The sequence below is a fragment of the Bacillus sp. FSL K6-1033 genome, from assembly GCF_038630765.1.
GTDB lineage: Bacteria > Bacillota > Bacilli > Bacillales > Bacillaceae > Bacillus > Bacillus altitudinis.
On record NZ_CP152041.1, the window covers coordinates 2435184 to 2492854 of the forward strand.

A 57671-nucleotide genomic window follows, 5' to 3' on the forward strand; every position below is an offset into this window, starting at 1 on the left:
CCATGCCCCCTACTGCTGCCCCTCCAACATTCGGCATTTGCGGGAAATTAGGAAGGTTTGGGTAATTACTATGTTCCATATCTTTTCCCTCCTCTTTTTGATGTGGGATATGAATGAATGGATCATATCCCTTTGCCACTTCATCTTTGAAATGATCCTTATTTTCATGATGAAAATGGTCCTTGTGATCTTTATGATCCTTTTTCTCATGAACATGATCTTTCTTTTCATGAACGTGATCTTTTTTCTCATGATGTTCTTTTTTGGGAGGAGGCGTGAATGGCTGGTAGAGATTCGTCTGATAATAATTTACATCAACTTGTGGAAAAACTGGCTGTTCAATCTTTGGTACTGGTGGCACATAAGGTACCGGTTCATTCGGCTTTTCCTTCGGCTTCGTATCTTGAACTTGCACGACATCCTTTGGCTTTTCTTTTACATACGGGTGTTCTTTTGCTTTTGGCATTTCTTTTGCTTTGTGATGATCGGTTTTCACAGGAACACCACTAGATGGAATTTTGATTTTCATTCCTGGCATGATCAAATCTGGATTACTGAGCTGCGAATTTAATTTTTTCAATTCTTGAAAGTCGACTCCGTACTTCTTTGAAATTTTCCAAAGGGAGTCTCCTTTTTGCACAATATGAATTTTCAACGTTTTCCCCTCCTATGCAAAACGTGAACGTAGCGGTTATGTCAGAAGTACAATATGTTTCAACATAAATTTATGCCTATTTACAAGCCGATATGATAAAAACTTGTTTTCTGATAGGAGGGGACACTTCATTATTTAATGGTCAGCATCTTATTTAAAGCGAGCAATGCCTCTTTCGTCGTCTCTTCATTCACTTGAATCAAACCGACTGGCTCTCCTTTTTCAATGCTTTCAAGTGACCATAGTAGATGAGGCAGATCAATACGGTTCATTGTCAAACATGGACACATATCTGGATTGAGGGATTCGATTTGTTTGTCAGGGTGCTGGTCAATGATGCGTTTCACTAAATTCATTTCTGTTCCAATGGCCCACTTGCTTCCTGCTGGTGCCTGCTTGATCGTATCAATAATAAATTTCGTTGAACCAGCTAGATCAGATGCCTTTACGACTTCATGCGTACACTCTGGATGAACAAGAATCTGTATGTCACGGTCTCGTTTTCTCGTTTGTTCAATATTCTCAATGGTAAATTTCTCATGAACAGAGCAATGACCTTTCCATAAAATCATTTTGATTCGATGAAGCGGTTGGTCGGTGATGAGCTTTTCTTCTATTTGATCCCAGACAGCCATTTCCTCTAGCGGAATCCCTAAATCATAGGCCGTGTTACGCCCTAAATGCTGATCAGGAAGAAAAAGAATCCGCTCTTTTTGGGTCAGCGCCCACTCCAATACTTTTTTAGCGTTTGAAGATGTGACAGTCGATCCGCCATGTTTGCCGACAAATGCTTTAATATCAGCCGTTGAGTTTACATAAGTCAGTGGAAGGATCGTATCTCCAAACAGCTCAGTGAGCTTATCCCACGCCCTGTCTGTTTGTTTCATATTCGCCATATCTGCCATTGAACAACCTGCTCTCATATCTGGCAAAAAGACGTGCTGATTCTTTTTTGATAGCATATCGGCCGTTTCTGCCATAAAATGAACCCCGCAAAATACAATGTATTCTGCTTCGTGATTGTCAGCAGCAATTTGTGCAAGCTGCAATGAATCACCTGTCACATCAGCAAATTGGATGACTTCATCTTTTTGATAATGATGACCTGGTATAAAAAGCTTTGATCCAAAGGCGCGTTTAATTTCTAATACTCTCTCTTTCATTTCATCATAAGAGCGCTGTTTATATTCATCTGGCATCATGGCTGTATGCTGCGCTGCTAACACATCAAGCATGGACATGAGTCGTTCCCCCTTTATGGCTGAATTCCATATTCATACTAAAATCGAATGATGGAGCAGAATGTGTGAGGAATCCAAGTGAAATAAGGTCTACACCTGTCCCCCGGTAGTTAGCCACATTCTCCAACGTGATACCGCCTGATGCCTCTGTCAATATGGTTTCAGGGGTCATTTGTTTAAAGCGCTTCACTTCGTCTGGAGAGCAGTTGTCAAACATGATGACATCTGCTTTGGCATCAATGGCTTCCATCAGCTGTGCTTCTGATTCAATTTCCACTTCAATTTTCACCATATGACCGGCGTATGCTCTTGCTTTCTCCACAGCTTCCCTGATAGAACCACAAGCCGCAATATGATTATCTTTAATCATCACCCCATCGGATAAGCCGAAACGATGATTCTTTCCGCCTCCGACTTTTACTGCGTACTTCTCCAGCATGCGCAAACCGGGTGTCGTCTTTCTCGTATCACAAATCGTAATAGATGGATCAGCTAATCGCTCTACTGCTTCATGCGTTAGTGTAGCAATCCCTGTCATTCTTTGCAGGATATTCAACACCACCCGCTCCCCTTTCAGCAAGTCGTTGACGGGGCCTGTTATTTGTGCCAGTACAGCCCCTTCATGAATCCAATCACCTTCCTGGAAGAACAGCTCAGTTTGAACTTGTTCATTCAGCAGTTTGTATCCCATATCAATGACTTGCGTCCCGGCCAATACGCCTGATTGTTTCGCCATGATGTAAGCTGTTCCTTTCTTGTCTCCAAAGATGGCATCAGCGGATACATCTCCAAACCCAATATCTTCTTTTAAAAAATGAGTGAGCATTTGCTTTAACTGTAAACGTTCCATTTGGCACCAATCCTTTCATTTTTTACGATATAAATTTGGCCCTGTTCATGTACAATCTGTTTTGCTCGCCACGAAGCATCGTGCCGATTTGGATAATCGGTGCGATAATGACCGCCCCTGCTTTCTGTTCGGAGTAATGCAGATTTGACAAGGCATATGGCTAAAGCCCATTGATTAGTTATTTCGATCTGTTCATTTGTGATATTCTTCACATTGATTTGCTGAAAAGAGACTTGTTCTAAATGATCGAGCAAAGTCTGTAAGCCTTTCTCATCTCTCACAATTGCGGCATATGCTGTCATCCATTTTCTGAGCTGAGCCAGTGACACCGTTGGGACAGACCATACTTCTTGAATGGAAGGAGCAAGGTTTTTATCTTGCCAGGTTTGCAACCGCTCAATATACCGTGCTGCGTTGTTTCCTAGAACGAGACCTTCTAAGAGCGAATTACTTGCCAGTCGATTGGCGCCGTGTAAACCTGTACAAGCAGCTTCACCAATGGCGAAAAGTGATGGAACTGTTGTTTCTCCATGTTCATTCACCTTAATTCCACCCATTAAAAAGTGCATACCGGGTGAAACTGGCAGCCTTCCGCTTGCCATATCCACTCCCGCACGCTGACACATCGAAGCAATCGCAGGAAAACGTGCAGAAAAATGCGGAATATCACGGATGTTCAGATAAATGGAATGACCGAGTTGCTGCTCATGGAAAATAGTCCTTGCCACCACATCTCTAGGCGCTAAATCGCTCTGCGGGTGGATTCCTTTCATGATCCGCCTGCCTGATTCATCTTCTAAATAGGCGCCCTCCCCCCTGACTGCCTCTGATACGAGACCGATCGCTTTACCTGAAGTGGTCAAAAGGGTCGGATGGAATTGCAAAAATTCGAGATCTACTAGCTGTGCCCCTGCGCGATAGGCCATCATCAGACCATCTCCTGTCACAGACGGATCATTTGTGTTTGTTTCATATAAGGAACCACAGCCGCCAGTGGATAATACAACTGCATCTGCGGTCATTGTATGTACATGACCTTTTTCGTCTTTCCACACAACACCGGTACATACCCCTTCATGAACTAATAGATCCATGACATGATGATTTTCGTATACATGAATGTGTGAGCCGAGCTTCCCTTTCAAAAACTGCACGAGGGTTTTTCCCGTTTGATCTCCTCCTGCATGCAGAATACGATGGGTCGTATGGGCTCCCTCTTTACCTAACTGCGGAATTCCCGTTTCATCTCGATCAAATGGGCAGCCCTCTTCTACGAGCTTCTTTACAAGATCTTTTCCATGACGGACGATCTCCTGTACAGTTTTGTCATCATTGTGACCACACCCCGCAGCTAAAGTGTCTTGCACATGCTGATCGACAGAATCATGTGCGGAAAAGGCTGCAGCGATTCCCCCTTGTGCGAGCATGGAATTACTAGAGGAAAATTGTTTTTTTGTCATCATGATGACTTGGCAGTTCTCTGAGATCGTATTCACAAAGGAAAGAGCCGCAATGCCCGACCCCACCACAATGACTTTTTTGATAGATGACACAATTGCCCCTCCTGTCATTTACACCTGTCTTGACACATATCATTACACAACACTACAATAAATACAAGAAAAAATTTTCACACAGGAGATGGATGGATTTGATTTATTTAGATTATGCAGCTTCTACACCTGTTTCTGAGGAATCACTGCATGTATTTCAGCACTTGAGCAAAGAATGTTACGGAAATGCGAGCAGCCTGCATGATGCAGGAGGAAGAGCAAATGAAATCTTGGCTTACAGCAGACAATCACTTGCAGCGATTCTAGGGGGCGAACCTGATGGTATTTACTTTACAAGTGGCGGAACTGAATCCAATATCCTTGCGATTCAATCGATCATAAATGGGCTACCTCCACATAAACAGCATGTCATTACCACATCAGTAGAGCACCCTTCCGTTCATCATGCGGTCAATGCCTTGCAGCGTCTCGGTGTGAAGGTGACGGTCATGGAACCGAATCAAGAAGGAATTATCACAAAAGAGATTCTCAAACAGGCTCTATTGCCTGAAACCGGACTAGTATCCATCCAGCATGCCAACTCAGAAACTGGGATTATTCAGCCATTAGCTGAATTAGCGACGCTCTTAAAAGAAAGAGATATTCTTTTTCATACAGATGCAGTGCAGACATTCGGAAAAATGCATGTGTCGATTAAAGAACTTGGGGTTGATGCCCTCTCCATTTCGAGTCATAAAGTGTATGCACCTAAGGGCGCCGGTGCTGTCTATATGGGAGCACATGTCCCTTGGAAGCCTATATATCAACATACTGTACAGGAAAATGGTCTACGCCCAGGGACAGTGAACGTTCCATGTATCGGTGCTTTTGTTGCCGCGAGCGAGCAAATCATGCTGAAAATAGAGCATCAGCAGCAGCTGGATATTCAGCTTCGTGATTATTTTCTTCAGCAGCTAAAAAAAAGGCAGCTGCCTGTCCGCATGCTGCAAGAAAATGACCAGCGCCGCACGCTCCCTCATATTATTGGTTGTTTTTTTGAAGGGTTTGAAGGACAATATGTAATGTTAGCTTGTAACCGGCAGGGAATTTGTATATCTACTGGAAGTGCATGCGCTTCTGGTTATCATCACCCTTCCCCTGCTGTAAAGGCATTACATGTATCAGATCGTGATGCCCTTCAATTCATTCGACTATCATTTGGACGAGGATCATCAAAGGATGACATCGATCAGCTTTTGCATACATTTGAGCGCTTGCAAAAGGAGAAGAAAGGAGCATAAAACGTGGAACAAGAGAGAAAACTCATTGGCGAAGAAAGAAGAAACGCCATTTTAAAGTGGCTGAAAGAGACAGATACACCACTCACCGGAAGTTTTTTAGCCAAAAAAGCCGCTGTCTCACGACAAGTCATTGTACAAGATATTTCATTACTCAAAGCAAAAAACGAACCCATTATTGCCACAAGCCAAGGCTATGTGTATATGGCGCAGCATACACCGGAAACTGAAATTGAACAGATTATCGCTTGCAAGCACGATCCTCATCGTACAGAAGAGGAGCTGACACTGATTGTAGACTACGGTGTAACGGTGAAAGACGTGATGATTGAGCACCCTGTCTACGGGGAGCTAACGGCCTCTATTCGAGTGAGTACGCGCAAACAAGTGGCTGACTTCGTTCATCATATTTCTAATACAGGCGCCTCCTACTTATCAGAGCTGACAGACGGCGTACACTTACATACCCTTACTTCCTACAGCCAAAAGCAGCTTGACCAAGCCATTCAAGCGCTTGATGACGCTGGATTTCTCATTAAAGACTAAAAAAATAGTGTCCCCTGCAGGACACTATTTTTCATTCGTTAATTCATATGTTTGATAGCTGCCGAGTAGTTTCACTTCACAGCCAATCGCTTCTAATTCTTGAATGGCGCCAGGGACAAGTACATCATCCATCTCTTTTTCGATATCAATGATAAATAAATAGTGTCCAAGGCCTGTTTTTGTCGGACGCGATTCAATTTTGGACAAATTGAGATTCCGCCATGAAAAAGCTGATAACACGCGGTGCAATGCACCAGACTGATCATCCTTTGGCAGGCTGACAACAATGGTTGTTTTTGGCTTTGAAGAAAAACCAGAATTCATTGGGAACGATGCCTTCGCCTCTTTATGTAAAATAACAAAGCGTGTATGATTGTGCGGATAATCATGAATGTCTTTTTTCGCAATCGTCAATCCGTACGTTTTTGCGGCGATTTCATTCGCAATCGCACCAACAGCCTCATCTGGATGCTCACTGATGTATTTTGCTGCATAGCCTGTTGATTCCACTGGCCGATGCGGAATATCAGGGAACTGCCTCTTCAAAAATTGATGACACTGCGCAATGGCGTGCGGATGTGACTGAATCACATCTAATGTCTCCCAGCTCTCCGCTCTCGATGGATGGACAAGCAGGTGCTGACGAATCGGTGCTGTCATTTCGCCCACAATGGACAAAGCGTCCTCATGAATTAAATAATCAATCGTTAAGTTCACAGATCCTTCGAGTGCATTTTCAAGTGGAACGACCGCCAAATCTACTTCTCCCTTTGACACGGCATCCATACATTGCGGAATGGTTGCATAAGCCCGTTGCTCTGCTTCTTTTGGAAAACAAGAACAGACAGCCAAATGAGTAAATGTGGCCTCTGGTCCAAAGTAACCTACCGTTAATTGCTTCATCTGCTATGATCTCTCCTTTTACGCCCCAGAACCTAGAATTTCAACTTTTTCGACAAATTCAAGTTTTCTTAATTGATTCATGACTGTATTGATATCATCTGCCATGCCGGCCGTACTGATCGACAGGGTAACATTCGCTCTTCCTTGCAGCGGAATCGTTTGGTGAATGGATAACACATTACAGCCAGAGTCAGCCACAATTTGCAGCAGCCTAGACAGAGCCCCAGACCGATCCTCCAGGTGGAAAAACAATGTGATGATCTGCTCTTTGACCATAGTATAAAATGGAAAAACAGCATCTCGATATTTATAAAAAGCACTGCGGCTTAAATCCGCTTTTTGAACAGCATCAGCAACTGAATCCGCTTTTTTGCGATCGAGAAGCTTTTTGACTTCAAGCGTTTTTCGCATCGCATCCGGAAGTACATCCTCTCTTACTAAATAGAACGTTTCTTCTTTCACCTGTTTTCTCCCCTTTTAAAAACGGGAGAGCCCATGAACTGGACCCTCCTTTTGATCAATCGATAAATTCAAATTCAAATTCAAGCAGACGAATGATGTCTCCATCTTTTGCACCACGTTCACGCAGGGCATCATCAACGCCCATTCCGCGCAGCTGTCTAGAGAATCGTTTCACTGACTCGTCTCTTGAGAAATCTGTCATCTTAAACAGTCGCTCAAGTGCTTTACCAGTTAAGACAAACGTACCATCAGGATCTCTTGAGATCTCAAATGCTGCTTCTCCTTCATCAAACTTGTACATCACACGGTTATCAGAGAGCTCTTCTTCATTGTAGAGCGGGAATTCCGGTGTTGTTTCAAGCTGATTGGCGATTTCAAATAAGAGCTCACGAAGCCCTTCTCTTGTGATCGCACTAATTGGGAATACTTTATAGTCATCTGTTAATTTTTCTTTAAATGCCGCTAGATTGTCAGCTGCATCCGGCATGTCCATTTTGTTCGCTACAATGATTTGCGGACGCTCTGTCAATCTCATATTGTATTGCTCAAGCTCTTCATTGATCGTCACGTAATCTTCGTATGGGTCACGCCCTTCAAGTCCAGACATATCAATGACATGGACAATGACACGTGTACGTTCAATGTGGCGTAAAAATTGATGACCTAAGCCAACACCTTCGTGCGCTCCTTCGATCAGTCCTGGCAGATCCGCCATGACAAAGCTTCGGTTATCGTCTGTTTCAACAACTCCGAGGTTTGGCACAAGCGTTGTAAAATGATAATCCGCAATTTTTGGTTTCGCAGAAGAGACAATCGAAAGCAGCGTTGACTTCCCGACACTTGGGAAACCAACAAGTCCAACATCTGCAAGTACTTTTAATTCTAAGATGACGTCACGTTCTTTACCTGGCTCACCGTTTTCAGACAGCTGTGGTGCAGGGTTTGCTGGTGTTGCGAAGCGTGAATTTCCACGTCCGCCACGTCCACCTTTGGCAATCACAGCCCGCTGTCCATGCTCTGTCAAGTCAGCTAGTACTTGTTCCGTCTCAGCATCTGTCACTACTGTACCCGGCGGAACTTTAACAATCATTTCTTCCGCATTTCGGCCATGCTGGTTTTTACTCATTCCATGCTCACCGCGGTCCGCCTTGAAATGACGCTTATAACGAAAGTCCATTAACGTTCTAAGTCCTTCGTCTACTTCAAATACTACATCTGCACCATTTCCGCCGTCGCCGCCTGCTGGCCCGCCTTTTGGCACATATTTTTCACGACGGAACGCCACCATACCGTTTCCGCCGTCACCGCCTTTAACATACACTTTAACCTGATCTACAAACATAACTTCCTCCGTTTCTCTGCATCACATATCTCGTTCTTGCCTCAAACAAAGCTCAATCATGGACTCGTGATTCGTCACATGAAATTGCGTTATACTCATACATGGATAGTTTGCGTCATGAAACGCATTTAACGCATCCAAACTTGTTAATTTTCCTTTGAAATCAAAATATAAGATCACATCATTCTCTTCATGATCCGTTTGGAAAGTGACCGTTAAATGATTTTCAGTTTTTTGGCAAACTGATTGATCGAATATCGAAAACAACTCCTGTGATACCGTTAGCAGCTGCGATTCATATGCTGATAAGTCTCGGGTTTCACCAAGCACTTCATATTCTAGGGTGATAAAATGCGACTCCCAATTAAAGGTTAGAAAGTAATAGGCCAATTGGGGAATTTTTAAATTTGAGAGTTTGGATTCATGCTGTGCTTCAATGACCATTTCTTCTATTATTTCGAACACTCGGTCATATTTTTCTAATGTCAAGTTGCCTTTGATTAACTGCAATTTATTCATCCAGTCGTGTCTTGAACGACTAAGCAAATGGATCAATTCATTCGTTAATGCAACGTGAGTTAATTTTTCGTTTTGTTTACTTGGTATCTCTTCCATTATCGCACTCCCAATCGTTTGGTCTCTCTTTTAGGAGTCTTATCATCAATATGTCTCCCTGAATTATAACAGAGAAGACAGCTTAGAAAAACACTAGTTATGTGAGGAAAGGTTGTTTTTTCTGATCGTATAGGAGAAAATGAGGCAAAGTCAGCAAACATTCTTTGATATTTATGGAGTGCATCTTCTTTTATCATCTTCGGTACTACTTGTAAAAAGCGCAAAAGCTCCCTGAATAGTGAAAAAAACTCCAGTCAATGACCGGAGTTTTTAGCAATTATTGTGCCGCAGGATATACGCTCACTTTTTTACGGTCACGACCGAAACGTTCGAATTTAACTGTTCCGTCGATTTTAGCGAAAAGAGTGTCGTCGCCTCCGCGTCCAACGTTTTCACCTGGATAGATTTTCGTTCCACGTTGACGATAAAGGATAGAACCACCAGTTACGAATTGACCATCAGCACGTTTAGCGCCTAAACGTTTAGACTCAGAGTCACGTCCGTTCTTTGTAGAACCTACCCCTTTTTTAGATGCGAAAAATTGAAGATCTAATCTAAGCATGAAGTTCACCTCCTATTTTTTTGTAGATATTCTCACATAATCGTGATAATCTCGTTCAATTGTTTCTAAGGAAACGACCATGCCTTCTAAAAGCAACTGGGCTTTTTCAAAGGTGACTGGATCTGTATCAGCTGGCAGTTCAAAAGAGAAATACCCGCCTTCATCTCCAATATCAAGCAGTGGATCCATTCCTGTCAGTGCAATAATTGAATTGACTGACCCGAAAACAACAGCAGATACACCTGCACAAACGAGATCCTGACCTTTTTCAGCAAACTCGGCATGTCCAGTCATCTGAAAAGACGTAATGCTTTCATCTGCCGGCGACCGAGTAATGGTTGCTTTGATCATATCACTCACACGCCTTAAGCGTTGATTTTTTCGATAACAACTTTAGTGTAAGGTTGACGATGACCTTGTTTTTTGTGGTTGTTTTTCTTCGGTTTGTACTTGAACACAGTAATTTTCTTACCGCGACCTTGTTTTTCAACTTTAGCCGTTACTGTTGCTCCAGCAACTGAAGGGTTACCCACTTTGACAGTGTCTCCGCCGACAAACAATACGTTTTCGAAAGTAACTGTTTCACCTGCTTCAGCAGCTAGTTTTTCAACATAAACAGTTTGACCTTCTTCAACTTTTACTTGTTTACCACCAGTTTCGATAATTGCGTACATCTCTGCACCTCCTAATAAACTCAGACTCGCCGAATACAGGGGGCCAATAGGCACTTTACACCTGCTCCGCGCGGTTGTAGCACGGGTGCTACATATCCATAACATTAAAAAATATATCAAATTAGACGCTGAATGTCAATGTATTTTCACTATTAGTACGGCAAAAGAAGATCTTCCATGGAAGAGGTGGTTCTTCGATCTGAAAAATAAGCATGGAGCAATTCATTTTCATCGAGCTGGCTCATTTTCACACCATTCCGTTCGATAATAATGGGATGCTTACAGCCCCTTTGGAATCGCGCCATCACTTCATATATTTTCTCCTCAGCACTGGCTCTCAGCGGAATGAGTTTCTCTACCTTTTGCTCTTTTTTACCGTAATAACGTTCTAGTAAAAAACGTACCCTGATATAATGCCGCTGCCGGTGCTCCATCACAAGCGAGAAGGCTAAAAAAGTGAGCAGGATCCAGCCGTTGAATTGCAGCGGAGCAAAACAGAGTAACCCTGCTGTCAAAAGACCGAAAAAAATGAGAGAGCCTTTTATTGCAAGGGCATGTGCCTGTTGGAAAGGGTAAAAAACAGATAAGAGCAAAAAGAATAATTTCCCGCCATCAAGTGGCCAAATGGGCAAAAGGTTCACTAAAAAAATCGCTACATTATAAAAAGTAAACATCGTAAAGACGTCATATGAGATAAGTGAGGCTTCCATGAGAAGCCAGGCGACGAGCTGGAGCGGGACATGCTGAAGCGGTCCGCATAAAATGACCGCCAACTCTTCTTTTAGCGGACGGTTCCCATGCTCTTCTACTTCTACCGCCCCGCCAAATGGCAGTAAAAAAATCCGCCGAATCCGCCAGTGATAATAACAAGCAGCCGCTGCATGTCCAAGCTCATGGACACAGACGATGATGAGCAGACAAAGCAGCGGCTTAATTTGACCTGATAGCATGGCAAATGCCATGACTATCCAAAGGAGCGGGTGAACATGGACCTTTGTCAGCATGAGCAGCCATCTATTCAAAGGTCATCACCTGAATGGGATCAATAAACTGTTCATTTTGCTTAATGGCGAAGTAATATGTCCCCTTGCCTTGTTTATCAAGCGCAATTTGACCAATTTTTTCCCCTTTATCGACAAAATCGTATAAAGCCACATCAGCTTCTTTTAGTTGGCCGTACCAGCTGTAGCTGTTATCTGCATGCTGCACCACGACTGTGAGCCCCGTATCACTTTTCTTTTTCACTTCTACGACATAGCCTTCTTTCATACTATCGATGGCTTCAGCAGATGTTTCAACTTTCACTCCGGCACCATTTTGCGTAAAGGATTCCTGCACTTTTCCAGAGGCAGGGACAGCCAGCTCTTGATTGGCTTGTACGTCCTTTTGTCCTTCTTTTTTATCGGTTAAAAAGGCAAGTGGGTTTCCGACAGTCTTTTCAAACCACCGATTGGCGGCGGCAAATTGAAAATCTTGCTCAAAGGTTTGACTGATGATCGGCTTCAGCTGCTGAAAAGGCCCCGCCTGCCCTTTAAATGAAATAGCGGCAATCAGTACAAGAGAGGCAGAAAGTAAACATTTAAGCACAAATGTATTTGAATGAAATAACGGATGGCGAAATTTTTTCGGCTGATGAGAAGTTGACTCGTAGGAAGCCGAGCCAGAATGCTTTTCTTCTTCTGTTAACATGACCCATGGCGGAATATCATCTTTCTTCTTGAAAGCTGCCTTCTTAGGGGCAGCAGCTGGCTGCTTCATTTTGCGGCGCTGCGCTATTTTCTTTCGATACTCGTCCACTCTTTTCATAAGATCACCCTTTACATACAAACAGTTTGTACATTTTATGTGACGACCTCATATGATATGCAACAAAAAGACCGATTCTCATCGAATCGGTCTCATCTCACGTGAATCATTATGCTCTTACACCGAAAAATGCTTTCAGCTTTGCAAACATCCCTTTGTTTTCTTCTTCAAAGGATTGAAGAGGAACAGATTCACCTAGTACGCGGCGAGCAATATTGCGATACGCAATGGAAACTTTATTTTTAGCATCCATGACAATCGGTTCACCATTGTTTGAAGCCTTAATGACATCATCATCATCGGCTACAATGCCGAGAAGATCAATTGATAAATGATGGACAACTTCATCCACATCCATCGAATCGCCATTTTTCGCCATGTGTGTACGAATGCGGTTCACAATCAAACGAGGCGGTTCAATATCCTCTTGTTCCAGCAAGCCGATAATTCGGTCTGCATCTCTCACAGCTGAGATTTCAGGTGTCGTGACCACAATCGCTTTGTCAGCACCTGATACAGCATTTTTAAAGCCTTGCTCAATTCCAGCAGGGCAATCAATGACAACATAATCAAAGTCTTGTTTCAATGATTGAATTAATTCTTTGATCTGCTCCGGCTCTACCGCCGTTTTATCGCTTGTTTGAGCAGCAGGTAAAAGATACAACAGATCCTCGAACCGCTTATCCTTCACAAGCGCTTGGTGAATCTTGCATCTTCCTTCTACTACATCGACTAGATCATAAATAATGCGGTTTTCAAGCCCCATCACGACATCTAAATTCCGAAGGCCGATGTCGGTATCAACTAGACACACTTTTTTTCCTTGAATTGCTAGTGCTGTGCCTAAGTTTGCAGATGTTGTTGTTTTGCCAACGCCGCCTTTTCCTGAGGTAATCACAATAGCCTCGCCCAATTTCACATTCCTCCCTCAAGCCTTGTCAGATTAGGTCTTATATGAGCCAATTGCTGCAGGCGTTCAATGATCATATTGCCATCTATATCTAAATAAGCACATTCCATTTCATTTCCATCTTCTTTTTGATCCGGTGCACGGTTAAACACCTGTGCGATGCGAAGCTGGGTTGGAATCATATGAGATGCCGCAATCACAGCTTGTTTGTTTCCATTACATCCAGCATGCGCTACACCTTTTAATGCACCGAGCACAAAAATATTCCCCCCTGCACGAATGGTTCCGCCAGGGTTGACATCTCCTATTAATAAAAGATCCCCTTCGACATAAAGCACCTGTCCAGAGCGTACAATTTTTGCTACAGAAGTAATCTCAGCCTCTGCTTTTAAACGTCTCGCCTCTTCAGTTGACATGACGTCACTTTCAATAGAGTGAATGACGAGATGTTCATTTTCAGACACCGCTTCAGTTAAACGCGCCTCTTGATCCTCTGTTAAATATCGAAAACCAAGTTTAATATGCACATTGACTTTATGTCCTTCTCTTCCATCTGTATATTGCTCAAGTAAAAGAACCTCTCGCAAGCCAGAAAGAAGGTCTTCAAACGAACAGTCATCATTTAACTGTAATGTTAATCCGTTTTTTGTACCTTTTATTGTCACATACTGCTGTTTTTGAGTTTTCAAGATGCTCACCTCAACAACATACTCATTTCGCCGTAATTGGACAAACTCCTGCTTTTATTCGTCGATCAGTCCTTGTTTCACATTGATGAAAAAGAGCCTAAGCGGCACAACAAGTATGAGAGACGCAGCAGTATTTAAAAGAATCGTTGGAATAAAGCGTTCGATGACATACGTATTAAAAGGCATAATACCTGGTTGAATCGTCGCTTGAACGCCGTAAACATAAAACTCCATCACTGCAACAGCAATCATCGATAGAAAGACAACGACTAACATATTCGTTTGGAGAACTTTGAAGGCTTTTGCTAACAAATAGCAGAGCGCACCAAAGCCAAACATATGAACACCAAGAATACCTGTATACGAAATATCATATAAAAGTCCAAAGATAAATCCATAAATCACACCATATTTTTGATTCACAAAAGCTGTCATAAATACAAGTGCGAGTAAGATGAAATGAGGTGCTAAAATTTGATTGTCTGAAACAAATGGGAGCTTCACTAAATCGACAAAAATACTGTCAAATACGAAAATAAACAACATGACGAAAGCAAGAAGGACACGTTTCACGAGCCTTCCTCCTTCGTTAATTGAGATGCATCTGCCGTACTTGTGCTGCGATTCACAACAATCACGCGGTCTAAATTATTGAGTTCAGCAGCTGGTTCTACATAAATAATTTTTGTCAGTCCGTAATGGTCCGGCTCAATTTCGCTTACCTTTCCAATCGTCAAGCCCTGCGGGAATACGCCCCCTGCTCCAGATGTTTCAACAAGATCTCCTTTTTTGACATCCCCATCAGCATCGGATTTTAAAATGTTCATTGTCAGCATTTTTTTCTTGCTGTCATAACCGTTAATAATTCCATTGAGTTCTTCTTTGCCCTTTTTCGCAAAAATTTTCGTTGAAATTCTATTATTTTGATCTGTAGAGCTTAGCAACCTTACAGTCGACGTAAAATTGTTGAGCTTATCACTTTCAATTTTCCCAATTAACGCACCACTCTCATTGGTGACCGCCATATCTTTTTCAACGCCTTGTTTTTTCCCTTTATCAATCATGACAAAACTATCCCAAAGGGACGGGTTTCTCGCAATGACTGTTGAAAGAATGGGCGTGTAGTCACGAATAGAGTTCACATATCCGAGCTGCTTGCGAAGCTTTTTGTTCTCATCTTCTAGTTCTTGAAGTTTCGCCTCATATTGGGTTTGTCCATCAAGTTTTTTTCGAAGACGCTCGTTTTCATCATATGTGTTCTTTAAATCTTGTACGTTCCCATAAATACCGGCAATAAATTGTGATGGTTTATGAAAGACACCTTGAAAAAAGCCTGTCGTATCCCCCACTAATTTTTCCGGCCATGAAGCACCTCTGCCGCTTTTCACTGAAAAACCAATCATGGCCACCAGTACGATGACACAGACAAGGAGCAACATTAATCTTTTATTCATAAAAAACTGCGGCATGTCTTACACCTCTTTATTTACGCCCAATTATCGATTATCTTTAGATTTTCCTTTGAACAAGTGAATATGTTCTAGTGCTTTCCCTGTTCCGATCGCCACACAGTCAAGCGGATCTTCAGCAATAATGACAGGCATTTTTGTTTCATCACTAATGACTTTGTCAAGATTACGCAGCAATGCACCACCGCCTGTTAAAACGATTCCACGGTCCATAATATCTGCTGCCAGCTCAGGTGGCGTTTTTTCAAGTGTCATTTTGACCGCATCGACAATTGTTTCCACCGTATCGCGAAGCGCTTTTGCAATTTCTTCTGCCGTAATAGAGATCGTTTTTGGCAGACCTGTTAAAAGGTCACGGCCGCGAATGTCCATCTCATCATGTACGTCAGGCTGCGCAGAACCGATTTCCATTTTAATCGCTTCTGAGGTGCGATCACCAATCATAAGATTATACGTTTTACGAATGTAGCTGCTGATCGCATCATCCATTTCGTCTCCTGCAACACGGATCGATTGAGATGTCACAATACCGCCAAGTGAAATAATGGCTACTTCTGTTGTACCGCCGCCAATATCTACAACCATGCTTCCAGTTGGCTCCCATACAGGAAGGTTAGCACCGATTGCCGCAGCAAATGGCTCTTCAATAGGGTATGCGTCACGAGCACCAGCTTGTCTTGTTGCATCAATGACTGCACGCTCTTCTACTGCTGTAATACCAGATGGTACACACACCATCACGTACGGTTTACGAGCAAAAAGCCCTTTACCTTTTAATGCTTGATTAATGTAATATTTCATCATTGTTGCTGTCGTCTCGTAGTCTGCAATGACTCCGTCTTTCATTGGGCGCAGTGCCACAACATTACCAGGTGTACGACCTATCATGTTTCTAGCGTCATTTCCAACCGCCACTATAGACTTCGTATCAGTTTCCAAAGCTACGACCGAAGGTTCTCTCACAACAATGCCTTTTCCTTTAATAAAAACAAGCGTATTCGCTGTTCCAAGATCTATTCCAAGGTCTTTTGTACCAATTCCAAACATATGTATGTATCTTCCTTTCTTAAACCAAAATTCCCTTTAGGGAAAAACTCATAAACTCTATTATATCGTAAAACATTGAAAAAAAAAGTGTTACAAATACCCTTTTTCCTTCAAACTCACAAATTTTTGATCACCGATCACTAGATGATCAAGCAGCTGTATTCCAATCAGCTTTCCACATTCAAAAAGTCGCTGTGTGACTTCAATATCTTCCCTGCTGGGCGTCGGATCTCCAGATGGATGGTTGTGCACACATATAAATGAAGCGGCCGAACGTTTAAAGGCCTCTTTAAAAATTTCACGCGGGTGAACAATCGACGAATTTAGACTTCCGATAAACACAGTATGTTTATGAAGAACTTGATTTTTGGTATTGAGATAAAGACAAACGAAATTCTCCTGCGTCAAAAATCTCATATCTTCCATCACAAAATTCGCACCATCTTCCGGCGTGCGGATCACATAACGATTGTCCGTCGTTTGATGGTGTAATCTAGTGCCGAGTTCTAAAGCAGCTAAAAGAGAGATCGCCTTCGCTTTTCCAACTCCTCGAATCTTTGACAATTCTTCAATCGAAGCTTCCTTCACAGAACGAAGACCACCAAATGTTTGCAAAAGTCTTGCGGACACTTGAAGAACTGATTCCTTTTTTGTGCCTGTTCTCAAAAGAATCGCGACAAGTTCATGGTTTGATAAGCTGCTTGGTCCATATTTGACAAATCGTTCGCGCGGCTTTTCATCATGAGGAAAATGCTTCAGCAGCATAGGGAAATGATTCAAGATCTACACTCCTTTTTTGATTCCTTCCCGTCATCAAAAAGGGGTGATACCAAATGTTTCAAGCACTCTGACTGTTTTAGCAATAGGGAGTCCTACAACGGAAAAATAATCACCGTCTATTTTTTGTACAAACAGTGCACCTTTTCCTTGAATGCCGTAGCTTCCAGCTTTATCAAGAGGCTCACCGGTTTCAATATAGCGGTCTATTTCATCTTGTGTAAGCGGCCAAAATGTCACGTCTGTCTGTTCATAAAATGTTTCTTTTCTATTCTCTGATTGAATCGTGACACCAGTCAAGACTTGATGTGTCTTACCTGACAATAATTGAAGCATTGAGGCTGCATCTTCCTTGTCTTTTGGCTTTCCAAGACATTTGCCATCAATTGCAACAATTGTATCTGCACCAATGATCACAGCTTTGGGATGTATTTTTTGAATATCATTTGCTTTTTGTTCTGCCAACCATTGGACGTTCTCAGCAGGAGAAAGGTTTCGATTTATTTCTTCTTTTAAATCACTTGCTTGAATGTCATAAGAAAACCCTGCTAAATCAAGCAATTCTTTTCTTCTAGGTGATTGAGATGCGAGTATTAACTGGTTCATGTTTGTTCATCCTTTCAGGGGTTAGCCTAAGAAGTAAGATACCCATTCATCCTATCAAATGAACATCTTACCGACAATTAACGAAAATGCCATTTTCATGTTCCTACATCATTATGTTGGAAGCAAAAGAAAAAAACTAGTCATTTTTAGACTAGTTTGGCTGTTAAAAACATGATTTTACGTATTTAGTTGATCTAATAGCGCTTGCTGAGATTTCCAGCCATTTTCAGCAGATGGGTCATTTAAAAGCTGTACAGCTTTCAGCAAACTGCTTTTGGCTGGTGCATCGGTTGTTTTGGCATTTTCAAGCTCAGAAATCAACTGAGTGACTTCTTTTTGATCCACATCTTCTCCTGCAATCACCTTAGAGGATAAGACAGATGCCTTCTCTATTAAACCTGTCAGCTCATCCGGCACTTGAAATGAGAGCTCTTTTCCTCCCCATGCTTCAAAATGCTGATCGATCAATTTTTTCCCAACGGCACTTGTCATGCCTTGTTCTGTGGCAAGTCCGGCAATAACATAATAGCCATCATCCATTGATACCTTTTTACCTGCATATCCTGCCTCTTTTAAACTGTCAACTAAGTCATCTGCTCCTTTTTCAGAAGAAAACTTTCCAGCCTGCACCACAAAGGTTGAAAAATGACCTGATGCACTTTTTTCACCTTCATTGTCCTTTGACGTATCTGCAAGATCAGCCGGTGGTGCATCTCCCCCAGCTTTCGCCGAAGGCCCGCTTCCAGATGCTGAGACGCTGATATGATCGCCTCCTGATGAATTGGCAGATTCATCTTTACTTAAACTTAGTGCAAATACACCGAGGCCTGTCCCTAGAACGACTGCAAACACAATCGTTGTCATCACTCGTTTGAAGGGACCGCGGTTTTTACTGAACTTCTGTTCAAAAGAACCTTTTTTCTTTTGATAAGGTGTGACGACCTTTGGATCCGAATGGTAAATGTGATCAGCTGCATCGTCCCATTGAAAATCTTCTTCTTTCGGTTTAGACGGTTCTTCCCCGGAAGCGGCTGTCTCCTGTTCCGACTGCCTCTTTTCCTCCCAGTTCGAAAACGTCACTTGATCCTCTTGCTGTTTTTGAGGCTGATGCTCTTCTTCATGCAGCATTTCTTCCTTGCCATTAATATTGACCTTTAACCCTTGTTTTTTTGCCTGCCTTTTTTTCACTGTCATTCCCCGCTTTCTGACATTGTTTGTAAGAAAGACCTTTCTGTCCAATGAAATAGCGCGAATGTAACCCGTCCTTCTTTCTGTTTCACACTTTAACATAGCCAATAAAAAAAAGAACAAGACTTTTGTCGGCAGGTTCAAAAAGTGTTCGCCAATTTTCTCATCCGAAAAAATTACGAATTGGGTTTAACAGATCACCACAAAAAAGATAAAACCAGAAAGAACAAGCGATGGCAGGAACAAAAGGAAAGGGTTCATTTGCCTTGTAAGAAAACACCTTTGCGTAAACCATTCCCGTGACAGAGGAAAGAAAAAGAATGATCAGAAACGGCTTAAATCCGAAGCAAAATGCAAATACACCAAATAGTTTGACATCCGCTCCCCCCATACTATTTGGCTTGAAATGTTCTAAACTATAAAACAAAAGAAGACAAATAAGAAGAGATGCCGCTCCTTCCCACCAAATAAAAAGCGGTTCTAGCGTGCGGTATATGACGAAAAGAGGAAAAAAGAAGAGAAAGAGCTCGTTGGGTACTCTCATATAAAAAAGATCGCTCACGACAGCAATCACGAATAAACTACATAGACTCACAAGAAAAAGGCCCTCAAAAGAGAAACCAGCATGTCTATAAACGAGTAAAAAAAGGCCGCCTGTCAACAGCTCAACCATTGGATAAAGCAAAGAGAGCCGGGTTCCACAATGCTTACATGACCCTTTCAATACAATATAAGAAAAAAGCGGGAGCATGTCGTGAAAAGAAAGCGGCTCTTTACAAGCTCCGCAGTGTGAACGAGGAAAAAGAATAGATCGCTTCATTGGAAGCCTCTCACCAACTAGATGAAAAAATGACCCCATGACCATGCCTGTGAAAAACATAAAAAAATCAATCAAATTAGGTGACTCCTTCCGGAAATAGAATAGACCGGATTGTACCATAGCGATTCACCTTTGATCACCTTGCGAAAAAGTGATTTTCCCCCTCTCCTACATATCAAAAGAAAAAAGACGCACATTGCATAGAAGCAATTTGCGTCTTTTCCTTACTGTAAAATACGACTTCGTACATCTGAGATAAAATAAAGGGAACCTGTCACCAGAATCATTGCTGAAGGGTCATCTCTTTTTTTCTGAATGAAGTCAAGCACTGCACGAGGGTCTTCATCAAACGATTTTGCTTCTAAATGACTGCAAGCATAAAGCTTTTCCGCTGACTCAGCTCTTGGAAAGTCAAAGGAAACAAAATGAATCGATGAACTAATCCTTTCAAGCTTTTCGATCATTTGTTTGTAAGGTTTATCTTTTAACGCACTAAAACATACATGAACCTGTTTACTAGAAAAATGAGCTTGTACAGTTTCGATTAAACGGTCCATTCCTTCTGCGTTATGAGCACCATCTAAATAAACAAGAGGCTGATCTTGGACCTTTTCAAATCTTCCAGCCCACACCGCCTGCCGAATTCCTTCATACACTTGCTCATTTAGCACATGGATATATCCTTCTTGCTCCAGCCATTCGATCAGTAGAACGGCAAGGGAGGCGTTCTGCATTTGATGCGTTCCGATTAACCCTGTCTCTAGCTGCGAGTACTCCCTTTTTGGGGTAGTGAATGTGAAGCGTTCACCTGTTTCCGTCGGCTGCTGGTCCTTAAAGGTACAAGTATCATGTAACGAGATAAACGGCGCATTCTTTTCTTCGGCTTTGTGTTGAATCACAGTAAGAGCATCCGCTTGATGAACGGCCGTGATCATCGGAATCCCAGCTTTAATAATGCCAGCTTTTTCTGCTGCAATCTGATCAAGTGTGTCGCCTAAAATGGCCATATGATCGTGACCAATCGACGTAATTGCTGTTAAGATGGGCGCTGCCACATTTGTAGAATCAAGTCTTCCGCCAAGTCCTGTTTCCAAGAGGACAAAGTCTACTTGGTGCACATGGGCAAAATAAGCAAACGCACATGCTGTAATGATCTCAAACTCTGTTGCTGCACCAAGCTCTGTATCATCTAATTCTTCAACTAAAGGCTTGATTTCGTTCACCAAACTCAGCCACTCTTCGTCCAAAATCGGCTCCCCATTAACACTAATTCGTTCATTGAACGTTAAAATAAATGGCGAGGTGAAGGTTCCAACTGAATAGCCCGCTGACTGTAAAATGGATCGAGTAAATGCAATCGTTGATCCTTTTCCATTTGTTCCAGCTACATGCACCGCTTTTATTTTTTGTTCAGGATGGTCTAGTCTGTCCATCAGCCATTTCATTCGTTCAAGTCCCGGTTTGACACCGAAAGCGAGTCTGCTATGAATCCATTCAATGGCTTCATGATAGGTTGTAAACAATGTCATCTCTCATTTCATACGAAATTTTCAAAAAAGACGACTCCAATTCATTAGGAGCCGTCTTTTCACTCTTATGCTTTCAGCTCTTCAATACGCTTTTGAACAGCTTCGCGTTTTGCAACATAATCACGTTCTTTCGCACGCTCTTCTTCTACGACACTTTCAGGCGCTTTTTTCATAAAGCCTTCATTGCCAAGCTTTTTCTGAACTCGTTCCACTTCTTTTGTCAGTTTATCAAGCTCTTTTTGAAGACGGGCAATTTCTTCATCTAAGTTGATTAAGCCTTCAAGCGGCAGAATGAGTTCTGCTCCAGAAATAACAGCCGTCATCGCTTTATCACTAGCTGGGACATCTGTGCCAATTTCAAGTACACTTGGGTTCGTGAAGCGCTCAATATATGAACGATTTTTCTCTAAACGTTCCTGAACATCAGACGTAGATGCTTTAATGTAAAGCTCAACTTGTTTGCTCATTGGCGTGTTCACTTCACTGCGAATGTTACGAACAGAACGAATCAGCTCAACAAGCAGCTTCATATCAGCAGAAGCTTGTTCGTTGGAAAGCTCCGGCTTCACTTCAGGCCATGCCGCTACAGTAATGGACTCACCTTCATGAGGTAGATGCTGCCAGATTTCTTCTGTTAAGAACGGCATAAACGGATGTAGAAGTCTCATCGTTTGATCTAATACATACGCAAGGATCGAACGAGTCGTTTTCTTCGCTGCTTCATCTTCTCCATAAAGCGGAAGTTTCGCCATTTCAATATACCAATCACAGAAATCATCCCAAATGAAGTTGTATAAATGTCTGCCCACTTCACCGAATTCATACTTGTCAGCAAGCTGTGTGACACTTTCAATTGTTTCATTTAAGCGTGTTAAAATCCATTGATCAGCAACTGATTTTTCTCCTGTCAAATCAAGCTCATCGTACGTTAAACCATCCATATTCATGAGAGCAAAACGGGATGCGTTCCAAATTTTGTTTGCAAAGTTCCAAGTGGATTCAACCTTTTCAAAGCTAAAACGTAAATCTTGACCTGGAGAGCTTCCAGTCGCTAAGAAATATCTCAATGAATCCGCACCGTACTTGTCGATGACCTCCATTGGATCAATTCCGTTGCCAAGTGACTTACTCATTTTACGCCCTTGTTCATCGCGGATAAGACCGTGAATGAGGACATCTTTGAACGGTTTTTCTCCTGTGAATTCAAGACCTTGGAAGATCATACGAGATACCCAGAAGAAGATGATGTCATAGCCTGTTACAAGCAGATTGGTTGGGTAGTAGCGCTTGAAGTCTTCACTTTCTGCATCTGGCCAGCCCATTGTAGAGAAAGGCCAAAGCGCTGAACTAAACCATGTATCAAGTACATCGTTATCTTGCTCCCAGTTTTCAATATCTTCTGGCGCATCAAGTCCCACGTATACTTCCTTCGTTTCTTTATGATACCAAGCCGGGATGCGGTGTCCCCACCATAGTTGACGAGAAATACACCAGTCACGAATGTTTTCCATCCAGTGTAAATACGTCTTTTCAAATCGGTCTGGAACAAATTGAACTTGCTCATCACCTTTTTGCAGATTGATGGCTTCATCTGCGAGCGGCTGCATTTTCACAAACCATTGTGTTGATAAATATGGCTCCACTACAGCGCCACTGCGCTCACTGTGACCAACTGAATGCATGTGGTCCTCAATTTTGAACAAAATGCCTTCTTCTTGAAGATCTTTCACAAGCTGTTTACGACATTCGAAGCGGTCCATTCCTTTGTATTGAAGTGCGTTTCCATTCATTGTGCCATCTTCATTCATCACAAGAATGCGCTCTAGGTTATGACGGTTTCCAAGCTCGAAGTCATTCGGGTCATGAGCCGGCGTTATTTTTACAGCTCCTGATCCAAATTCCATATCGACATAGTCATCCCCAACGATTGGAATCTCTCGGCCTGTAATTGGTAAAACAACTGTTTTCCCAATCAAATGCTGATAGCGTTCATCTTCAGGATGTACAGCGACTGCCGTATCTCCCAGCATCGTTTCAGGTCTTGTTGTCGCAATTTCAATCGAACCTGATCCATCTGCAAGCGGATATCTCAAGTGATAAAACGCACCTTGCACATCCTTGTAGATGACTTCAATATCAGAAAGGGCCGTTTTTGTTGCTGGGTCCCAGTTAATGATGTATTCTCCGCGATAGATCAATCCTTTTTCATACAATTGAACAAACACTTGGCGGACTGCTTTATTCAAGCCTTCATCTAATGTGAAACGCTCACGCGAATAGTCTAGACCTAGACCCATTTTCGCCCACTGGCTACGAATAAAATCGGCATACTCTTCTTTCCACTTCCACGTTTCTTCTACAAATTTTTCACGTCCGAGATCATAGCGGCTCACACCTTCTTCGCGAAGCTTCGCCTCTACCTTTGCTTGTGTTGCAATACCCGCATGGTCCATTCCTGGTAGCCATAAAACATCATAGCCCTGCATCCGTTTCATACGAGTCACGATGTCTTGAAGAGTTGAATCCCAAGCATGCCCTAAGTGTAATTTTCCTGTCACGTTTGGTGGAGGAATGACGACTGTATATGGATCTTTCGTTTTGTCATTTTGTGCTTCGAAGAATTTCCCTTCAAGCCAGTACGTATAGCGGTCTTTTTCAATCGCATTTGGATCGTACTTTGTTGGCATTTCTTGATTATTTGTTCCCATTTGTGTTACCTCCACATTTTTTCGGCTGATGAAACATAAAAAAAGCCTTTTCATCCTTATAAAAGGACGAAAAAGCTTTTTCGCGGTACCACCTTTTTTCACGAAACACTTAGACGTGTCCCGTACTCTCTAAAGGATAACGGGGATCTCCCGAATTTCTCTACTACATGTTTCAAGAAATTAAGCTCACAGGCGACCTTCCAAACAAGTGCATCCTAGAAAACCTTTCAGCTATTGGTTTCCCTCTCTTTAGGGGCTTGCTCGTACTCTTCCTGATCCACGCTTACGATATATCACGTTCATCAGCTTATACTCATCTTTTATTAATATTACTAAATGCCTTTTGTTTTCGTCAATCATCTTTTCCGCTTTTCTTCTTCTTTATACAAATTGGGCAGGCACCCTTTGCCTCTTTGCCCATATGATAATAACAAAATAAAGAAGGAGGGCGTTTTATTTTGAAAAAGATCAATCCTTACACACTCCCCCCATGGCTTAGACAAATTCGGGCAGTTGCCTCCCAAGTCGTTCTCCCGATTGCCATATTTCAAGGCTTTCGCACGATCATTTTTCCCACAACATTTGACGTCCTCATCTTAGGAATTCTTATATTTCTCGCCTGTGCCTTTCACCTTGATTGGTTTTAAGAGAGCTGAAAGCTGCAGGCTCACTCTTATGTATAGGTCCCTCGTTAGACATTTCATAGCGCAACAGCAAACAACCTCGTCACTCTTCTGATGACGAGGCGTTTTGTTCTTCTTCAAGGCGTCTAGCCTGCTCAATTTCGTGTATTTTCATGACGGTCGGCTCAGAATTTTTCATTTGCCAATACGCCCTTAACAGCTCCTGACAACTTTCCATCTCATCCTGTCCGCCTGCTTCATAGGCTTTCACCGTATCAAACAACCCCTGCGGATAAGCGAGGTAGCTCAAGAACAAATGAATCTCTTCCTCACGAAGTTTATTTCCCTTTTGATACGTATAAAACAAAGATGTGCATTCAGGACAAGGAGTAGGGTAGGTTTTGAATGTGCGATAGTAAAAGGTCAAAAGGTCATAAATGGGGGCAGCCTTTTTGGACCGCTCAAAATTGGTGAAATGTCCTGTACCTACATCATTGTACAAAAAGTGATGGATCGACAATTGCCCATGGTTTAACACAATACGTGTCGTCTCTTGGTCTTTCATTTCCTCATGCCAATCCTCTAAACGTTCAAGTGCAAATTCACTTGCAGACATCGCTTCTGAAAAATACATAGCAGCAGCCAGCTCAAATGGCGACATATACCATGTTTGTTCTGCCCGCTCGATAAATCGTTCATACATGTCTTTCTCTGTTTCCCATTTGCTTTTCATTTGGGTGTAGTGAGCCTCTATTTCCTGCTCAGTAATGTCCATCATGACTTCTGTTCGTTTATGAAGTCTTGCAATCTCTTGAAATAAATATTCATGTTTATCGTCCTGCTCTTCTCTCTTTTCATTGGTCAGCCATGGCATGAGATAATACGTGTACTGGCTTTCTCGATGATTAGAGAAAAAGGAACCGCTCTTCGTGCGATAAATCGGCACAAACGAGCGATAGCCTTTTGATTCTAGTTCAAGCATTTGCTCTGTAAACTGCATGTGTCGATGGGGCTTTACCCGCTTTAGTGCAAATACGCCCTGCTTTGTATACACTCTAACGACAGCTGGACTGACAGGTTCGATATATTCAGCCTCAAGCCCGTATTCGTATAGGACAGATTGGATTTCATCCACGTTCTCTCACCACATTTTCTCGGTCCATCATCTCATACTATGCATTGCTTTTTTGATATTCAGGAATATAAAGAATCTGCCCTTCTTCAAGCTCTGCATCCACCGACAATGAATTCGTTCGAAGGAGCTGCTGCACATTCAACTGATATCGCTCACAAATACGATCGACCGTATCTTCTTGCTGAACTATACATATTTTCATGCGAGAAAAATCTTCCTCCTCCTGCTTAGCGAACAGCTTCGTTAAATAAAGAGAATTCTCACTGCCAGACGCTTCTCTCACGTCATGTTCAAACTCCTCAGCTTCTTGAGCTGATTCATACACCTTTGGTGCTTCACGTTCATATAATCGTTCGAACTGATAGCTGTCATCCCGCTCTTCCTGCGTCTGTTCCATCTGATAAGCAGGTGATTCAAAGGCTGGATAAGCTGGCGGCTCTTCTTCTTCCTTGCTCTCTGCTTCAGGGTCTTTCCTCACTTCCACCTCAAAGAACGTATCATCCCGCTCCTCTTCTTCTAGCAGCTTAGGCGGGTCAAAGAATGGCGGCTCTTGTACTTGAGCTTCTGGGAAGGAACGATACCCAAGCGCCACGGCTTCTTCTTCCTCATTTTCCTCCTCTTCTTCTGTTTCTTCCACCATCACCGTCTCGATGTCTATTTCATCCTCTTCTTGTTCAGTTCGCGCTTCATGTTGCAAAGCGGCCTGCTGTTCTGCATTTTCTTCATGCTCTTCACGTGGCAGCATTTCTTGCTCTTCATATTCAGGCTGCGCCTGATATTCATAAGTGACATCGCCATATTCCTCTTCAGCACGATGGACAAATTCATATGGCCCTTCTACAAGCGGTTCAGGCGTTCCTTCATCTAACAGACCTTCAATGGCCAAATCAGCCTGAATCGTGAGCAAACGACTTTCTGTCAGCTGGTAATCAAATGCATCAATAAACACAAATACATCATTTAAATGACTAATTTTGTTCTTGGGGATCGTGATATCCACCGGAAATTGATGCAGCAGCTCCGCCGTTCCGTCCTCTCTTACCTTCACCTCATCAGCCTGCCTGTATGATGCATAGGAACTGGATTCACCCATTAGCTCCTCTTGATTTATGTTGTATTCTCCTGTTAGCTCGAGTGAACCTCTAATGGAAACATAATCATTCACTTCTTGAACGAGAATGTCAGGATCGAGAGAAATTGACAGTAGCTCACTGACTTCCTGTCCGTTTTTGAAATAAATGGACTCTTCTACCGAAAACTGTAATCGATTGTTTTGAGACAAGTCGGTGTCCTCCTTTCATCTAATCCTTCAAAATAAAATTAGATGTCAATACAGGTGTATGAAGGAGGCAGTGAAAATATGATTGGTTTTATGCAAAGCAAAAAGCCGATATGTCTCCATATCGGCTCAGCGTGTAGACAAACCCTCGCATTCGGTGTCAGTCCTGCGCGCTGGTGCTCACGAATGTCAAATTCGCTCCGCTCCAGTACTCGTCCTTCCTAGACTGCAAAGGTTTTCTTTCACGCTGAAAAGAAGACAAAGGGCTAAAATAAAGTTCATTTTAACCCTTTGTCAACGATCTAAGCCGATATGTCTCCATATCGGCTTTTGGTTACTGAGCTAATTTTTGAAATACCTTTTCAACTGTCTCAATTGTATACTCGATGTCTTCATCCGTATGAGCAGTTGAGAGGAACAGCCCTTCGAATTGTGAAGGCGGAAGGAAGATGCCATGATCAGCCATTTCCTTGTAGAATTCAGCGAATAAAGCGAGGTCAGCTGTTTTCGCTGTATCGTAATTGACGACTTGTTCGTTTGTAAAGAAGAATCCGATCATGGAACCGGCACGGTTAAATGTTAATGGAATCCCATGTGCTTTCGCCGCTTTTGAAATGCCTTCTTCCAAACGATCTCCTTTGCGTCTAAACTCTTCATAAGACTCAGGTGTCAGCTGTTTTAATGTTTCAAGACCTGCTGTCATCGCAAGCGGGTTACCGGATAACGTTCCTGCTTGATAAATCGGGCCGCTTGGCGCAATTTGTCTCATAATGTCCGCTCTACCGCCGTAAGCACCAACTGGCAGGCCACCTCCGATGACTTTACCAAGACATGTCAGATCAGGCGTAATGCCAAAATAGCCTTGTGCACAATGATAATCCACACGGAAGCCTGTCATGACCTCATCAAAAATGAGTAAAGAGCCATATTGCTCAGTGATGTCTCTCAATCCTTGCAAGAAACCTTCTTGTGGAGGGACAACCCCCATATTTCCTGCAACTGGTTCTACAATGACACCTGCAATGTCGTCTCCAAATTCTTGAAAAGCGACTTTGATGCTTTCTAAATCATTGTATGGAACGGTGATCGTATTGCTTGCTGTACCTTCAGGGACACCAGGGCTATCCGGAAGTCCAAGCGTTGCCACACCCGAACCAGCTTTAATGAGCAAAGAATCACCGTGGCCATGATAACAGCCTTCAAATTTCACAATTTTGTTTCTGCCTGTAAAACCACGTGCTAGACGAAGCGCACTCATAGTCGCCTCTGTTCCAGAGCTGACCATACGAATGACCTCAATAGAAGGAACTCGTTCTGATACAAGCTTAGCTAATTCATTTTCAACTAAAGTAGAAGCACCGAAGCTTGTACCATGTTCAGCTACTCGCTGAATGCTTTCAACTACACGGTCATTCGTATGACCTAAAATAAGCGGTCCCCACGATAAGACGTAATCAATATATTCATTTCCGTCAATATCGTATATTTTTGCGCCTTTGCCTCGTTCCATAAAAATCGGGTCTGTATTGACTGATTTAAATGCGCGCACAGGGCTGTTCACACCACCCGGCATTAACTGCTGCGCTTCTTTAAATGCTTGCTTTGACTTTTCATAGCTACGTCCCATTTCAATGTCCTCCTGTCTATCCGTTCTTTATTCTGAGAGCCATTTCGCTGCATCTTTTGCATGATACGTAATGATTAATTCTGCGCCTGCACGTTTCATGCTAGTCAGCATTTCAAGAACAAGCTCTTTTTCAGAAATCCAGCCATTTTGAGCTGCTGCTTTCACCATTGCATACTCTCCGCTCACATTGTACGCAACAACAGGAAGTGTAAATTCATTTTTCACATCACGCATGATATCTAAGTATGAAAGTGACGGCTTCACGATCAGGAAGTCAGCGCCTTCTTCTACATCAGACTGCGCTTCTCTCAGTGCTTCTAAGCGGTTTGCAGGGTCCATTTGATACGTTTTACGATCTCCAAACTGCGGTGTGCTATGCGCCGCATCACGAAACGGACCGTAAAAAGCACTTGCATATTTCACAGCATATGACATCACAGGCACATGAACAAAGCCGGCCTCATCAAGCGCCTCACGAATTGCGATAACAAAGCCATCCATCATGTTTGATGGAGCAATGATATCTGCACCTGCACGAGCCTGACTGACAGCGGTTTTCGCTAAGAGCTGAAGAGATTCATCATTTAAAATTTCTCCATCTTCAACGATTCCGCAATGTCCGTGATCTGTATATTGGCATAAGCAAGTATCAGCAATGACCACAAGCTCTGGGAAATGCTTTTTGATTTCAAGCGTTGCTCTTTGAACAATCCCATGATCGTGATAAGCTTCACTGCCTACATGGTCTTTATGGTCTGGTACCCCAAAAACAATGATAGATTTAATCCCAAGGTCAACAAGCTCTTGGACTTCTTCTTTCACAAGATCAACTGAAATGTGATAGACACCCGGCATTGAAGGGACTTCTTTCCGGACATTCTCTCCCTCTACAAAAAAGATGGGATAAATGAAATCAGAGGGTCTTAAAAATGTTTCTCTCACCAATTCTCTCATTCCTGCGCTTGTACGCAATCTGCGGTGTCTGTTAAATTTCATCATTGGTTCAACTTCCTTTCAGATAAACGGCACATCAAATCAAGCATCCCGTCTATCGTATAAGTATCTGGGGTTTCAGAAGAAATCCCGTATTGAAGCAGTGCCTCTTGTGTAAGAGGACCGATGCTCACAAAACATGTGTCTGATGCAGCTAATCTATCGATATCAGCCTGCATGGCGTGCATAAAAGAATGAACAGTGGAGGAGCTTGTAAATGTAATAAAATCAAATGATTGCTCCATCATTGCCGACTTGAGTGCGATAATTCCGTCCTCATCCTTCACTGTTTCATATATAATCCACTCTTTTACGTCAATGCCAAGCGGAACGAGGGTATTCTTTACCACATCTCGTGATAGGTGGCCTTTTGCTACAAAGACACATTCTTCTGGATGTACATGTTCAATTAAAGCATCTGCCAGTTCTTCTGCTATAAAACGTTCTGGAACCACATCCACTTTTAAGCCGTGCTGCATCAGATAGGCAGATGTTTTTTCACCTACGGCCGCCACTTTCAAGTGGGATAAGCTTTGATGTAATTGATGCTTCTCTATATAACTGAGAAAAAAAGACGCACCATTTACACTCGTAAACACAAGCCAATGGCTTGCTTCTAAATCTTCTAAAAATGCCTTCGCTTTTTCTTTTGTCAGCGTTGGCTCAAACCTGATAAGAGAGGTTAAAACAGCATGGCCGTTCAGCGCTTCAATTTTCTGCTGAAACGCACCCGCTTGACGTTCATTTCGAGTGACAAGCACCGTCTGTCCGTAAAGCGATTTGGCTATCGTCATTGGGAAGACAGATCCTTTTTCACCTTGTCGATCAAATCCTTTGCTCCCTTATCAGCCATCTGCTTCGCACATGCTGTTCCAATTGCCTCAGGATCAGTACCTGTTACGGTTTCTCGAATAATCGTATGCCCATCCGCAGATGCCACAAGACCTGTCAATTCAATTTCATCACGCTCATTCATCGTTGCGTAACCAGCGATCGGCACTTGACAGCTTCCATCCATTTGTTGAAGGAAAGCTCTTTCAGCAAGGACCGTTTTCTTTGTATACTCATTTGTGAATTGAGCTAACAGCTGCAATAGCTCTTCGTCATCTCCCCGGCATTCTATCGACAATGCGCCCTGCCCTACAGCAGGAAGGCAAGTATCAGGAGATAAAAATTCCGACACGACTTCTTGACTCCAGCCCATTCTAGACAATCCGGCAGCCGCTAGAATAATCGCATCATATTCTTCATTTTTCAGTTTTTCAAGTCTCGTATCAATGTTTCCACGGATCCATTTAATCTCAAGATCTGGTCTCTCCTGAAGAAGCTGGGCACTGCGCCGTAAGCTGCTCGTTCCCACAACCGCTCCCTTTGGCAGTTCATGAAGACGGAGATGATCCTTTGAAATCAATGCATCCCGCACATCTTCACGCTCAGGAATACAGCCGATGACTAAACCTTCCGGAAGAGAGGCCGGCATATCTTTCATGCTGTGTACCGCCATGTCAATGTCATGGTTCAGCATTGCCTGTTCAATCTCTTTAACAAACAGACCTTTTCCGCCAACCTTTGATAAGGTCACATCTAAAATTTGATCACCCTTTGTCACAATCTCTTTAATTTCAAAAGAATAAGAAGGGTTTAGTTCAGACAACTTTTGAATGACCCATTTTGTTTGTGTAATCGCAAGTTTGCTTCGTCTAGAACCTACTTTAATTGTACGCATTACGTCTTCCTCCCGACAATGCCCTTAAGACTCATCATTATTGAAACCAATGAAAGGTTGATAAGCTACCAAGCAGAAAATAATTGATCATCAGCACAAGAAATGAAGCGACATTCCATCGCGCCACGATTTTGCCCTGCATATTTCTCACCAGTCTAATGTATAAGTAAAAGCCGTATAAAAACAGCATAATAAACGAACCGAGCACCTTTGCATCTGTCCAGTACAACGTATCATACGAAATATATGCCCATATAATGCCAAGAATTAAACTAAGCAAGAGCATCGGCACGCCAATAATATTTAAGACATACGCCATATGATCAAGCTTTGATAAATCTTCAATTCTCAAAAGCCATTTTCCCCATTTTTTCTTTTTCAGCAAACGATATTGAAATAGGTAGAGTAGTGAAAAAGCAAATGAAAGTGAAAAAGCGCCGTATGATAAAATGGCCATCGTAATATGAATGACGAGCAGCTCACTCGTCAGCTTTCCCGTCAGTTCGGCAGAATGAAGATCGGATGGTGTAAAGGTGTGAATCGCCATCATGGAAAAACCAATCACATTTGTAAAAAAGACAATAAATTCAACGCGTAATACTTTTGTCAAAACAAGTGACAATGTCACAAGCACCCACGTATAAAAATATAACCCCTCTGCTACATTCAACACAGGGAATCGGTCTGTTTCCATCATAATATAAAACATGTAGACTGTTTGCAGCAGCCAGACAATAGAAAGCAACCAGAAAGCCATTTTTCCAGCCTTCCGGTTGTGTTGAAGAAAATCTATGAAATAGAACAAGACACTGAGTGCATAGATCAAGGTCGTCGCTTCACCTAGTCTCGCTACAATGGATTCCATCATCGCCTAATCACTCACTGGCAACTGTAGCAAGGCCTTGTGCCATATTTGTTTTAAACAGCTGAAACGCCCCTTGCTCCACCTGCATCGGCTCTGCCTTTTGCTCTTCATCTTCAACCTGTAAATCAAAGATTTCTTTAAAGAGTAAAAGTTTTTCCTCTGCATTCGGCTCCCCGGCAATTTCTTTGGCCTTTAAGATAGGATCTTTCAGCATTTGATTGATGATGCTTTTCGTATGTTTATTTAACAGCTTCATTTCACGATTTGTGAGGTTTGGAAGCTTTCGTTCGATGCTTTGCATCGTATCCGCTTGAATCGAGAGTGCTTTTTCTCTTAAAGCAGAAATCACAGGAACCACTCCGAGCGTATTAAGCCATTGCTTAAATTCCACAATTTCAGCTTCGATGAGAAGCTCCACCTCTTCAGCTACTGCACGGCGCTCTTTCAGGTTAGCTGCCACAATGCCCTCAAGGTCATCAATGTCATACAAAAAAGCACCTTCTACTTCAGAAATAGCTGGATCTAAATCACGTGGTACTGCAATATCCACCATGAATAGAGGTCTGCCTTTTCTCTGTTTGTTCGCTTTTTCGACCATTTCTTTTGTAATCACAAATTGTTTAGCCCCAGTAGAGCTAATTAAAATATCCGCTTCAGATAAAGTTTTTTCTAATTGATTCAAGCTCTTAGGCTCTCCTGAAAAGCGGCCGGCCAGTTCTTTGGCCTTTTCAAACGTTCGATTGATGACTGTTACCTGGCCAATCCCTTGACCTTGAAGGTTTTGAGCCGCCAGCTCGCCCATTTTACCCGCACCAAGAATAAGGACATGTTTATCAGAAAGACGTCCAAAGATTTTTTTGGCAAGTTCCACTGCCGCATAGCTGACAGATACAGCATTAGACGCAATATCTGTTTCCGCATGAGAGCGCTTCGCAACTGTTACCGCCTGCTTAAACAAATAATTGAAAACGGTACCAATGGTCTTCTCCTCTTGAGCGACTTTAAAGCTTGAGCGCACTTGACCGAGTATTTGTGTTTCACCAATAACCATAGAATCAAGTCCACAGGCAACCCGGAATAAATGCTCAACCGCTCCATCATTTTCATAAAACTTCAAATATGGAGAGACATCTTCTTTTTCTAAACCGAACCAATCTGCTAAAAATCTTTTTATATAAAACCGACCAGTATGAAGCTGATCTACAACTGCATAGATCTCTGTTCGATTACATGTTGAGATGACGATATTCTCTAGAATGCTTTTTTCTTCTTTAAGCTTGGACATCGCTGTTCCGAGCTCGCTCGGTTCAAAGCTCAGCTGTTCCCGTATCTCAACAGGGGCTGTTTTATAATCTAAACCCACAACAAGAATATGCATAACTTCAGCTTGCACCCCCAACGCCCTGTCTAATTTATAATAATTACAATATAGAATTTATTATTTATAATGATTATAACATATATTCATTTTTAACTGGATAAAAATTGTGAACAGATTTCAAAAATGTTGTGATATAGTAGAAAAATGTTCGACATCGAATGCCATATCATCACTTCAAGCAATTTACCAGATTTGGCGCGTGCGGACAAATGATCTGCTTATAAGAAGGTGACATCTTTGAAGAAGAAATCTATTTTGCTGCCGCTCACTTTGCTGGCTGTAGCACTATATGCCATTCTCTCAGGAGATCAATTTGACATTTGGAAAGATCAGGAGAAATGGTATACACTTGTACTGCTTTTTGGCCTTGCTTTCTTATATCAAGGAAAGAAGGAACAGGAAACCTCTCATGTGTTTATCGGTATGCTCATGACAGGCCTTGCGCTACACTTTATCCTTCAGCCGAAATTAGAACACTGGCCAGATACATTTACGATGATTGTGTTCATCGTCGGCCTCGCACTTTTGATGAAATCATCACAGAAAAAGGAATATCGAATAGAAAGTGTTGTTCTCATTGCACTCGGTCTATTCCTTTATTTCTTTCAACAAATTACGAAGCAACTTAGCACACTTTCGATCCCTACTTCCGGTTTTGAATTGTACTGGCCATATGTATTGATTGCCGTCAGTCTCCTCTTATTATTTTTAAAAAGGAAATAACTTATACAATAAAAAGGCATCTGCTTTGTGCAGATGCCTTAGAATGTTGACAAATGGCTAAAATGAACTTGATTTTAGCCATTTGTCTTCTTTTCAGCGTGATAGAAAACCTTTGCAGTCTAGGAAGGACGAGTACTGGCGCGGAGCGAATTTGACATTCGTGAGCACCAGCGCGCAGGACTGACAACGAATGCGAGGGTTTGTCTTCACGCTGAGGCATCTGCTATGTGCAGATGCCTTTCTTTTAACTGTTAATCTTCGCAAGGATCGCATTCCATGCTTCATCTTTTCCCTTTTTTGTTTCAGAAGAGAAAAGGATTAATTCATCTGATGGGTCGATGTCGAGTGTCTGTTTGACGACTTTCGCATGCTTTTCCCATTTGCCTTTTGGAATTTTATCGGCCTTTGTCGCAATAATGATCACAGGAACTCCATAGTATTTAAGGAATTCATACATGTTCACATCATCTGCGGATGGTTTATGACGCAGATCCACAATTTGGACGACTGCTTTTAACTCTTCACGCATTGTAATATACGTTTCGATCATTCTCCCCCATGCTTCGCGCTCTGTTTTTGATACTTTTGCAAAGCCATAACCTGGGACGTCCACAAAATGGAGCATATCATTAATAATGTAAAAATTAAGCGTCTGGGTCTTTCCTGGTTTAGAAGACGTACGCGCTAAATTTTTCCGATTAATCAATGAGTTAATGAACGAGGACTTTCCAACATTTGATCGTCCAGCAAGTGCGATCTCAGGCAGTCCCCCGCTCGGGTACTGCTCTGGTTTCACCGCACTAATGACGATATCTGATTTTGTTACTTTCATCTTCCCTCTCCTACTAACGCTTTCTCAAGCACCTCATCTAAATGTGAAACCGGAATAAAAGTTAATCCTTCTCTCACACTTTCAGGAATGTCATCAATATCCTTCTCATTGTCCTTTGGAAGAATAATCGTTTTCAGTCCTGCACGATGTGCGCCTAATGCTTTTTCTTTTAATCCGCCAATCGGAAGCACTCTTCCTCTTAACGTAATTTCTCCTGTCATGCCAACCTCTTTTGAAACAGGACGTCCTGTGAGTGCTGATACAAGAGCCGTCGCAATGGTAATACCAGCTGATGGCCCGTCCTTTGGAACCGCACCCTCTGGAACATGGATGTGAATATCGTGCTTTTCATTAAATTGAGGGTCAATGTTCAGTTCATCTGCTTTTGAACGAACATAACTGAATGCCGCCTGCGCAGATTCTCTCATGACATCACCGAGCTTACCTGTTAGCAAAAGCTTGCCTTTACCCGGCGAGAGTGAGACCTCGATGGACAAGGTGTCTCCGCCAACTGTGGTATATGCAAGGCCTGTGACAACGCCGACCTGATCTGTCGTTTCCGCCTGACCATAACGGTAAAGTCTTTTTCCGAGGAATTCAGATAAGTTTTTTTCCGTCACTGTGATGCGTTTGCGGTCTTCAGCCACAATTGCTCTTGCCGCTTTTCGGCAAATCGCCGCAAGCTGACGCTCTAACCCGCGGACTCCTGCTTCTCTCGTGTAATAGCGAATCATATCATAAATCGCTGCTTCACGAAGCTGCAAGTTCCCTTTCTTTAATCCGTGCTCCTTTAGCTGCTTCGGCAGAAGGTGATCTTTCACAATTTCTGCTTTTTCAACTTCCGTATACCCTGCAATCGTGATAATCTCCATTCTATCACGAAGTGGACCTGGAATGGTTGCTAAATTGTTGGCAGTTGCGATAAATAAGACTTGAGACAAATCAAATGTCTCTTCAATATAATGATCGCTAAAATTATGATTTTGCTCTGGATCTAACACTTCAAGCATCGCAGAAGACGGATCTCCTCTAAAGTCAGAAGACATTTTATCAATTTCATCTAAAAGAAAGACCGGATTCATCGTGCCCGCCTTGCTCATCCCGCGAATGATACGACCAGGCATCGCACCTACATAGGTTCTTCGATGACCACGGATCTCAGATTCATCACGTACACCGCCAAGAGAGATACGGATAAACTTTCGATCGAGTGATTTGGCAATGGATTTAGCAAGTGACGTCTTCCCTACCCCAGGAGGTCCTGCCAAGCAAAGAATCGGTCCCTTTAATGAATTTGTCAGTTTCTGAACAGCAAGATATTCGAGTACCCGCTCTTTTACTTTTTCAAGCCCGTGGTGCTCGTCATCTAAAATTTCGCTTGCAAGCTTTAAATCTAGACGATCTTCTGTATAAGTGCCCCACGGCAGATTGATCAGCCAATCAATATAATTGCGAATGACAGAACTCTCAGCAGAGCTTGAAGGGATTTTTTCATAACGGTTCAGTTCTTTTAAAGCCGTTTCACGAACGGAATCTGGCATGCCGGACTCTTCAATTTTAGCCATAAGCGTACTGACTTCGCCTGTTTTCCCCTCTTTGTCTCCAAGCTCTTTTTGAATAGCTTTCATTTGTTCGCGTAAATAATATTCTTTTTGCGTTCGCTCCATTGAACGTTTGACACGCTGGCCAATTTTCTTTTCAATCTCTAGCACTTCTTTTTCATTGTGAATGAGACTGATGACCCGATTCAACCGTTTTTTGACATCGACTGTTTCCAGCACTTCTTGCTTGTCTTTTAATTTCAAAGGAAGGTGGGAAGCGACGATATCCGCCATTCTTCCAGGTTCTTCAATATCCGTCACCGTTGCATATGTTTCAGCTGAGATTTTTTTTGAAATTTTTATGTACTGATCAAAGTGATCTAACAAAGTGCGCATGAGTGCTTCTGCTTCTGCGTCCTTTAATTCTTCTTCTGTCAACTCTTTAATATCGACTGACGTATAGTCTTCTAGCTCCATGTAGGATTCGATCTGCGCTCGATTTAAGCCTTCGACGAGCACACGGATCGTTCCATTTGGCAGCTTCAGCATTTGTTTAATTTTTGTGTAGGTGCCGACTTTGAAAATTTCCTCTTCACCTGGTTCATCTATTGAAATTTCCCGCTGTGTTGCTAGAAAAATCATATGATCGTTCATCATCGCCTGTTCTAATGCTTGAACAGACTTTTCGCGCCCAACGTCCAAATGCAAGACCATTGTTGGATAAACAAGCAAGCCTCGCAGCGGAAGGAGCGGAACATTCTTTTTGATTTCATCTGCCATGTTGATAGACACCTCCGTCACTAGTATGAATCATTATAATATACCTGTTTCAGTCTTGTACAATGTAAAAGACTTGAGAAATGATGATCTTACCGTAGTATACCCTTTCTTTTTATCTTGAAAAAGAAAAAAAGATCTATTTCACTAAAAAATCCCCATATGAGATGGGGATTAAACAGATTTCCTTTTCATTTCTTCTTCTAGTCCATCTTTCTTCTCATCTGGCGGATTGACCAAACACTGATCCAGCACTTCTTGGAAGTGCTTCACAGGCACAATCGTAACCCCTTCAATCTCTTTTAAGATCGACTGCTGATTGTCATAAGGGATGATCACTGTTTTGACACCCGCTTGTTTGGCTGCCTTGATTTTTGGTATGACACCGCCGATCGGCTTCACCTGACCTTGTAATCCAATCTCACCGGTCATCGCCGTTAAATGATCAATCGGGATTTGATGAATGGCTGAGAAAATGGCTGTGGCCATCGCAATTCCAGCAGATGGTCCATCAATCGGGGCACCAGCCGGAAAATTAATGTGGATATCATATTCATTTGTTCGTATGCCCAAGTTTCGAAGCACGGTTAAGACATTTTCAACTGAGCCCTTCGCCATACTCTTCCGTCTGATTGATTTCGACTGATTGCCGATGCTTTCTTCTTCCGCAATACCAGTAATATTGATACTGCCTTTTTCAAGCGCTTTACAAATGTTCACTTCAATTTCAAGCAGAGCCCCGCTATTCGGTCCATACACGGCAAGACCATTTACTACTCCTACCTTTGGCTTTTCCGGTACTTTTTGTTCATATCTTGGTGTCAGCTGGCTTGAATGAATGACCCATTCTACATCGGCAATCGTAATATCCTTTCGGTTTTCAGTGACAGCCATACCTGCGGCAATCTGTACCATGTTGACCGCTTCACGTCCATTTTTCACATAGGATGTTAACAGGTTCAGTCCTTCGTCACTTAATTCCTTCTGTATTTTCTCGACTGCTTTAGCTGCAACAATTTTCAGCTCATGCTGATCCAAATCCTTGAAGAAAATCTCCAAACATCTTGATCGAATAGCCGGCGGAATTTCGTCCGGTGTTCTTGTCGTGGCGCCAATCAGTCGAAAATCAGCGGGCAACCCATTTTGAAAAATATCATGGATGTGATTCGGAATTTGCGTATTTTCTTCACTGTAATAAGCACTATCTAAAAACACTTTTCGATCTTCTAGCACTTTGAGCATTTTGTTCATTTGAATCGGATGCAGTTCTCCAATTTCATCGATAAAGAGAACGCCGCCATGAGCATGTGTGACGGCTCCTTGTTTCGGCTGCGGAATGCCTGCCTGTCCCATGGCCCCTGCTCCTTGATAAATGGGATCATGTACGGAACCAATCAAGGGGTCTGCGATGCCTCGTTCATCAAATCTTGCCGTTGTGGCATCAAGCTCAACAAATACTGCATCTTTTTTAAATGGTGAATCAGCGTGACGCTTCGCCTCTTCCATCACTAGACGGGCAGCAGCTGTTTTTCCAACACCAGGCGGCCCGTAGACGATGACATGTTGCGGGTTCGGTCCACACAGGGCAGCTTTAAGTGCACGTATACCGTCTTCCTGCCCTACAATATCTTGAAACCCCTTTGGCCGGACTCTCTCTGATAAAGGTTCACTCAGTTTAATGGATCGCATCTTTCTGAGTGCTTCCATTTCTTTCTTCGATTCTTTATCGATCGTCACCTTTTGTGTGCGCTGATTTTTCAGTAAGTTCCAAAAGTACAACCCGATGACGATACCAAAGAACAGTTGTATGAATAATACGATTCCTGTCCAGCTCAATCGGTGCTCCCTCCTTCATCTATCGTTATGTATTGGTTTCTGTCTGCTAGTATTTCCTAGAGCTGGACGGAATAAACACAACTTCCACGATAAATAAAAAACTCCTGAATCAAAAGATTCAGGAGTCATTCAAATGGGCTTATGCTGATGTTTTTGTATCTTTATTCACGACTGTACCGTCTTTTAAGACAAGACGTGGCGGCTCACCATCAGCAACCGTTTCACCAGTAATGACACATTTCTCAATATCATCACGAGATGGAAGATCAAACATCACATCAAGCATGATGCCTTCAATGATGGAGCGAAGACCACGAGCTCCTGTTTTACGCTCAATTGCTTTTTTCGCAATTTCGCTAAGAGCATCTTCTTCAAACTCAAGCTCAACATCATCAAGCTCAAGCATTTTTGTATATTGCTTAACGAGCGCATTTTTAGGCTTCGTCAAGATTTCTACAAGTGCTTTTTCATCTAACGGCTCTAGGCTTGCAATAACCGGAAGACGACCGATGAATTCTGGGATTAAACCGAAGCGAAGTAAGTCTTCTGGCAGAACTTTTGATAGAAGGACTTCTTTTTCAAGATCTTCAATTTTATTTTCCGCACCGAATCCAATGACTTTTTGACCTAGGCGGCGTTTGATGATTTGCTCAATGCCGTCAAAGGCTCCACCACAAATGAAGAGGATATTTGTTGTATCAATTTGAATGAATTCTTGATGAGGATGCTTACGTCCACCTTGAGGCGGTACACTAGCGACTGTTCCTTCAAGAATTTTCAAAAGGGCTTGCTGTACACCTTCCCCAGATACATCACGAGTGATAGAAGGGTTTTCTGATTTTCTTGCTACTTTATCGATCTCATCGATGTAGATAATGCCTTTTTCAGCTTTTTCTACATCATAATCTGCTGCTTGAATCAGCTTTAGTAAAATATTCTCTACGTCTTCCCCGACGTAACCTGCTTCTGTTAAAGACGTCGCATCTGCAATCGCAAATGGAACATTTAAAATACGTGCAAGCGTTTGAGCAAGTAATGTTTTACCGCTTCCTGTAGGTCCAATCATAGAAATGTTACTTTTCGAAAGCTCAACATCATCAATCTTACTGTTGGAATTAATCCGCTTGTAATGGTTATAAACCGCTACAGCTAAGGATTTCTTCGCATTCTCTTGTCCGATGACATATTCATCAAGAATTTCCCGGATTTCATGAGGTTTCGGAACATCCTTGAATTCAACTTCTTCCTCAGTACCGAGCTCTTCTTCAACTATTTCCGTGCAAAGCTCGATACATTCATCACATATATATACGCCAGGTCCTGCGACCAGTTTACGCACTTGATCTTGCGTTTTTCCGCAAAACGAGCATTTTAATTGACCTTTTTCCTCGTTGAATTTAAACATTCTTTCACCCCTTATTCTTCTTCACTTGCCTGTAGCTAACAGTCAGCTACCCTTCTGGGTCCAGTATGTATGCATTTTACCATACTTTCCTAAAAGACGGTAATGATGTGTTTGTAACACTGCACATTGAGATATGTATGACAGAAAGATGCGACTTACACTATCGTTTCCAAAAGAAGCGATGATAAGTCAAAAATTGTACAAAACAAGGCACGAGTCACTCGCGCCCTGTTTTATTATTATGCACCATATTAACGGTTTTCTACAAGAAAATCAATTGCTTTACGAACTTTTAAATCTTCTTTCATTGCTTCAGTAGAACCGATCGCTTGTTTGATATTTTCAACTGGCATGTTGTATGCTTCAGCCATTTTTGAAAGTTCTTCTTCCACTTCTTCATCAGACACTTGTAGGTCTTCTGCAGCAGCAATTGCTTCAAGAGTAAGATTAGATTTTACGCGTTTAGCAGCATCTTCTTTCATTTGCTCTTTTAGCGCATCTTCATCTTGTCCAGAGAACTGGAAGTAAAGCTCAAGGTTCATCCCTTGCATTTGAAGACGTTGTTCGAATTCTTTCATCATGCGGTCTAACTCAGTGTCAACCATCGCTTGAGGAACGTCAACTTCCGCATTTTCAGAAGCTTTTGCTACTAGCTCTTCACGAAGTTTGCCTTCTGCTTCGTTTTCTTTTGCTTCTTCAAGACGTTTCTTCGTTTTTTCAGTTAATTCAGCAATCGTTTCAACTTCTTCATCAACATCTTTAGCGAACTCATCGTCAAGTGCTGGAAGTTCTTTTGCTTTAATTTCATGAATTTTTACTTTGAATACAGCTGGTTTACCTGCAAGGTCTTCAGCATGATATTCTTCTGGGAATGTCACTTCAACGTCTTTTTCTGCACCTGCTTCAAGACCAACCAATTGCTCTTCGAAACCAGGGATGAATGAACCAGAACCTACTTCAAGAGAGTAGTTCTCAGCTTTTCCGCCTTCGAATGCTTCTCCATCAACGAATCCTTCGAAATCTAGAACAACTGTATCGCCGTTTTCGATTGCGCCTTCTTCTTTGACAACAAGCTCAGCTTGACGGTTTTGCATAGCTTTTAACTCTTCTTGGACATCTTCATCAGATACAGATGTGTCGTCTTTTTCAACGTTAAGACCTTTGTAGTCACCAAGTTTTACTTCTGGCTTCACTGTTACTTTTGCAGTGAAGATTAAGCTTTCGCCTTTTTCGATTTTCTCAACATCGATTTCAGGGCGGTCAACCGGCTCGATACCAGCTTCGTCGATTGCTTTCGGATATTCAACTGGAAGAAGAATATCTAGTGCATCTTGATAAAGAGATTCTACTCCAAAACGCTGCTCGAAAAGACCACGTGGTACTTTCCCTTTACGGAATCCAGGGATTGATACTTGCTTAACTACTTTCTTAAATGCATCATCAAGTGCTTTGTTAAATGTTTCAGCGTCAACTTCTACTGTTAAGACACCTTCGTTACCTTCTTGTTTTTCCCATTTTACTGACATGTGTGTTTCCCTCCAAAAATCTATTCAGATTGTGCGTTGTTACATTCTAAAGCATCATAAAGACTTCGTCCAATCAAAAACCACGCACTCCGCTAAAGAAGCGGTCTTATGTATACAACATTTGACTTGATTATACATAACGTCTTTCAACCGTTGGAATCTTACAACCGCACGATATATGCACAAATACAACCATTATATTATAACATAACAAGTCCGTCTTTCAACTAAATCGACAAATTACAAATAAGAAATTTCTTCAATATCTTTCAGCATTGTACAAGCTTCTCTCAGCTCTCGTTCGTTAAAATCATACAATAAATGCAATTCTTCGAGGTCAATCTCGATTCCATGCATTTCATAGCCGACTTTATGAAGTGCCGCAGCCCAAAGACTCGGATCCGTATATTTAGGAAGAAATGGATATAGCACAAATAAGTGCCGGCGCCATAACTCTTCAACTCCTTGGTAAAGGGTTGGGTTCTCATTGCCGAGTGTGTCATCGAGCTTTCGAAGGACTTGCTGAAGCAGTGTCATTTGCTCTGGCTTGACAGCCTCAGAAGGAACAAGCGTTAAAGAATCACCGAACTTTGTCACATGAACCGGCTTTGCCACATCATGATCTGACAGAAGTTGCAGGATCAATGATTTGACCAAAGGGTTTCCATCAGGCTTTTGTAGGATCGTATTTAATAGACCCATATGCGGCGTGATGTTTCGGTCTTTCAGCGAATGGATGAACTGCACCTGCTCTTCTGGCCGCTCGAGCATTTCATCTATATTGATTTCTCCGCTGCCTTCCTCGTCTTCGTCTAAAATCTCTTCTGGTGATTCAATCATCTTTCTGCTAAATTCAAGCAGCTTATAAAAATGCTCCGCGCTTTCTGCTGGAAGGTGATTTTCTTCAAGGACTGCCTCAATTGTTTGTTTGACTTCCTCGTACTCTTTCAGCTGAATTAAGATGGTCATATATACTTGAAGCACAGTGAAATAGTGGCCATATCCTTCATGTAGCATCTTTTCACAGACTCGCTTTGCATCCTGCAGCTCACCAAGCTCTAGAAAACAAATCGCCATACCGAGATGAATATCGGATTCTTCATCGTCATCATACGATTTCGCTTCTGAAAATAAGTGAAGCGCCTCTTGATACTGTTTATCTTTTAATGCTGCCATTCCTTTTTCAATCAGTCTTTCTTTCAGACCAGGAAACAAAATGACATTATCTTTCTTCTTGTCATGTTTCATGCTTACGTTCCTTTCGGGCGCATATTTTTTATCAGTTTACCAACGAAGGTTAGTAAACACAAGTAACGAGAGGTTTTCATGCAAAAAAGAAGCCGTCACACCACGGGGACGGCTTCTCGTTGTTTATGCACGCAGCCAGCTGCTACGTTTTTCTTCAAATGCTTGAATCTCATCTTCTAGTAACAATGTTAATGAAATCTCATCATAGCCATTCAGGAGCATTTCTCTCCAGTGTGGATCTACATCGAAAGGAGTAACATTCCCTTCATGGTCTTGAATCTGTTGTTTTTCCAGATCAACTGTCATTTCATATCCTTTGTTTTCATATGATGCAGCAAACGTTTTCCACACATCATAATCAAGACGAATTGGAAGCATCCCGTTTTTAAAACAGTTTTGATGAAAAATATCGGCGAAAGATGGGGCAATGACAATTTTGAATCCATAATCATCAAGTGCCCAAGGCGCATGTTCCCTTGATGATCCGCAGCCAAAGTTTTCGCCTGCGATCAAAATAGAGGCTCCTTCATAAATCGGCTGATTGAGTTCAAAATCTGGATTCGGACTACCATCTGCCAAATATCGCCAGTCAAAAAAGGCAAATCGGCCATATCCTGTTCGTTCGATTCTTTTCAAAAATTGTTTCGGAATGATTTGATCTGTATCTACATTTATACGGTTAAGCACAGCGGCTTTTCCTTTATGAGTGACTAAAGGCTCCATCTATGACACAACTCCTTACACGACTGTTTTCTCTTGATTAAACTTCCTGACATCGACAAATCGGCCATGTATGGCAGCCATTGCAGCCATTGCCGGGCTGACAAGATGCGTTCTTGCACCCTTCCCTTGACGTCCCTCAAAGTTACGGTTTGATGTAGATGCACAGCGTTCACCTTCTGGCACCACATCGTTATTCATACTGAGGCACATACTACAGCCAGATTCTCTCCATTCAAATCCTGCTTCTAGGAAAATTTTATGAAGACCTTCTTCTTCTGCTTGCAGTTTGACACTTTGTGAGCCAGGAACCACAATCGCTCTGACATGATCAGCTACTTTTTGTCCTTCAATCATAGAAGCGGCTTGGCGTAAATCAGTCATTCTTGAGTTCGTACATGAGCCAATAAACACATGCTCAATCGTAATATCTTCAATACGCTGATGCGGGTGAACCCCCATGTATTCATAAGCACGTTTTGCTTCTTTTTGGTCATCTTCTTGTGCAAAATCTTCAGGTCCTGGAATTGCTGCATCCACAGGGAGCACCATTCCTGGGTTAATTCCCCACGTGACCATTGGTGAAATATGATTTCCATCTAAAACAATGGTTTTATCATAGGTCGCACCCGGATCTGTTCTTAATTCTTTCCATTCTTTGATCGCTGCTTCGAAATCTTCACCCTGCGGTGCGTATTTGCGTCCGCGGCAATATTCAAAGGTCACTTCATCCGGTGCGATCAATCCTGCTCTTGCGCCTGCTTCAATTGACATATTACAAACGGTCATCCGCTCATCCATTGACATGTTTCTGAATACTTCCCCAGTGTATTCAATGACATAACCTGAACCGAACTTCACGCCATGCGCGCCAATGACTGCTAAAATGACATCTTTGGCTGTTACCCCTTTTTGAAGCGTTCCGTCTACTCTAATTTCTAGTGTCTTCGGACGCTGCTGCCAAAGTGTTTGTGTGGAAAGCACATGCTCAACCTCACTTGTGCCAATCCCAAAGGCAAGTGCACCAAATGCGCCATGAGTAGATGTATGACTATCTCCACACACGATTGTTTTACCCGGAAGTGTTAAACCAAGCTCTGGTCCAACGACATGAACGATTCCTTGGTCTACACTGTGAAGGTCAGCTAGACGGACCCCGAATTCAGCACAGTTGCGCTCTAGAGCACTGACTTGCTTCTTCGCAATCTCATCTTTGATCACAAATCGATTCACAGTCGGAATGTTATGATCCATCGTCGCAAATGTGTTTTGTGGTCTTCGCACCTTGCGCCCTTTTTGTCTTAATCCTTCAAATGCTTGAGGTGACGTCACCTCATGCACCAAGTGCAGATCAATATATAAAAGGTCTGGTTTTCCCTCGCCATTTTTGACAACATGCTGATCCCATATTTTTTCGATGATTGTTCGAGGCATAACCCTTTTTCCTCCCTCTACCTAATTCAACAAGATTTCTATTTATACAATGGTTTTCGTACGTTGTTTGAGTGCATCTACAACGGCTTTCGTGATATCATCAGTCGTTTCATACGTTCCCTCTTTTGCTGCTAGGTCCTTTGTTCGTTTGCCAGAGGCAAGAACGGCTTCCACAGCTGCTTCAATTGCAGCCGCTTCTTCTTCTAGAGCAAAGGATGTTCTAAGCAAGCTGGCTGCTGACAATATAGTAGCCAGAGGGTTTGCGACATTTTGCCCCGCAATATCGGGTGCTGAACCATGAATCGGCTCATATAAATGAAGGCCGGTGCTTGATAAACTAGCAGATGGCAGCATGCCGAGTGAGCCAGTAATCATAGATGCTTCGTCACTTAAAATGTCACCAAACATATTCTCTGTCACGATGACATCAAATTGAGCGGGCTTATAAATCAGCTGCATCGCGGCATTATCGACGAGCATGTGCTCATATGCGACATCTGGATACTGGGATGCAACTTCTTCTACCGCATCCCGCCATAGTTTACTCGAAGCGAGAACATTTGCTTTATCCACAGACGTTACTTTTTTCCGTCTCGTTAACGCCATGTCGAACGCTTCTTTTAATACACGAACAATCTCTTCCTTTGTATAAAGAAGTGTATCAACCGCAGCTTCTTTTCCTTCATCATCCGTGTAGCGCTCACTTGGTTCGCCAAAGTAGAGGCCTCCAGTTAATTCACGAACGATGACGAAATCTACTCCGCTAATGTGATCTTGTTTTAACGGTGAAGCCTCACTCAAGCTATCAAATACTTTGACAGGGCGGATGTTCGCAAATAAGTCCAGCTGCTTGCGAATGGAGAGCAAGCCTTTTTCTGGGCGAAGTTCTGGCGGGTTTTGATCCCACTTCGGTCCGCCAACGGCTCCTAATAAAATCGCATCTGCGCTTTTGCACACTTCTACTGTTTCTTTAGGGAGCGGATTGTTTTTTTCATCTATCGCTATACCGCCAATGAGAGCTGTTTCGAATTCAAATTCGTGTTGAAATTGAGCCGCTGTCTCTTTCAGGACAGCGACGGCTGATGTGACGACTTCCGGTCCGATTCCATCGCCGGGCAAAAGTGCAATTTTCTTTTTCATGAGTCCCTTCCTCCTTTCTTATGAGATGGCGTGATGTTTCTCAATTTCTATTAGGTTTGATTTAAAGATTAAATGTCTATTCACTGCATTGACGTAAGCTTTAGCCGATGCTTCCAGCACATCTTGCGCTACACCGCGTCCTGCTGTTTCTTTTCCTTCTATTGAAACAGTGACATATACTTCCGCTAGTGCGTCTCTGCCTTTTCCATTGGATTGAATACGATAATCTAGCAAATGAATTCTTTCCTCCATACAGCGCTCAAGCGTGTTGTACACAGCTTCTACACTGCCTGCACCTGTAGCTGCTTCTTGAATGACTTCCTGCGTTTCTTGATTTTTAAGAGAGACTGTTGCTGTCGGCATTTGCTCTGTCCCATAGTGAACTTGAAGACTTTCAAATTCATAGCCAATTTTACGGTCTGCTACTTTTTCTTCTAATATAATAGAGATTAAATCATCATCTGTGATTTCTTTCTTCTTCTCTGTTAAGTTCTTAAACGTTTCGAAGAACTTATTGATTTCTTCTTCAGTCAATTTAAAGCCGAGTGTTTTTAAGCGGTCTTTAAACGCGTGTCTTCCGGAGTGTTTACCAAGGACAAGCACATCTGTTGTGACGCCTACAAGCTCTGGAGAGATAATTTCATAGGTTGTTTTTTCTTTGAGGAATCCATCTTGGTGAATACCTGATTCATGGGCAAATGCATTGTTTCCAACGACTGCTTTATTACGCGGTACAATCATACCTGAGTATTTGCTCACTACATCACTTGTGCGCTTAATTTCATTCAACTGAATGGTTGATTCGACTTGGTAAAAGTCTTTGCGAATATGAAGGGCAACTGCAATTTCTTCTAAAGCAGCATTTCCTGCGCGCTCTCCAATACCGTTGACAGCTGTTTCAATTTGATCTGCTCCATTTTCAATGGCAGCAAGTGAGTTCGCTACAGCCATTCCTAAATCATCATGACAGTGTGCTGACAATATGACTTGATCGATATTTGGAACGTGTTCCTTCATATATTTAAAGATATTTCCGTACTCTTTTGGTGCTAGGTATCCAACAGTGTCAGGCAAGTTAATGACACTTGCGCCTGCGTCGATCACTTTTTCTACAATTTCTGCTAGGAAAGAAAGATCTGTCCGGCATGCATCTTCTGCTGACCACTGAACAACTGGGAAGCGCTCTTTCGCGTATTTCACCATTGAAACAGCTTGTTCAACCACTTCTTCACGTGTTTTCTTTAGCTTATGCTTGAGGTGAATGTCAGAAGTCGCAATAAAGACGTGTATTCTTGGTTGAGCTCCATCTTTTAATGCGTCCCATGCAGCATCAATGTCACCTTTCACACATCGTGCAAGTCCTGCAACTGAACAGTTCTTAATCGTTCTTGCAATTTCTTGTACGCCTAAGAAATCCCCTCGGGATGAAGCGGGAAAACCCGCTTCAATGATATTAACCCCAAGGCGCTCAAGCTGCTTAGCAATGATTAGCTTTTCTTGTGCATTTAAGTTCACTCCTGGTGATTGCTCTCCATCTCGAAGTGTTGTGTCAAAAAAATTAATTTTTCGCACCGACGCTCACCGCTTCCTTTTTCTTTCCTTGTTTAACGAAAGGCATCATTTCACGAAGCTTTCTTCCGACGATTTCAATTTGGTGCTCATTTTCATTTGCATTGATCGCATTGAAACGTGGACGATTCACTTGGTTTTCAACAATCCATTCTTTCGCGAATGTTCCGTTTTGGATGTCAGTCAAGACTGCTTTCATTGATTCTTTTACTTTTGCATCCACAACGCGTGGTCCTGATACGAAGTCACCCCACTGCGCTGTATCAGAGATGGAATATCTCATACCTTCTAATCCTTCTTCATACATAAGGTCAACGATCAATTTCAGTTCATGCAGACACTCGAAGTATGCAAGCTCCGGCTGATAACCAGCTTCTGTTAATGTTTCAAAACCTGCTTTTACTAATGAAGTAAGACCTCCACAAAGAACTGCCTGCTCACCGAATAGATCCGTTTCTGTTTCTTCTTTAAATGTTGTTTCAAGAACGCCCGCTCTTGCTCCGCCGATTGCTTTTGCATAAGCAAGTGCTTTGTCTTTCGCTTGACCTGATACATCTTGATAGATAGCAAATAGTGCAGGTACACCAGCGCCTTGCTCATATGTTCTTCTTACAAGATGTCCTGGACCTTTTGGAGCCACAAGATACACATCTACGTCACTTGGCGGAACAATTTGATGGAAGTGAACGTTGAATCCGTGTGCGAATACAAGTGAATTCCCTGCTTCTAATTGATCTTTGATTTCTTCATCATATACTTTCTTTTGCTGCTCATCTGGAAGTAATACCATGACGACATCTGCTTGGGCTGCTGCTTCTTTTACTGTGAATACTTGATGACCGTCTTCTTGTGCTTTTGTATAAGATCCGCCTTTTCTTACGCCGACAATGACATCTACGCCGCTCTCTTTTAAGTTCAATGCATGTGCATGACCTTGTGATCCGTAACCAATGATAGCTACCTTTTGACCGTTTAATACGTTTTCTTGAATATCACCGTTATAATATACTTTTACCATTTGACTCTCTCCTTTTGTTTAGACAATTGAAATTGTTTTATTTGTTTGCGGCTTTTGCTGATTATCTCTCGCAAAGGCCGTGGTGCCAGTTCTGGCGACTTCTTTAATGCCGTATGGCTTAAGTAATTCAATGAGTGCTTCAATTTTTGAAGACTCACCTGTCACCTGAATGACGACACTTTCTCTGCTCACATCTACAATAGAAGCCCTAAACGGTTCAATGACCCCCGTGATCTCCATTCTAGATGCTGGTGCAGATACGACTTTTATCAAAGCCAGCTCTCGCTGAACGATTGATTGGTTTGTAATATCCGTTACTTTGAGGACATCGATTTGTTTGTTCAGCTGTTTTGTCAGCTGTTCGATGTCTTTCTCCTGGTCTACATGGACGACGAACGTGATGCGTGATACATCTTGAATCTCAGAATGGCCGACCGTAATGCTTTCAATGTTGTAGTGTCTTTTGGTAAAAAGGCCTGTGATTCTGTTCAGTACGCCTGATCGATTTAATACAGTCAACACAATAATTCTTTTCAAGGTTTCACCCCCACCATCTCATGAAGTCCTTTCCCCGGTGCTACCATCGGGAATACTTTCTCATCTCTCGCTACATTGACATCGATGAAAACAGGCTCTCTAGACGTTAATGCTTCTTCTAGCTTTTCTTGCGCCTCTTCGTCTGATGAGATTCTGATCCCTTTAATGCCATAAGCTTCAGATAATTTCACGAAGTCTGGCTGCTCTGAAAATTTAGAATGCGAGTAGCGTTCTTCGTAAAAAATTTCTTGCCATTGTCTTACCATTCCAAGACTGTGATTATTGAGAACAATCACTTTCACTGGAAGGTTCAGCTCACGGATAACGGCAAGTTCTTGCAGGGTCATTTGGAAACCTCCGTCTCCTAAAATCGCTACAACCGTTGCCTCTTGATCAGCTAGCTGCGCGCCAATCGCTGCCGGTAAACCAAATCCCATTGTGCCAAGCCCACCAGATGTCACCCATTTATCGGCATTTTCGAATGGATAGAACTGTGCAGCCCACATTTGGTGCTGTCCGACATCAGTTGCCACAATGGCTTCACCTTTTGTAAATTGATGAATGTATTCGATCAGCTTTTGAGGCTTAAAGCCTTCAGCTTCGTTTTCGACATACCAGAGTGGATATTCTTCCTTCCACTGATTTAGCTGGCTCTTCCACTCGTCTGATTCACCTTGTTTCCCGTCCTGCTTGATCAGTTCTTGAAGCACTAGCTTACTGTCACCAACAACTGGGATATGGGTGTGAATGTTTTTACCAATTTCCGCTGGGTCGATGTCAATATGAGCCACCTTCGCATGCTTTGCAAAATGATTGAGGTTGCCGGTTACCCTGTCATCAAATCTCGCTCCGATTGAAATGAGTAAGTCACATTGATGTAGTGCCATGTTCGCTGCATATGTGCCGTGCATACCCGCCATTCCTAGGAAAAGAGGGTGCTTTGCTGGGAATCCACCAAGCCCAAGCAATGTATGAGCGACAGGGATTTGCTGCTGCTCTACATATTGCCTTAATTCTTCCGACGCTTTGCCGTGAAGAACGCCAGCTCCTGCTAGAATAACTGGTTTCTTTGCTCTGCTTACAGCTTCTACTAACTTGCGAATTTGCAAATAATTCGGCTCAATTTTCGGCTGATAACCTGGCAAATCGATTGGCTGATCGTATTCAAATGTCCCTTCAATGCCAGCGACATCTTTTGGAATATCAATCAAGACTGGACCAGGTCTGCCGGTTGTTGCGATGTGAAATGCCTCTTTAATGACACCCGGTAACTCTTCTGGGCGTCTCACTTGATAGCTGTGTTTTGTGATTGGCATTGTGATACCAAGTACATCTGCTTCTTGGAAAGCATCTGATCCAATGACTGAGGTTGCCACCTGTCCAGTGAAGATAACCATAGGTAGTGAATCAATCATCGCATCCGCAATTCCTGTGACTAGGTTGGTTGCCCCCGGTCCTGATGTGGCAATAACAACGCCTGGTTTACCAGATACTCTTGCGTATCCCTCCGCTGCGTGAATCGCTCCTTGCTCATGTCTTGGCAGGACATGAAATAAACCAGAATCGTAAATTTTATCGTAGATCGGTAAAACGGCTCCGCCAGGATAACCAAAAATGACTTCTACTTTTTCTCTTTTGAGTGCTTCAATTAACATGAGTGCACCGTTCATCGTTTGTGGTGCATTTGATTTTTCCGTCTCCATTTGTACATTTGTCCCCATTTGATTTCCTCCTCTTTGTCTTGCTTCAGTCAAGTCCTTTCACCCTTTTCCATTCAAGATAGAGATATGAGACCATATAAAAAAGCCTTCTCACCCCACAATGACACTACTTTTCACTAGGTCAAAGGGGCGAAAAAGCTTTGTTTTTCGCGGTACCACCCTTGTTCACGGCAAATCATGCTGCCGTCTCATGGACATCTTTCATCCATTTTGGTAACGAGTGATGCAATGTCACTCGGTCTGCCCTACTATCATTTCAAGCAGACACTCAGAGGTGAGTTCACTTTAGAAAGTAACACCGGTTTCCAGCTAGCACCGGCTCTCTGTAGATACTGACTCTAAAGCTACTAGTCCTCTTCAACGTTTATCGATATCTATTTAGCTTGCGTGAATGTTTTCATCGGTAAAGACTACTTTTTCTCCTTCTTCAACGACTCGTTTGCGGAATTGTTCAAGAAGTTTTTGTGTGTGGAACCCTGGCTTTCCTTCGCCAATGATACGGCCGTCAACTTTTACAACAGCGATGACTTCGGCAGCGGTTCCTGTCAGGAAGACTTCTTCAGCTGTATACACATCATGTCTTGTGAAAGGTTCTTCTTTCACTTCGTAGCCTAAGTCTTCTGCGATTTCCATGATGGCATTTCTTGTGATGCCTTCAAGAGCGCCGATATAACCTGGCGGTGTATAGAGCTTACCTTTTTTATAAATAAACACATTGTCTGCAGAACCTTCTGCCACGTACCCTTGATCGTTCAGCATCAGCGCTTCACTCACACCGGCCATATGGGCTTCGATTCGGACAAGGATGTTATTCAAATAGTTTAATGATTTCACTTTTGGACTTAGTACGTCAGGACGATTTCGCCTCGTTGGTACTGTCACAATATCAATACCTGTTTCATATAGGTGCTTTGGAAAGATGGCCAGCGGCTCTACAATGATCACTGTGTTGGCTCTCCCACAGTTGTTTGGATCTAAGCCAAGATCACCGGCTCCTCTTGAGACAACAAGGCGGATATAGGCATCTTTTAGGCCGTTCCTTTCAACTGTATGAATCATTTTTTCAGTGAGCTCCTCAAGTGAATATGGAATGTTCAGCATAATGGATCTAGCGGAATCATACAGGCGGTCTAAATGTTCTTTCATTCGAAAGATATTTCCGTTATATACACGTATTCCTTCGAACACACCGTCACCATATAAGAAGCCATGATCATAAACTGAAATTTTCGCATCCTCTTTTTTCACGAGTTCATCGTTTAAAAAGATCCACTGTTCCTTTTGGTCTTCCATCTTCAGTGAGCACCCTCTCTTTCAAACAAAAAGTAGTTGAATTTTCAGACACTTTATATTGAAGTGTCTCACGCTTACTCTGCGTGTCTGTTTGCTTTTGTTGAACCCATCTTACGCCGCTTTCCATACAGTGTCAACAGCATTTTTAAAATTATTAGACAATTTAGACTAATCAAAATAAAATGTATACGCTTACACCTTTGCTAGACAAGGAATGAAAAAACTTAAAATTTTTTGTATTTTTTCTTCAATTTATTTACTCTACATGAACTGTTTTCTTTTGAACAAGCTTTTGTGATATTTTTTCACACGGTTTTTGAAGAATATTGTGAGATTTCATTGCGTTGTTTTTTCCTTCAGCATGCCTTTCTAAAGCGTTTTCCTATGAATTTATGATAGAATGAGAGCATCTAATAGAAGGAGGGCAATACATGGCTAACATCAGAGGTTATATCGGAACGTATACAAAGGGAGACAGCAAAGGAATCTATTCTTTTACTTTAAATACGGACAAGCAGCAGATTGAACAAGTAGAAGTGGCTGCAGAACTTGAAAATCCTACATATTTAACTGTCTCAGATTCTCAAAAGTTTGTGTATGCTGTTGTGAAAGAAGGAGCACAGGGCGGTCTTGCTGCGTATCAAATTGATGCCGACACCGGCGCACTTCGTTTCATCAACCAAGAGCTTGCCGATGGGGCTTCTCCTTGTCACGTCAGCGTGGACAGCCAAACGAAAACAGCGTTTACAGCAAACTATCATAAAGGAACAGCAGAGATGTACGAAATTGATGCTGAAAACGGCTCAGTGATTCGCACGCTGTCACAGGCGCAGCATGAAGGCACTGGACCAAACGAAGACCGTCAAGAAAAACCGCACACTCACTTTATGGGTTTGACACCTGATGAACAATTTGCAGTAGCTGTTGACCTTGGCACAGACGGAATTTATACGTATAAGAAAGAAAACAGCAAACTTGAGCTTACCCATACATTTGAAACAAAACCAGGAAGCGGCCCTCGTCATATCACATTCCACCCAACGAAACCTGTGGCCTATGTGATGACAGAGCTCAGCTCAGAGGTCATTGTACTTCGTTACTTTGAAGATGGTCATTTCGAAGAGATCCAAACGATCGCAACCATTCCTAATGACTTCACAGAGAATAATCAAGGCAGCGCCATTCATGTGTCTTCTGACGGTCACTTTGTGTATGCAGGAAATCGTGGACATGACAGCATTGCCATTTTCAAAGCAGATCATGACGGCAAACTAAGCCTCGTTGAAATTGCTTCATCTGAAGGAAATTGGCCTAGAGACTTTGTCCTTGATCCAACAGAAGAATTTCTCGTCGGCTCAAACCAAGAATCTAGTAATCTTGTGTTATACAAACGTGACAAAGAAACCGGTCGACTCACTGTCTTACAATCAGACATCACCGTTCCGCATCCGGTTTGCGTGAAATTTTTAGGATAATGAAAAAAACCTCCGTTTAGGAGGCTATAGATTGTTGACAAAGGGCTAAAATGAACTTTATTTTAGCCCTTTGTCTTTTTTCAGCGTAGTTGAAAACCCTTGAAGTCTAGGAAGAACGAGCACCGGAGCGCAGGACTGACAAAGAATGCGAGAGTTTGTCTACACACTGAAGCCACCGTTTAGGAGGCTTTTCTTTAAGCAGACGGCATACCGCCATCTTCAAGCTTTTGATCAATGAAAGACGTATCGCTTTTTTCACCGAACCATTTTCCAAGCCTGTCTTTCGCTTTCCCTTTGACATCGTCATCAATGTACATCGCGACTTGAAGCAGAGCAAATGTGATGGCGCCTAGATCATCTGTGTAGCCGATCCCCACCAATGTATCAGGGATCAGGTCAATCGGAAGGATAAAGTACCCTAGCGCCCCAATGATGAGGGTCTTCGCTTTAACCGGTACTTCGGGTTTTTGCAATGTATAATAAAGTAATAACACAGCATAGACAAGAGAAACTCCAGCTTTTTGTGCCGTCTTTTTTAACTTTTCCCAAAAGGCATGATCATTAAAATGCTTCTTTGAACGCTTTAATAGTTCTTTTTTCTCAGAACGATTCATCGTATCGCCTCCATATTCAGCATAGCCCTTCCACCTTATTTATACAAGAAATCCACTCATTCGACAAACAAAAAGCAGCAGAAAGCTGCTGCAATCTACTGCTCTTTGTAAAACTTTTCGATCGCCTTATCGATGTATACCCATCCTTTATACGACACATGAATCGTGTCCTTAAAGAAATATGGGTCATACTCATGCGAAGTCAAATCTGCGACTTCATACCCATTATCCCGAATTTGACGATTGATTTTTTGATAATAATCTGTACGTCCCTCTTTCGGAAAACCAGTGTAATCATACCATTTTCCGTTGACGGGAATCGTCACGAATAAAGGCTTCGCCCCTGCCTGTTTTAAAATATCCAGCATGATTTGGAAATCTTTATATTCAGGTGATGCTGCATAAGAATTGTCACGACGAGAATCCTTCATCTTTTTCATGATCGGCTTCAGCTTACGATCAAACAGTCTCTGATCAATATAAAACGGGTTGTCCCCTGCTTTTTCGGATCCTAAGACGCTCGCTTCTTTTTCAAGCTCAGTCCATGTTTTCCCTTTCACTGAAGGAGACGGACGATGCTTGCGCTCATGCCCAGACCCGATCGTATAGTACATGTCTTTCTTTTGAAGCATGCCATAATACATTTTTGCAATAGGAGAAATCGCGCCATAAGCGAATTTGTTCCCAGAAAGCTCTGCTTTAAAAAGCTCTGTGATGACCATGTCGTTCTTTACTGCCTTAAACTTCATGATCCTTTTGATGAACTTTTTTTTCACAGCTGGATCAATTTCTTTATTATAAGCAAGATCAAGCGCCTGAAGCGCTGAATAGTTAGGAGCAAAGTGATTCTCGTCTGATCCCCCTTTGACAAACCACTGCGGGGACACGATAAACACAAGCTTTTTCCCTTTTAATTCATTCATATGCGCTGCAAAGTTCATGGCATGAATTAATGATTGCGATCCACCTTTTCCAACAAGATAAGGTGTAAACCCTTGAGGATTTTCATGAAAGAAATTCGAAGGGTGATATGGATCAAAACGGGATAGTTCAGAAGATCCATAGATCGGCAAATAAGTTGGATCTTTTAGCATTTCATCTTGTAAATAAAGCCCTTGGAACATCCCTGGATCTAATTCTGTGGCTGACTTTTGTAATTTGTCTTTTGGGATCAGATGTGAGAGCCATGCATTTGGTACAAGAAGAACACCAATGAATAGAACAGCCGCTAAAATAAGCGGCCCAAAAAAACGCTTTTTCATTACTTCATCTCTGCCAGCTGCTCAGCAATGTGATTCGGTGTATCCCACACATCACGATCAAACTCTGTAATCGGAACAGTAATTCCAAGTTGACTTTCAATTGCCATAAGTAGTTCTACTGTACCAAATGAATCTAGAAGACCTTCGTCAAAAATTGCAATCTCTGGATTTTCTTTCACAACGTCGTCCTGACAAACCTCTGCAATAATACCGTATACTTGATTTTTAAATTCCATAATTTTCTACTCCCTTAATCATTAATGATGAAATGGTTTTCCTGAAAAAATATAAAATCCGAAACAAATCACATGGAATGTAATAATGATCGACACAACCATTGTGACCTTATTATCCGGCCACCACTTGTGCTTTTTATTCCACTTCTCAAATAAATTGTAACCGGACATCACAACTGCATGGTATAGTCCGTAAATAATGTATTGAAGGGCGAGACCATGCCAAGCACCCATCAATAGAAAGAGGACAAAGTACCCAATATTTGATACAGCCATTCGGTTCTTGATCCACTTCTTCTTTGTCATAAAGAACACAAATCTCATAAACACATAATCTCTGAACCAGAAGGATAGCGACATGTGCCAGCGATTCCAGAAGTCTTTAATATTACGGCTGATAAACGGTTTATTAAAGTTTTCTGGTGATTTAATACCCATGATATAACTCACACCTACAGCAAATGCTGTATATCCAGCAAAGTCAAAGAACAAATACATACTGTACGCATACATATACGTTAACTGTTGAACAAAGTGACTGCTACTAATGTGATGAATATTCATGAGAATATATGTGTGAATGAGATAACCAATAATGAACTTATATAAGAACCCAATAAAAATTTTATGAATCCCTGCATATAGAAGGTCACTGTACGCTTCTTTTTCAGGCGGTGTATCCATATCCTTTTCAAACCGGCGATAACGATCGATTGGACCTGATGAAATCGTCGGGAAAAAGACGATGAAATAGACCAAACGGTGAATCGGAATTTTCTTTTTAATCAAGCCGTCTCTCGTCTCGATAATTAACTGAACACCTTTAAATGTTAAGTACGAGATCCCCAAAAAGCTCAGCCAGTTCATTGGCGGCGGTTGATGCGGCTGATGAGTTAAAAAGAACGGTAAAATCTTTGATAGTACAAGCGGCAAAATCGATGCCAC

The 57671-nt window shown here is 42.3% G+C and carries 55 protein-coding genes and 3 other annotated features (2 of these 58 cut by a window edge); of the genes, 5 read left to right on the forward strand and 50 right to left on the reverse strand.

The window, feature by feature from the left end:
* The 4 genes from safA to nadB form a co-directional block, all read right to left on the reverse strand.
* Window positions 1–655, reverse strand: partial view of a SafA/ExsA family spore coat assembly protein gene (gene safA, locus MHH31_RS12495; protein WP_342494853.1) — the 5' portion only. It extends 542 nt beyond the left edge of the window; 655 of the gene's 1197 nt are visible here — the first part of the coding sequence; it begins with the start codon at window positions 653–655; its stop codon lies off the left edge, out of view.
* 131 nt (window positions 656–786) lie between these two features.
* Window positions 787–1896: a quinolinate synthase NadA gene (nadA, locus tag MHH31_RS12500; RefSeq protein WP_047947110.1), complete on the reverse strand. Its 1110-nt coding sequence runs from the start codon at window positions 1894–1896 to the stop codon at window positions 787–789.
* Window positions 1883–2746 (reverse strand): carboxylating nicotinate-nucleotide diphosphorylase, encoded by an 864-nt coding sequence (gene nadC / locus MHH31_RS12505; protein ID WP_017367720.1) that lies wholly within the window; start codon window positions 2744–2746, stop codon window positions 1883–1885. Before nadC ends, nadA begins: the two co-directional genes overlap by 14 nt.
* The gene (gene nadB / locus MHH31_RS12510) at window positions 2728–4299 is read right to left on the reverse strand and encodes an L-aspartate oxidase (protein ID WP_342494854.1); all 1572 of its coding nucleotides are present in this window, start codon (window positions 4297–4299) and stop codon (window positions 2728–2730) included. The genes nadC and nadB overlap by 19 nt, the downstream gene beginning before the upstream one ends.
* Window positions 4300–4391: 92 nt before the next feature.
* Between nadB and MHH31_RS12515 the strand changes: the two genes are divergently transcribed.
* Together MHH31_RS12515 and MHH31_RS12520 are read left to right on the forward strand one after the other, a co-directional pair.
* Window positions 4392–5540 (forward strand): IscS subfamily cysteine desulfurase, encoded by a 1149-nt coding sequence (locus MHH31_RS12515; protein ID WP_342494855.1) that lies wholly within the window; start codon window positions 4392–4394, stop codon window positions 5538–5540.
* Between the two features lie 3 nt (window positions 5541–5543).
* Window positions 5544–6083, forward strand: a complete 540-nt coding sequence (locus tag MHH31_RS12520) for a transcription repressor NadR (protein ID WP_024718395.1) — start codon at window positions 5544–5546, stop codon at window positions 6081–6083.
* A 24-nt stretch (window positions 6084–6107) separates the two neighbouring features.
* Here MHH31_RS12520 and pheA read toward each other — a convergent pair whose 3' ends face one another.
* The 20 genes from pheA to MHH31_RS12620 all read right to left on the reverse strand — a co-directional run bounded on the left by pheA (window position 6108) and on the right by MHH31_RS12620 (window position 24190).
* The gene (gene pheA, locus MHH31_RS12525; protein ID WP_039167032.1) at window positions 6108–6986 is read right to left on the reverse strand and encodes a prephenate dehydratase; all 879 of its coding nucleotides are present in this window, start codon (window positions 6984–6986) and stop codon (window positions 6108–6110) included.
* Between the two features lie 18 nt (window positions 6987–7004).
* Window positions 7005–7448: an ACT domain-containing protein gene (locus tag MHH31_RS12530; RefSeq protein WP_008342790.1), complete on the reverse strand. Its 444-nt coding sequence runs from the start codon at window positions 7446–7448 to the stop codon at window positions 7005–7007.
* Between the two features lie 55 nt (window positions 7449–7503).
* Window positions 7504–8790: a GTPase ObgE gene (gene obgE / locus MHH31_RS12535; RefSeq protein ID WP_007501521.1), complete on the reverse strand. Its 1287-nt coding sequence runs from the start codon at window positions 8788–8790 to the stop codon at window positions 7504–7506.
* A gap of 21 nt (window positions 8791–8811) precedes the next feature.
* Window positions 8812–9405 (reverse strand): sporulation initiation phosphotransferase B, encoded by a 594-nt coding sequence (locus tag MHH31_RS12540; RefSeq protein WP_342494856.1) that lies wholly within the window; start codon window positions 9403–9405, stop codon window positions 8812–8814.
* 277 nt (window positions 9406–9682) lie between these two features.
* Window positions 9683–9967 carry a 50S ribosomal protein L27 gene (rpmA, locus tag MHH31_RS12545; protein WP_003216586.1) on the reverse strand — a complete coding sequence of 95 codons (285 nt, stop codon included), beginning with the start codon at window positions 9965–9967 and terminating at the stop codon, window positions 9683–9685.
* 12 nt (window positions 9968–9979) lie between these two features.
* Window positions 9980–10318 (reverse strand): ribosomal-processing cysteine protease Prp, encoded by a 339-nt coding sequence (locus MHH31_RS12550; protein ID WP_007501524.1) that lies wholly within the window; start codon window positions 10316–10318, stop codon window positions 9980–9982.
* Window positions 10319–10332: 14 nt separating this feature from the next.
* Window positions 10333–10641, reverse strand: a complete 309-nt coding sequence (rplU, locus tag MHH31_RS12555; RefSeq protein WP_003216781.1) for a 50S ribosomal protein L21 — start codon at window positions 10639–10641, stop codon at window positions 10333–10335.
* Window positions 10642–10653: 12 nt separating this feature from the next.
* Window positions 10654–10727, reverse strand: a sequence feature (ribosomal protein L21 leader region).
* A 66-nt stretch (window positions 10728–10793) separates the two neighbouring features.
* Window positions 10794–11663, reverse strand: a complete 870-nt coding sequence (locus MHH31_RS12560) for a M50 family metallopeptidase (RefSeq protein ID WP_342494857.1) — start codon at window positions 11661–11663, stop codon at window positions 10794–10796.
* Complete coding sequence (locus MHH31_RS12565; protein ID WP_342494858.1) at window positions 11656–12447, reverse strand: M23 family metallopeptidase; 792 nt, start codon at window positions 12445–12447, stop codon at window positions 11656–11658. Before MHH31_RS12565 ends, MHH31_RS12560 begins: the two co-directional genes overlap by 8 nt.
* Window positions 12448–12556: 109 nt before the next feature.
* Window positions 12557–13360 carry a septum site-determining protein MinD gene (gene minD / locus MHH31_RS12570; protein WP_017358134.1) on the reverse strand — a complete coding sequence of 268 codons (804 nt, stop codon included), beginning with the start codon at window positions 13358–13360 and terminating at the stop codon, window positions 12557–12559.
* A 2-nt stretch (window positions 13361–13362) separates the two neighbouring features.
* Entirely contained in the window at window positions 13363–14046 is a 684-nt protein-coding gene (minC, locus tag MHH31_RS12575; protein ID WP_007501533.1) for a septum site-determining protein MinC, read from the reverse strand.
* A 54-nt stretch (window positions 14047–14100) separates the two neighbouring features.
* Entirely contained in the window at window positions 14101–14619 is a 519-nt protein-coding gene (mreD, locus tag MHH31_RS12580; protein WP_008342803.1) for a rod shape-determining protein MreD, read from the reverse strand.
* Window positions 14616–15515 (reverse strand): rod shape-determining protein MreC, encoded by a 900-nt coding sequence (mreC, locus tag MHH31_RS12585; protein WP_007501536.1) that lies wholly within the window; start codon window positions 15513–15515, stop codon window positions 14616–14618. The genes mreD and mreC overlap by 4 nt, the downstream gene beginning before the upstream one ends.
* A 27-nt stretch (window positions 15516–15542) precedes the next feature.
* Window positions 15543–16562 carry a rod shape-determining protein gene (locus MHH31_RS12590; RefSeq protein WP_007501538.1) on the reverse strand — a complete coding sequence of 340 codons (1020 nt, stop codon included), beginning with the start codon at window positions 16560–16562 and terminating at the stop codon, window positions 15543–15545.
* Between the two features lie 90 nt (window positions 16563–16652).
* Entirely contained in the window at window positions 16653–17327 is a 675-nt protein-coding gene (radC, locus tag MHH31_RS12595) for a DNA repair protein RadC (protein ID WP_026050121.1), read from the reverse strand.
* Between the two features lie 48 nt (window positions 17328–17375).
* Window positions 17376–17945, reverse strand: coding sequence for a Maf family protein (locus tag MHH31_RS12600; RefSeq protein WP_007501543.1), 570 nt, complete (start codon window positions 17943–17945; stop codon window positions 17376–17378).
* Between the two features lie 177 nt (window positions 17946–18122).
* On the reverse strand, window positions 18123–19139 hold the full coding sequence (locus MHH31_RS12605) for an SPOR domain-containing protein (RefSeq protein ID WP_342494859.1): 1017 nt from the start codon (window positions 19137–19139) through the stop codon (window positions 18123–18125).
* 157 nt (window positions 19140–19296) lie between these two features.
* Complete coding sequence (locus MHH31_RS12610; RefSeq protein WP_342494860.1) at window positions 19297–20028, reverse strand: prepilin peptidase; 732 nt, start codon at window positions 20026–20028, stop codon at window positions 19297–19299.
* 149 nt (window positions 20029–20177) lie between these two features.
* Complete coding sequence (locus MHH31_RS12615; RefSeq protein ID WP_327861936.1) at window positions 20178–21482, reverse strand: folylpolyglutamate synthase/dihydrofolate synthase family protein; 1305 nt, start codon at window positions 21480–21482, stop codon at window positions 20178–20180.
* A gap of 65 nt (window positions 21483–21547) precedes the next feature.
* The gene (locus MHH31_RS12620) at window positions 21548–24190 is read right to left on the reverse strand and encodes a valine--tRNA ligase (protein ID WP_047946288.1); all 2643 of its coding nucleotides are present in this window, start codon (window positions 24188–24190) and stop codon (window positions 21548–21550) included.
* A 59-nt stretch (window positions 24191–24249) separates the two neighbouring features.
* Window positions 24250–24479, reverse strand: a binding site (T-box leader).
* Window positions 24480–24645: 166 nt separating this feature from the next.
* Here MHH31_RS12620 and MHH31_RS12625 point away from each other — a divergent pair.
* Window positions 24646–24837 (forward strand): hypothetical protein, encoded by a 192-nt coding sequence (locus MHH31_RS12625; RefSeq protein ID WP_024718406.1) that lies wholly within the window; start codon window positions 24646–24648, stop codon window positions 24835–24837.
* Window positions 24838–24916: 79 nt separating this feature from the next.
* On the opposite strand, the gene ysxE is transcribed toward MHH31_RS12625, so the two are convergent.
* From ysxE to hemA, 8 genes are all read right to left on the reverse strand, one after another.
* Window positions 24917–25948 carry a spore coat protein YsxE gene (ysxE, locus tag MHH31_RS12630; RefSeq protein ID WP_008342818.1) on the reverse strand — a complete coding sequence of 344 codons (1032 nt, stop codon included), beginning with the start codon at window positions 25946–25948 and terminating at the stop codon, window positions 24917–24919.
* A 37-nt stretch (window positions 25949–25985) separates the two neighbouring features.
* Window positions 25986–27230, reverse strand: a complete 1245-nt coding sequence (locus MHH31_RS12635) for a LysM peptidoglycan-binding domain-containing protein (protein ID WP_249669395.1) — start codon at window positions 27228–27230, stop codon at window positions 25986–25988.
* A 331-nt stretch (window positions 27231–27561) separates the two neighbouring features.
* Window positions 27562–28854 (reverse strand): glutamate-1-semialdehyde 2,1-aminomutase, encoded by a 1293-nt coding sequence (gene hemL / locus MHH31_RS12640; protein ID WP_039167003.1) that lies wholly within the window; start codon window positions 28852–28854, stop codon window positions 27562–27564.
* A 27-nt stretch (window positions 28855–28881) separates the two neighbouring features.
* The gene (gene hemB, locus MHH31_RS12645; RefSeq protein WP_007501555.1) at window positions 28882–29853 is read right to left on the reverse strand and encodes a porphobilinogen synthase; all 972 of its coding nucleotides are present in this window, start codon (window positions 29851–29853) and stop codon (window positions 28882–28884) included.
* On the reverse strand, window positions 29850–30641 hold the full coding sequence (locus MHH31_RS12650; protein ID WP_058336576.1) for a uroporphyrinogen-III synthase: 792 nt from the start codon (window positions 30639–30641) through the stop codon (window positions 29850–29852). The genes hemB and MHH31_RS12650 overlap by 4 nt, the downstream gene beginning before the upstream one ends.
* Entirely contained in the window at window positions 30638–31573 is a 936-nt protein-coding gene (gene hemC, locus MHH31_RS12655; RefSeq protein ID WP_024718409.1) for a hydroxymethylbilane synthase, read from the reverse strand. The genes MHH31_RS12650 and hemC overlap by 4 nt, the downstream gene beginning before the upstream one ends.
* 37 nt (window positions 31574–31610) lie before the next feature.
* On the reverse strand, window positions 31611–32441 hold the full coding sequence (locus MHH31_RS12660) for a cytochrome c biogenesis protein (RefSeq protein ID WP_007501558.1): 831 nt from the start codon (window positions 32439–32441) through the stop codon (window positions 31611–31613).
* A 7-nt stretch (window positions 32442–32448) separates the two neighbouring features.
* Window positions 32449–33816: a glutamyl-tRNA reductase gene (gene hemA / locus MHH31_RS12665; protein WP_024718410.1), complete on the reverse strand. Its 1368-nt coding sequence runs from the start codon at window positions 33814–33816 to the stop codon at window positions 32449–32451.
* Window positions 33817–34056: 240 nt separating this feature from the next.
* On the opposite strand from hemA, the gene MHH31_RS12670 reads away from it, so the two are divergent.
* On the forward strand, window positions 34057–34542 hold the full coding sequence (locus MHH31_RS12670; protein WP_024718411.1) for a hypothetical protein: 486 nt from the start codon (window positions 34057–34059) through the stop codon (window positions 34540–34542).
* A 244-nt stretch (window positions 34543–34786) separates the two neighbouring features.
* On the opposite strand, the gene yihA is transcribed toward MHH31_RS12670, so the two are convergent.
* The 14 genes from yihA to ilvE form a co-directional block, all read right to left on the reverse strand.
* Window positions 34787–35374 (reverse strand): ribosome biogenesis GTP-binding protein YihA/YsxC, encoded by a 588-nt coding sequence (gene yihA, locus MHH31_RS12675; RefSeq protein WP_007501562.1) that lies wholly within the window; start codon window positions 35372–35374, stop codon window positions 34787–34789.
* Window positions 35371–37695: an endopeptidase La gene (lon, locus tag MHH31_RS12680; protein WP_096881697.1), complete on the reverse strand. Its 2325-nt coding sequence runs from the start codon at window positions 37693–37695 to the stop codon at window positions 35371–35373. Before lon ends, yihA begins: the two co-directional genes overlap by 4 nt.
* A 171-nt stretch (window positions 37696–37866) precedes the next feature.
* Complete coding sequence (lonB, locus tag MHH31_RS12685) at window positions 37867–39528, reverse strand: ATP-dependent protease LonB (RefSeq protein ID WP_007501566.1); 1662 nt, start codon at window positions 39526–39528, stop codon at window positions 37867–37869.
* A gap of 139 nt (window positions 39529–39667) precedes the next feature.
* On the reverse strand, window positions 39668–40933 hold the full coding sequence (gene clpX, locus MHH31_RS12690) for an ATP-dependent protease ATP-binding subunit ClpX (protein WP_017358145.1): 1266 nt from the start codon (window positions 40931–40933) through the stop codon (window positions 39668–39670).
* A gap of 251 nt (window positions 40934–41184) precedes the next feature.
* Window positions 41185–42459: a trigger factor gene (gene tig, locus MHH31_RS12695; protein WP_017358146.1), complete on the reverse strand. Its 1275-nt coding sequence runs from the start codon at window positions 42457–42459 to the stop codon at window positions 41185–41187.
* A gap of 240 nt (window positions 42460–42699) precedes the next feature.
* Window positions 42700–43707 carry a DNA damage checkpoint antagonist DdcA gene (ddcA, locus tag MHH31_RS12700; RefSeq protein WP_342494861.1) on the reverse strand — a complete coding sequence of 336 codons (1008 nt, stop codon included), beginning with the start codon at window positions 43705–43707 and terminating at the stop codon, window positions 42700–42702.
* A 123-nt stretch (window positions 43708–43830) separates the two neighbouring features.
* Window positions 43831–44430 (reverse strand): 3-isopropylmalate dehydratase small subunit, encoded by a 600-nt coding sequence (gene leuD / locus MHH31_RS12705; protein ID WP_008342843.1) that lies wholly within the window; start codon window positions 44428–44430, stop codon window positions 43831–43833.
* A 15-nt stretch (window positions 44431–44445) separates the two neighbouring features.
* The gene (gene leuC, locus MHH31_RS12710; RefSeq protein ID WP_041090960.1) at window positions 44446–45861 is read right to left on the reverse strand and encodes a 3-isopropylmalate dehydratase large subunit; all 1416 of its coding nucleotides are present in this window, start codon (window positions 45859–45861) and stop codon (window positions 44446–44448) included.
* A gap of 42 nt (window positions 45862–45903) precedes the next feature.
* A complete protein-coding gene (leuB, locus tag MHH31_RS12715) occupies window positions 45904–47001 on the reverse strand; it encodes a 3-isopropylmalate dehydrogenase (protein ID WP_058336574.1) in 1098 nt (365 codons plus the stop codon).
* A gap of 18 nt (window positions 47002–47019) precedes the next feature.
* A complete protein-coding gene (locus MHH31_RS12720) occupies window positions 47020–48573 on the reverse strand; it encodes a 2-isopropylmalate synthase (RefSeq protein ID WP_008342850.1) in 1554 nt (517 codons plus the stop codon).
* On the reverse strand, window positions 48560–49588 hold the full coding sequence (ilvC, locus tag MHH31_RS12725) for a ketol-acid reductoisomerase (RefSeq protein ID WP_007501581.1): 1029 nt from the start codon (window positions 49586–49588) through the stop codon (window positions 48560–48562). Before ilvC ends, MHH31_RS12720 begins: the two co-directional genes overlap by 14 nt.
* 18 nt (window positions 49589–49606) lie before the next feature.
* Window positions 49607–50125 carry an acetolactate synthase small subunit gene (gene ilvN, locus MHH31_RS12730; protein ID WP_007501584.1) on the reverse strand — a complete coding sequence of 173 codons (519 nt, stop codon included), beginning with the start codon at window positions 50123–50125 and terminating at the stop codon, window positions 49607–49609.
* Window positions 50122–51846, reverse strand: a complete 1725-nt coding sequence (gene ilvB / locus MHH31_RS12735) for an acetolactate synthase large subunit (RefSeq protein ID WP_008342854.1) — start codon at window positions 51844–51846, stop codon at window positions 50122–50124. The genes ilvN and ilvB overlap by 4 nt, the downstream gene beginning before the upstream one ends.
* A 122-nt stretch (window positions 51847–51968) precedes the next feature.
* Window positions 51969–52216: a binding site (T-box leader), on the reverse strand.
* An 8-nt stretch (window positions 52217–52224) separates the two neighbouring features.
* Window positions 52225–53139, reverse strand: coding sequence for a branched-chain-amino-acid transaminase (gene ilvE / locus MHH31_RS12740; protein ID WP_047946273.1), 915 nt, complete (start codon window positions 53137–53139; stop codon window positions 52225–52227).
* Window positions 53140–53570: 431 nt separating this feature from the next.
* Here ilvE and MHH31_RS12745 point away from each other — a divergent pair, with 431 nt between their 5' ends.
* Window positions 53571–54614, forward strand: a complete 1044-nt coding sequence (locus MHH31_RS12745; protein WP_341017084.1) for a lactonase family protein — start codon at window positions 53571–53573, stop codon at window positions 54612–54614.
* A 194-nt stretch (window positions 54615–54808) separates the two neighbouring features.
* Here MHH31_RS12745 and MHH31_RS12750 read toward each other — a convergent pair whose 3' ends face one another.
* From MHH31_RS12750 to dltB, 4 genes are all read right to left on the reverse strand, one after another.
* Entirely contained in the window at window positions 54809–55228 is a 420-nt protein-coding gene (locus MHH31_RS12750) for a YkvA family protein (protein ID WP_008342863.1), read from the reverse strand.
* A 95-nt stretch (window positions 55229–55323) separates the two neighbouring features.
* Complete coding sequence (gene dltD / locus MHH31_RS12755) at window positions 55324–56490, reverse strand: D-alanyl-lipoteichoic acid biosynthesis protein DltD (RefSeq protein WP_342494862.1); 1167 nt, start codon at window positions 56488–56490, stop codon at window positions 55324–55326.
* The gene (gene dltC, locus MHH31_RS12760; protein WP_003216498.1) at window positions 56490–56726 is read right to left on the reverse strand and encodes a D-alanine--poly(phosphoribitol) ligase subunit 2; all 237 of its coding nucleotides are present in this window, start codon (window positions 56724–56726) and stop codon (window positions 56490–56492) included. The genes dltD and dltC overlap by 1 nt, the downstream gene beginning before the upstream one ends.
* A 21-nt stretch (window positions 56727–56747) precedes the next feature.
* On the reverse strand, window positions 56748–57671 hold the 3' portion of the coding sequence (dltB, locus tag MHH31_RS12765) for a D-alanyl-lipoteichoic acid biosynthesis protein DltB (RefSeq protein WP_035391213.1). It continues 261 nt past the right edge of the window; 924 of the gene's 1185 nt are visible here — the last part of the coding sequence; its start codon lies off the right edge, out of view; its stop codon occupies window positions 56748–56750.

What these genes read in the sequence shown, in the direction of transcription:
- nadA (WP_047947110.1), bottom strand. Translation starts at nt 1,896, where the DNA reads ATGTCCATGCTTGATGTGTTAGCAGCGCAGCATACAGCCATGATGCCA.
- nadC (WP_017367720.1), bottom strand. Translation starts at nt 2,746, where the DNA reads ATGGAACGTTTACAGTTAAAGCAAATGCTCACTCATTTTTTAAAAGAA.
- MHH31_RS12515 (WP_342494855.1), top strand. Translation starts at nt 4,392, where the DNA reads ATGGATTTGATTTATTTAGATTATGCAGCTTCTACACCTGTTTCTGAG.
- pheA (WP_039167032.1), bottom strand. Translation starts at nt 6,986, where the DNA reads ATGAAGCAATTAACGGTAGGTTACTTTGGACCAGAGGCCACATTTACT.
- obgE (WP_007501521.1), bottom strand. Translation starts at nt 8,790, where the DNA reads ATGTTTGTAGATCAGGTTAAAGTGTATGTTAAAGGCGGTGACGGCGGA.
- MHH31_RS12540 (WP_342494856.1), bottom strand. Translation starts at nt 9,405, where the DNA reads ATGGAAGAGATACCAAGTAAACAAAACGAAAAATTAACTCACGTTGCA.
- rpmA (WP_003216586.1), bottom strand. Translation starts at nt 9,967, where the DNA reads ATGCTTAGATTAGATCTTCAATTTTTCGCATCTAAAAAAGGGGTAGGT.
- MHH31_RS12550 (WP_007501524.1), bottom strand. Translation starts at nt 10,318, where the DNA reads ATGATCAAAGCAACCATTACTCGGTCGCCGGCAGATGAAAGCATTACG.
- rplU (WP_003216781.1), bottom strand. Translation starts at nt 10,641, where the DNA reads ATGTACGCAATTATCGAAACTGGTGGTAAACAAGTAAAAGTTGAAGAA.
- MHH31_RS12565 (WP_342494858.1), bottom strand. Translation starts at nt 12,447, where the DNA reads ATGAAAAGAGTGGACGAGTATCGAAAGAAAATAGCGCAGCGCCGCAAA.
- mreC (WP_007501536.1), bottom strand. Translation starts at nt 15,515, where the DNA reads ATGCCGCAGTTTTTTATGAATAAAAGATTAATGTTGCTCCTTGTCTGT.
- MHH31_RS12590 (WP_007501538.1), bottom strand. Translation starts at nt 16,562, where the DNA reads ATGTTTGGAATTGGTACAAAAGACCTTGGAATAGATCTTGGAACAGCG.
- radC (WP_026050121.1), bottom strand. Translation starts at nt 17,327, where the DNA reads ATGCTGCTGAAGCATTTTCCTCATGATGAAAAGCCGCGCGAACGATTT.
- MHH31_RS12600 (WP_007501543.1), bottom strand. Translation starts at nt 17,945, where the DNA reads ATGAACCAGTTAATACTCGCATCTCAATCACCTAGAAGAAAAGAATTG.
- MHH31_RS12605 (WP_342494859.1), bottom strand. Translation starts at nt 19,139, where the DNA reads ATGACAGTGAAAAAAAGGCAGGCAAAAAAACAAGGGTTAAAGGTCAAT.
- MHH31_RS12615 (WP_327861936.1), bottom strand. Translation starts at nt 21,482, where the DNA reads ATGACATTGTTTACAACCTATCATGAAGCCATTGAATGGATTCATAGC.
- MHH31_RS12620 (WP_047946288.1), bottom strand. Translation starts at nt 24,190, where the DNA reads ATGGGAACAAATAATCAAGAAATGCCAACAAAGTACGATCCAAATGCG.
- hemL (WP_039167003.1), bottom strand. Translation starts at nt 28,854, where the DNA reads ATGGGACGTAGCTATGAAAAGTCAAAGCAAGCATTTAAAGAAGCGCAG.
- hemB (WP_007501555.1), bottom strand. Translation starts at nt 29,853, where the DNA reads ATGATGAAATTTAACAGACACCGCAGATTGCGTACAAGCGCAGGAATG.
- MHH31_RS12650 (WP_058336576.1), bottom strand. Translation starts at nt 30,641, where the DNA reads ATGACGATAGCCAAATCGCTTTACGGACAGACGGTGCTTGTCACTCGA.
- hemC (WP_024718409.1), bottom strand. Translation starts at nt 31,573, where the DNA reads ATGCGTACAATTAAAGTAGGTTCTAGACGAAGCAAACTTGCGATTACA.
- MHH31_RS12660 (WP_007501558.1), bottom strand. Translation starts at nt 32,441, where the DNA reads ATGATGGAATCCATTGTAGCGAGACTAGGTGAAGCGACGACCTTGATC.
- hemA (WP_024718410.1), bottom strand. Translation starts at nt 33,816, where the DNA reads ATGCATATTCTTGTTGTGGGTTTAGATTATAAAACAGCCCCTGTTGAG.
- yihA (WP_007501562.1), bottom strand. Translation starts at nt 35,374, where the DNA reads ATGAAAGTAACAAAATCAGATATCGTCATTAGTGCGGTGAAACCAGAG.
- lon (WP_096881697.1), bottom strand. Translation starts at nt 37,695, where the DNA reads ATGGCAGATGAAATCAAAAAGAATGTTCCGCTCCTTCCGCTGCGAGGC.
- clpX (WP_017358145.1), bottom strand. Translation starts at nt 40,933, where the DNA reads ATGTTTAAATTCAACGAGGAAAAAGGTCAATTAAAATGCTCGTTTTGC.
- tig (WP_017358146.1), bottom strand. Translation starts at nt 42,459, where the DNA reads ATGTCAGTAAAATGGGAAAAACAAGAAGGTAACGAAGGTGTCTTAACA.
- ddcA (WP_342494861.1), bottom strand. Translation starts at nt 43,707, where the DNA reads ATGAAACATGACAAGAAGAAAGATAATGTCATTTTGTTTCCTGGTCTG.
- leuD (WP_008342843.1), bottom strand. Translation starts at nt 44,430, where the DNA reads ATGGAGCCTTTAGTCACTCATAAAGGAAAAGCCGCTGTGCTTAACCGT.
- leuC (WP_041090960.1), bottom strand. Translation starts at nt 45,861, where the DNA reads ATGCCTCGAACAATCATCGAAAAAATATGGGATCAGCATGTTGTCAAA.
- leuB (WP_058336574.1), bottom strand. Translation starts at nt 47,001, where the DNA reads ATGAAAAAGAAAATTGCACTTTTGCCCGGCGATGGAATCGGACCGGAA.
- ilvC (WP_007501581.1), bottom strand. Translation starts at nt 49,588, where the DNA reads ATGGTAAAAGTATATTATAACGGTGATATTCAAGAAAACGTATTAAAC.
- ilvB (WP_008342854.1), bottom strand. Translation starts at nt 51,846, where the DNA reads ATGGGGACAAATGTACAAATGGAGACGGAAAAATCAAATGCACCACAA.
- ilvE (WP_047946273.1), bottom strand. Translation starts at nt 53,139, where the DNA reads ATGGAAGACCAAAAGGAACAGTGGATCTTTTTAAACGATGAACTCGTG.
- MHH31_RS12745 (WP_341017084.1), top strand. Translation starts at nt 53,571, where the DNA reads ATGGCTAACATCAGAGGTTATATCGGAACGTATACAAAGGGAGACAGC.
- MHH31_RS12750 (WP_008342863.1), bottom strand. Translation starts at nt 55,228, where the DNA reads ATGAATCGTTCTGAGAAAAAAGAACTATTAAAGCGTTCAAAGAAGCAT.
- dltD (WP_342494862.1), bottom strand. Translation starts at nt 56,490, where the DNA reads ATGAAAAAGCGTTTTTTTGGGCCGCTTATTTTAGCGGCTGTTCTATTC.
- dltC (WP_003216498.1), bottom strand. Translation starts at nt 56,726, where the DNA reads ATGGAATTTAAAAATCAAGTATACGGTATTATTGCAGAGGTTTGTCAG.